The organism is Halomonas sp. SpR8 (assembly GCF_031010195.1).
GTDB lineage: Bacteria > Pseudomonadota > Gammaproteobacteria > Pseudomonadales > Halomonadaceae > Vreelandella.
Genome location: NZ_JAUAMC010000009.1, coordinates 115344 through 167987, shown reverse-complemented (window position 1 = coordinate 167987; position 52644 = coordinate 115344). Strand labels below are relative to the sequence as shown.

49 protein-coding genes (1 of these 49 cut by a window edge) are annotated in these 52644 nt (G+C 53.7%); 22 read left to right on the top strand and 27 right to left on the bottom strand.

From position 1 onward, the window contains the following. A partial coding sequence (locus tag QT230_RS17540; protein WP_308323452.1) for an IS3 family transposase occupies positions 1-101 on the top strand: 101 nt, incomplete at its 5' end. Positions 102-172: 71 nt separating this feature from the next. Here QT230_RS17540 and QT230_RS17535 read toward each other — a convergent pair. The 14 genes from QT230_RS17535 to doeA form a co-directional block, all read right to left on the bottom strand. Next, on the bottom strand, positions 173-823 hold the full coding sequence (locus QT230_RS17535; protein WP_064234298.1) for a peroxiredoxin: 651 nt from the start codon (positions 821-823) through the stop codon (positions 173-175). A gap of 165 nt (positions 824-988) precedes the next feature. Further along, on the bottom strand, positions 989-1669 hold the full coding sequence (locus QT230_RS17530) for a Fe2+-dependent dioxygenase (RefSeq protein ID WP_308323447.1): 681 nt from the start codon (positions 1667-1669) through the stop codon (positions 989-991). 26 nt (positions 1670-1695) lie between these two features. Then, positions 1696-4032 carry a TonB-dependent siderophore receptor gene (locus tag QT230_RS17525; protein WP_215092041.1) on the bottom strand — a complete coding sequence of 779 codons (2337 nt, stop codon included), beginning with the start codon at positions 4030-4032 and terminating at the stop codon, positions 1696-1698. Positions 4033-4395: 363 nt separating this feature from the next. After that, positions 4396-5007: a LysE family transporter gene (locus tag QT230_RS17520; RefSeq protein WP_308323446.1), complete on the bottom strand. Its 612-nt coding sequence runs from the start codon at positions 5005-5007 to the stop codon at positions 4396-4398. Positions 5008-5167: 160 nt separating this feature from the next. Next, positions 5168-5635 carry an S-ribosylhomocysteine lyase gene (locus QT230_RS17515; RefSeq protein WP_308323445.1) on the bottom strand — a complete coding sequence of 156 codons (468 nt, stop codon included), beginning with the start codon at positions 5633-5635 and terminating at the stop codon, positions 5168-5170. Positions 5636-5652: 17 nt separating this feature from the next. Further along, positions 5653-6000, bottom strand: coding sequence for an antibiotic biosynthesis monooxygenase (locus tag QT230_RS17510; protein WP_308323444.1), 348 nt, complete (start codon positions 5998-6000; stop codon positions 5653-5655). Positions 6001-6061: 61 nt separating this feature from the next. Then, positions 6062-6739: a haloacid dehalogenase type II gene (locus QT230_RS17505; RefSeq protein WP_308323443.1), complete on the bottom strand. Its 678-nt coding sequence runs from the start codon at positions 6737-6739 to the stop codon at positions 6062-6064. A gap of 155 nt (positions 6740-6894) precedes the next feature. Next, positions 6895-8328, bottom strand: a complete 1434-nt coding sequence (locus tag QT230_RS17500; RefSeq protein ID WP_308323442.1) for an aspartate aminotransferase family protein — start codon at positions 8326-8328, stop codon at positions 6895-6897. 83 nt (positions 8329-8411) lie between these two features. Further along, positions 8412-9908 (bottom strand): NAD-dependent succinate-semialdehyde dehydrogenase, encoded by a 1497-nt coding sequence (locus QT230_RS17495; RefSeq protein ID WP_308323441.1) that lies wholly within the window; start codon positions 9906-9908, stop codon positions 8412-8414. 197 nt (positions 9909-10105) lie between these two features. Next, positions 10106-10936, bottom strand: a complete 831-nt coding sequence (locus QT230_RS17490; protein WP_308323440.1) for a universal stress protein — start codon at positions 10934-10936, stop codon at positions 10106-10108. Between the two features lie 22 nt (positions 10937-10958). Then, positions 10959-12320 (bottom strand): MFS transporter, encoded by a 1362-nt coding sequence (locus tag QT230_RS17485; protein ID WP_308323439.1) that lies wholly within the window; start codon positions 12318-12320, stop codon positions 10959-10961. Between the two features lie 279 nt (positions 12321-12599). Further along, a complete protein-coding gene (locus QT230_RS17480) occupies positions 12600-13082 on the bottom strand; it encodes an Lrp/AsnC family transcriptional regulator (protein WP_308323438.1) in 483 nt (160 codons plus the stop codon). A gap of 8 nt (positions 13083-13090) precedes the next feature. After that, on the bottom strand, positions 13091-14107 hold the full coding sequence (gene doeB / locus QT230_RS17475; RefSeq protein ID WP_308323437.1) for a N(2)-acetyl-L-2,4-diaminobutanoate deacetylase DoeB: 1017 nt from the start codon (positions 14105-14107) through the stop codon (positions 13091-13093). A 56-nt stretch (positions 14108-14163) separates the two neighbouring features. Further along, on the bottom strand, positions 14164-15363 hold the full coding sequence (doeA, locus tag QT230_RS17470; protein ID WP_308323436.1) for an ectoine hydrolase DoeA: 1200 nt from the start codon (positions 15361-15363) through the stop codon (positions 14164-14166). Positions 15364-15671: 308 nt separating this feature from the next. Between doeA and QT230_RS17465 the strand changes: the two genes are divergently transcribed. The 3 genes from QT230_RS17465 to QT230_RS17455 all read left to right on the top strand — a co-directional run bounded on the left by QT230_RS17465 (position 15672) and on the right by QT230_RS17455 (position 18336). Next, positions 15672-16607 carry a glyoxylate/hydroxypyruvate reductase A gene (locus QT230_RS17465; protein ID WP_308323435.1) on the top strand — a complete coding sequence of 312 codons (936 nt, stop codon included), beginning with the start codon at positions 15672-15674 and terminating at the stop codon, positions 16605-16607. A gap of 76 nt (positions 16608-16683) precedes the next feature. Further along, positions 16684-17403, top strand: coding sequence for a hypothetical protein (locus QT230_RS17460; protein WP_308323434.1), 720 nt, complete (start codon positions 16684-16686; stop codon positions 17401-17403). After that, positions 17404-18336, top strand: coding sequence for a lysine exporter LysO family protein (locus tag QT230_RS17455; protein ID WP_308323433.1), 933 nt, complete (start codon positions 17404-17406; stop codon positions 18334-18336). Here QT230_RS17455 and nanR read toward each other — a convergent pair. Further along, the gene (nanR, locus tag QT230_RS17450; RefSeq protein WP_308323432.1) at positions 18333-19043 is read right to left on the bottom strand and encodes a transcriptional regulator NanR; all 711 of its coding nucleotides are present in this window, start codon (positions 19041-19043) and stop codon (positions 18333-18335) included. The two genes, QT230_RS17455 and nanR, sit on opposite strands and share 4 nt — an antisense overlap. Positions 19044-19275: 232 nt before the next feature. Here nanR and QT230_RS17445 point away from each other — a divergent pair, with 232 nt between their 5' ends. The 7 genes from QT230_RS17445 (at position 19276) to QT230_RS17415 (ending at position 26964) form a co-directional block, all read left to right on the top strand. Next, a complete protein-coding gene (locus tag QT230_RS17445; protein ID WP_308323431.1) occupies positions 19276-20103 on the top strand; it encodes a phosphogluconate dehydrogenase C-terminal domain-containing protein in 828 nt (275 codons plus the stop codon). Positions 20104-20171: 68 nt separating this feature from the next. Next, positions 20172-21158, top strand: a complete 987-nt coding sequence (locus QT230_RS17440) for a TRAP transporter substrate-binding protein (RefSeq protein WP_308323429.1) — start codon at positions 20172-20174, stop codon at positions 21156-21158. Between the two features lie 65 nt (positions 21159-21223). Then, the gene (locus tag QT230_RS17435; RefSeq protein ID WP_308323428.1) at positions 21224-21754 is read left to right on the top strand and encodes a TRAP transporter small permease; all 531 of its coding nucleotides are present in this window, start codon (positions 21224-21226) and stop codon (positions 21752-21754) included. Then, positions 21751-23025: a TRAP transporter large permease gene (locus QT230_RS17430; protein WP_308323427.1), complete on the top strand. Its 1275-nt coding sequence runs from the start codon at positions 21751-21753 to the stop codon at positions 23023-23025. The genes QT230_RS17435 and QT230_RS17430 overlap by 4 nt, the downstream gene beginning before the upstream one ends. Positions 23026-23043: 18 nt before the next feature. Further along, positions 23044-24312: a ribulose-bisphosphate carboxylase large subunit family protein gene (locus QT230_RS17425; protein WP_308323426.1), complete on the top strand. Its 1269-nt coding sequence runs from the start codon at positions 23044-23046 to the stop codon at positions 24310-24312. After that, the gene (locus QT230_RS17420) at positions 24309-25646 is read left to right on the top strand and encodes a four-carbon acid sugar kinase family protein (RefSeq protein WP_308323425.1); all 1338 of its coding nucleotides are present in this window, start codon (positions 24309-24311) and stop codon (positions 25644-25646) included. Before QT230_RS17425 ends, QT230_RS17420 begins: the two co-directional genes overlap by 4 nt. A gap of 88 nt (positions 25647-25734) precedes the next feature. Next, positions 25735-26964, top strand: coding sequence for a nucleoside recognition domain-containing protein (locus QT230_RS17415; RefSeq protein ID WP_308323424.1), 1230 nt, complete (start codon positions 25735-25737; stop codon positions 26962-26964). Between the two features lie 15 nt (positions 26965-26979). Here the strand turns inward: QT230_RS17415 and QT230_RS17410 are convergent, their stop codons facing one another. Beyond that, a complete protein-coding gene (locus tag QT230_RS17410) occupies positions 26980-27999 on the bottom strand; it encodes an asparaginase (RefSeq protein ID WP_308323423.1) in 1020 nt (339 codons plus the stop codon). A gap of 34 nt (positions 28000-28033) precedes the next feature. Then, positions 28034-29497, bottom strand: coding sequence for an alanine/glycine:cation symporter family protein (locus QT230_RS17405; RefSeq protein WP_308323422.1), 1464 nt, complete (start codon positions 29495-29497; stop codon positions 28034-28036). 343 nt (positions 29498-29840) lie between these two features. Between QT230_RS17405 and QT230_RS17400 the strand changes: the two genes are divergently transcribed. Both QT230_RS17400 and QT230_RS17395 read left to right on the top strand, forming a co-directional pair. Continuing rightward, complete coding sequence (locus QT230_RS17400) at positions 29841-30050, top strand: type II toxin-antitoxin system VapB family antitoxin (RefSeq protein ID WP_308323421.1); 210 nt, start codon at positions 29841-29843, stop codon at positions 30048-30050. Next, positions 30047-30427: a PIN domain-containing protein gene (locus QT230_RS17395; protein ID WP_308323420.1), complete on the top strand. Its 381-nt coding sequence runs from the start codon at positions 30047-30049 to the stop codon at positions 30425-30427. The genes QT230_RS17400 and QT230_RS17395 overlap by 4 nt, the downstream gene beginning before the upstream one ends. A gap of 129 nt (positions 30428-30556) precedes the next feature. Here the strand turns inward: QT230_RS17395 and QT230_RS17390 are convergent, their stop codons facing one another. The 4 genes from QT230_RS17390 to QT230_RS17375 form a co-directional block, all read right to left on the bottom strand. Beyond that, entirely contained in the window at positions 30557-30937 is a 381-nt protein-coding gene (locus tag QT230_RS17390) for a carboxymuconolactone decarboxylase family protein (RefSeq protein ID WP_308323419.1), read from the bottom strand. 28 nt (positions 30938-30965) lie between these two features. Beyond that, positions 30966-32159 (bottom strand): MFS transporter, encoded by a 1194-nt coding sequence (locus QT230_RS17385; RefSeq protein ID WP_308323418.1) that lies wholly within the window; start codon positions 32157-32159, stop codon positions 30966-30968. A 220-nt stretch (positions 32160-32379) separates the two neighbouring features. Then, positions 32380-33303, bottom strand: a complete 924-nt coding sequence (locus tag QT230_RS17380; protein WP_308323417.1) for a DMT family transporter — start codon at positions 33301-33303, stop codon at positions 32380-32382. A 401-nt stretch (positions 33304-33704) separates the two neighbouring features. After that, positions 33705-33920, bottom strand: coding sequence for a DUF2798 domain-containing protein (locus QT230_RS17375; protein ID WP_064234278.1), 216 nt, complete (start codon positions 33918-33920; stop codon positions 33705-33707). Between the two features lie 101 nt (positions 33921-34021). Between QT230_RS17375 and QT230_RS17370 the strand changes: the two genes are divergently transcribed. Further along, positions 34022-34924, top strand: a complete 903-nt coding sequence (locus QT230_RS17370) for a LysR family transcriptional regulator (protein ID WP_308323416.1) — start codon at positions 34022-34024, stop codon at positions 34922-34924. A gap of 83 nt (positions 34925-35007) precedes the next feature. Here the strand turns inward: QT230_RS17370 and QT230_RS17365 are convergent, their stop codons facing one another. Together QT230_RS17365 and QT230_RS17360 are read right to left on the bottom strand one after the other, a co-directional pair. Continuing rightward, the gene (locus QT230_RS17365; RefSeq protein ID WP_308323415.1) at positions 35008-37191 is read right to left on the bottom strand and encodes an OsmC domain/YcaO domain-containing protein; all 2184 of its coding nucleotides are present in this window, start codon (positions 37189-37191) and stop codon (positions 35008-35010) included. Between the two features lie 191 nt (positions 37192-37382). Continuing rightward, entirely contained in the window at positions 37383-38024 is a 642-nt protein-coding gene (locus tag QT230_RS17360) for a TetR/AcrR family transcriptional regulator (RefSeq protein WP_308323414.1), read from the bottom strand. Positions 38025-38112: 88 nt separating this feature from the next. Between QT230_RS17360 and fabF the strand changes: the two genes are divergently transcribed. Next, positions 38113-39384 (top strand): beta-ketoacyl-ACP synthase II, encoded by a 1272-nt coding sequence (gene fabF, locus QT230_RS17355; RefSeq protein ID WP_308323413.1) that lies wholly within the window; start codon positions 38113-38115, stop codon positions 39382-39384. Positions 39385-39412: 28 nt separating this feature from the next. Here fabF and QT230_RS17350 read toward each other — a convergent pair whose 3' ends face one another. Then, positions 39413-40297 (bottom strand): alpha/beta hydrolase, encoded by an 885-nt coding sequence (locus tag QT230_RS17350; protein WP_308323412.1) that lies wholly within the window; start codon positions 40295-40297, stop codon positions 39413-39415. A gap of 190 nt (positions 40298-40487) precedes the next feature. On the opposite strand from QT230_RS17350, the gene QT230_RS17345 reads away from it, so the two are divergent. Next, on the top strand, positions 40488-41291 hold the full coding sequence (locus QT230_RS17345; RefSeq protein WP_308323411.1) for a helix-turn-helix transcriptional regulator: 804 nt from the start codon (positions 40488-40490) through the stop codon (positions 41289-41291). Positions 41292-41309: 18 nt separating this feature from the next. On the opposite strand, the gene QT230_RS17340 is transcribed toward QT230_RS17345, so the two are convergent. Further along, positions 41310-41900, bottom strand: coding sequence for a TetR family transcriptional regulator C-terminal domain-containing protein (locus QT230_RS17340; RefSeq protein ID WP_308323410.1), 591 nt, complete (start codon positions 41898-41900; stop codon positions 41310-41312). Between the two features lie 230 nt (positions 41901-42130). Here QT230_RS17340 and QT230_RS17335 point away from each other — a divergent pair, with 230 nt between their 5' ends. From QT230_RS17335 to QT230_RS17310, 6 genes are all read left to right on the top strand, one after another. Beyond that, positions 42131-43345, top strand: coding sequence for an efflux RND transporter periplasmic adaptor subunit (locus QT230_RS17335; protein WP_308323408.1), 1215 nt, complete (start codon positions 42131-42133; stop codon positions 43343-43345). Further along, positions 43342-46467: an efflux RND transporter permease subunit gene (locus QT230_RS17330; protein ID WP_308323407.1), complete on the top strand. Its 3126-nt coding sequence runs from the start codon at positions 43342-43344 to the stop codon at positions 46465-46467. The genes QT230_RS17335 and QT230_RS17330 overlap by 4 nt, the downstream gene beginning before the upstream one ends. Beyond that, the gene (locus QT230_RS17325) at positions 46467-47873 is read left to right on the top strand and encodes an ATP-binding protein (protein WP_308323405.1); all 1407 of its coding nucleotides are present in this window, start codon (positions 46467-46469) and stop codon (positions 47871-47873) included. The genes QT230_RS17330 and QT230_RS17325 overlap by 1 nt, the downstream gene beginning before the upstream one ends. A gap of 71 nt (positions 47874-47944) precedes the next feature. Continuing rightward, complete coding sequence (locus tag QT230_RS17320; protein ID WP_308323403.1) at positions 47945-48640, top strand: response regulator; 696 nt, start codon at positions 47945-47947, stop codon at positions 48638-48640. A 14-nt stretch (positions 48641-48654) separates the two neighbouring features. After that, on the top strand, positions 48655-49356 hold the full coding sequence (locus QT230_RS17315) for a response regulator transcription factor (RefSeq protein WP_308323401.1): 702 nt from the start codon (positions 48655-48657) through the stop codon (positions 49354-49356). Then, positions 49349-50728, top strand: coding sequence for a sensor histidine kinase N-terminal domain-containing protein (locus tag QT230_RS17310; RefSeq protein WP_308323398.1), 1380 nt, complete (start codon positions 49349-49351; stop codon positions 50726-50728). The genes QT230_RS17315 and QT230_RS17310 overlap by 8 nt, the downstream gene beginning before the upstream one ends. Before the next feature lie 229 nt (positions 50729-50957). On the opposite strand, the gene QT230_RS17305 is transcribed toward QT230_RS17310, so the two are convergent. Continuing rightward, positions 50958-52466, bottom strand: a complete 1509-nt coding sequence (locus tag QT230_RS17305) for a tripartite tricarboxylate transporter permease (RefSeq protein WP_308323396.1) — start codon at positions 52464-52466, stop codon at positions 50958-50960. A gap of 9 nt (positions 52467-52475) precedes the next feature. After that, positions 52476-52644, bottom strand: the 3' end of a protein-coding gene (locus QT230_RS17300) for a tripartite tricarboxylate transporter TctB family protein (RefSeq protein WP_308323395.1). Its footprint extends 281 nt past the window's final position; the window shows 169 of its 450 coding nt (coding positions 282-450); its start codon lies off the right edge, out of view; its stop codon occupies positions 52476-52478.

Genomic DNA, 52644 nt, shown 5'->3' with positions numbered 1-52644 from the left:
TCGTCGACTACATCCATTACTATAATCATCAGAGGATCAAGCAGAAACTAAAAGGCCTGAGTCCCGTGCAATACAGGACTCAGGCCATGTCAGCTAGTTGAGAGAACCAACCGTCCAACTATTGGGGTCAGTTCAATCGGCGCTGGCTTTTCGCTTTTCATACCACTCTTGATTAACGCAGCGGCGTCTTACGCAGGTAGGGCAAAACTGTTTCGTAATCGCCATACTTTTGCTTGGCATCCGCGTCAGAGACGCTAGGCGGAATAATCACGTCCTGACCTATTGTCCAATCAGCCGGGGTAGCAACGCCGTGTTTCGACGTGGTTTGCAGCGCATCCAGAGCACGTAGGATTTCCGCAAAGTTGCGCCCTACGGTCATTGGGTAGGTCATGGAAAGCTTCAACTGCTTATCGGGCCCGATAATAAATACCGAGCGCACCGTAGCGCTGTCTGCCGGTGTACGCCCATCAGGCAGGTAGGCATCTTCCGGCAGCATGTCATAAAGCTTTGACACCGTTAGGCCGTCGTCAGCGATGATCGGAAAATCGACCTCGCTGCCGCTGACGGTTTGGATATCATTGCCCCAGCGTTTGTGGTCTTCAACGCCATCCACGGAAACACCGATTACTTTGGTACCGCGTTTCTTCCACTCGGCACTCAGCTGCGCAACGGCACCGAATTCCGTCGTGCAAACCGGGGTGAAGTCTTTAGGATGTGAAAACAGGATCGCCCAGCTATCACCAATCCAGTCGTGAAAACGAATCGGCCCCTGGCTCGTTTCCGCTTCGAAATCGGGCACGACTGCATTAATACGTAATGACATGCTTTCCTCCTTAATGGGCATTGGGTGCCCTAATAGCTTATTTGACTTACAGCACCTTCACTATAGATCATTTAGCGCTAAGACAGCGAGAGTTGAAGCACAATCCCCCCAAAGCCAGCATGTCTATGTAATGGCCACATGGTCAAAATAGGAAACACCTTTACATCAGCACTCAGACCACATTCTAACCAAGTTATTATAAGTACCTGTTAGTTGCACAAGCTCGGTGCTCTGCTCGCCATATTGAGCACGCAGCTTACGCAGCGATGTATCCATCTCATAAAGTAGTCGGCGCTGTTCCGTGTCGCGGATGAGACTCTGCATAAACATGTAGCAGCCCAAGCGCTCCCCTTTGGTCACCGGGGTGACTTCATGCAGCGAGCCTGATGGATATGCCACCAGGCTGCCTGCGGGTAATTTCACCGTTTGTTCACCAAAGGTGTCGATGATTTTTAACTCACCGCCTTCGTATTCATCCGGTTCTGACAAAAACAGCGTGGCCGACACATCGGTACGTAGGTAGCTGCCATCAGGCAGCGAGCGCAGCGTACTGTCGATATGTTTGCCGTAGTGGCTATCTTCAACGGTGTAACGGTTAAAGTTGGGCGGGATGATCTTAAGCGGCATCACCGCGCTCATCAGCTCAGGAGTACGGTTAAGCGCTCGCATCACAAGTACGCGTAGCTCTCTAAGCACCTCAGAGCCTTCAGGCATTTGCAAATTCTTTTTCACCTGTTTGGCCTGCGGGCCGGCACTGATTCCACGCGCCCACTCGGCACTGTGCAACTGGCGGCGCACCGCCGCCAGTTCTTCAGGTGTCAGAATATTTTCAAAACTGACAATCATAATGTCACCTGATTAAACGCTAATGCTTAAAAGTCGTAGCGTAGCGTGGCAATAACGTGACGGCCCGGCCCGGGGATGCCTTGAGCACCGCCTTCCGCCAACTGGGAGATATACTCTTTATCCGCTAGGTTAAAGCCATTAATACGCAGCTGTAGCTCCTCATTAAAGCGGTATGCGGTCGACGCATGGAGCAACGTGTAGCTATCAATTTCCACCTGACGACGGCGTGCTCCCGGCTCAGACGCGACGTTATTGACCTGATCAGCGACGTACTCCATGCCCCCACCGATGCTCCACTGAGAGGTAACGGCGTAATCGCTCCACAGGTTAAACGTATGCTCAGGCGTACCGCCTAGGCGTGAGCCTACTTCCCATGGGTTATTAGAGCTAAGCACCTCGGAGTCCATAAAGGTATAGCTAGTATATAGTTTCCATTCGGGCGTCAGGCTACCCATGGCACCAATTTCAAAGCCTTCTACACGCTGCTCGCCATCCAGTACGTTGAGCAGGTCACCGCCACCCACAGCGGGGGTGCGCGCATTGGTTTTATCGGTGCGAAACAGTGCCGCGCTGACTAACAGGTTATCCGCAACGTTCCACTTGGTGCCCAACTCATAAGCCACCGTTTGCTCGGGGTCGGTATTGAAAGCATCGAGATCGACAATGTCTTCTCGGTTACCGGTTAAGGCGCTGCCACCCCCGGCAAGCTGGACAAGACCTCGGTCAAAAGTACCGGTGACATCAAACGACGTCCCTACCGAGGCATACAGCGTGCCGTTATCGGTGGGTTTGAACACCAGGCCAAGATTACCGCTCCATTCACTGTCGGTACGCGAAATTGGGCCTATTGGGTCTTCCCAGCCGTAATCCGTCGCGGTTGATTCAACGTGATCCCAGCGCACCCCGGCATGTAAATCCCACTGCGGCGAAAAGGCGATGGTATCTAATGCATAAAGGCCAAGCTGCTCAGACTCCAAGCGGTGACGGGTGCCATCATAGGGCACTTCCGGCCGGGTACGGCGTGTGGGGTTATAAAGATTAGTGGCTGGGCCTCTAACGTCGGGGCGGCGACGGTTTTCAATATCGACATAGCCAACTTCCGCACCCAGCACTAAATCATGCTTCAGCGAGCCTGTATCGAAGTTGACGATTAAGTCCGTTTGGTTGAAGAACGACGTATCCGTTTGGTCGCGTGGTTTTAAATCGCCGCGCACCTGAACCTGGGAAAAATCACCGCTGCCAAAGGCTGCTTCAGGAACAATTAAACGCGGCGACGAGGTTAATGAATCATTTTCGACCCGACTTACCCGCAGTTGGTTACGCAGACTCAGGCTATCGCTAAAGCGGTGTTCAACGGCAAGCCCTAGCTGGTTAACATCGATATCTTGGTAGTCATCGACATGGCCAAAATAGTCGCTGTAATCAATGCCTGGCGGCAATGCTCCCGTATAGTAGCCGTCGCTGGCACGCTGGCCGCCCGAGGTACGCCCATTGGAGCCCAACTGACTGGTGTCGCCACTAAACCCTTCCCGATCAATGGGGATACCTTGGTCGGGTGTATTGTTTTGCCGAGTATGTAAAAAGTCGACTTCAACCTGGGTATCGCTTTCAAGGCCCCAGACATAGGCGGCGTAAACACCCTGTCGCTCTTGATCCACCACGTCCCGGCCAGGATTGTCTTGCGTGTGGCTCATCACATTCAGACGCAGCGCGCTGTTATCGTCGATGCGCCGGTTGAAATCACCGGTGACGCGAAACAACTCATCAGACCCAACGGAGGTTTCCAAACGGTTGCGGTCTTCCATCAAAGGCTGTTTAGTAACGAAGTTAATCGTACCACCCGCAGAACCACGGCCAGAGAACGCAGAGTTAGGCCCTTTAATCACTTCGATTTGATCAACGTAGAACGGATCGCGGAAATAATTACCCAAATCCCGCGAGCCGTTCACATTGATATCGTCGCGGGCATTAAAGCCACGAATCTTCAGTTGGTCTCCACCGGGCGGATTGCCCTCCCCGGCCTGCAGGCTGATGCCCGACACGTTGCGTAACGCATCGCGTAACTCGGTAACGTTCTGGTCTTCGAGTAGATCGCTCGTCAGCACTGTAACGATACGGGGAGTTTCCAGCACATCCCGCTGATACTTCACACTATCCATAAAGGTTCCACGGTAGCCGGTTACCGTTACGGTATTCAGCTCCGCCGCTGGGGCATCGTCGGATTGCGCCTGTGCATTGACGCTCATCGCGGTCAGCATGCAGGCACTGGCGGCGAGCAGCTTACGATTAAACGAGAAATAGCGGGGCTTGGAAGCGAGCGTTTCAATCGCGCAGGGTAGCGCCTTTTTCTTAATAGTTAGCATGCTTTTTTATTCCCTTAGATGAATCTTATTAACGTCGATGAGCCAACCCAGACGTTTCCACCGCTGTTCCACTAAAGGGAATGCCGTGTTGTTTTATTTGCGGCAAAACTACCAAAAGGTAATCACTATGTAAATAAAAACAATTTATATTTACATAAGGGAATCGTAATTAATACTTTAGCTAAGTAGCTAATTAACAAGCTAATTAATTAAGTGTAGAAATAGCTGAAGGACATATATGCGTAAAAGCTTAGTTAACAACAATGCATATTAACGAGGCCAATCAGCAAGGGGAGATTGAAGCGTGAGCTTATTAGAAGAGCACTCTATATAGATGCTTTTACCGATTGCGTGTTCTCAACCTCAAGCCCTTAGCGGCAGCGCGGTGCCGATGGCGATAAAGATCCCGCCGCAGGTGCGGTTGAATCCGCGGCCCACGCGCTTTAACCAGTGACGAATACGGTTGGCCATATTGGCAAGCAAACCTTCTACAACGCACTCGATAACGACAAAGGTGCCAGCCAGCAGGAAAAATTGCAGCATCAAGCTGCGTTGCGGGTCGATAAACTGAGATAGAAAAGCGCTGAAAAACAGCAGTACTTTGGGGTTGGTAATCGATGCCAGTACGCCTTGGCGATAAAGCTGCCAGCCGCTTGCTTGGCCTGCCTTCATATCAAGCTCGCCAGTAATCGGCGGTGAGCGCCATACCTGAATCCCCAGCCAAATAAGATAGCCCCCGCCGACCCACTTCAGCACTGTCAGCCATACCACCGACGACTTAAGCAGCGCCCCAATCCCAAACATGCACAGGGCAATAATTAGCATAAACCCTGTCGCGCCGCCGATGATGGTAAACAAGGTTTTACGGCTGCCATGCATGGCGCCGTGGGTCAGCGCCAGCAGACCGTTAGGCCCGGGTGAAAGCGACAGGCCAATGCAGGCAATTAGGTATAAAAGCCAAGTGTCCAACAACATATTGGTGCCTCACCCTTGGAAAATGCGTGCCTTGTGTCAGCATGTCACCGTTGGTGGGCGTTATCCATTCGTAAATGCCCAGACAATAAAAACGCCTCCCCTGCTATATCTGACACAAGGAAGGCGTTTTGATGACTACGCTAGCAGTTTCACATAACGCTTAAGCAAATACTTCAGTCCACTCGCTGCGCTTGGCGAGCAGGTTACGGGCCAGTTCCTGGGCACCTTCCAAGCTGTGGCTGGCGGCCCAACCGCACTGCATTTCATTGCAGGCAGGTACTTCGGTGGCTTCTAGCACATCGTTCAGAGTTTGTTCGATGATGGTGATCACGCCGTCGTAGTCGTCGTGGTTGATCATCGCGATATAGAAGCCAGTTTGGCAGCCCATCGGACTGATATCGACCACTTTATCGGTGTGGTTACGGGAAAGCTCTGCCATCAAATGCTCAAGGGAGTGCAGCGCGGGCATATCCATATGAGCTTTGTTGGGCTGGCAGATGCGCAGATCATATTTATGAATACGGTCGCCGTTCTGGCCCTCTTTGATGTCGGCTAAGCGCACGTACGGGGCTTTGACCTTGGTGTGATCCAGGTTAAAGCTTTCGACGTTCATCTTTTTCTCGGTCATATTAGCTCCTTTTAAGCTTATACCTTGGGCGCGTCAAAATCCCATGGCTCATCGGTATAAACGCACACGTTGGCATCTTCAATGTCGCCATCCGGCGACTCAACGTGCTGGGCAAAAAAGTCTTGAATCTCTTTGCGCTGGCAGTGGGCTTCAAACTCTTCACGGCTGGCCCAAATTTCGTGAAAAACAATCGGGTAACTCGTGCCTTGAGCAAAAGGATTGTCGATCTGCCGGGTTACGGTGTAGTGAATACACGCGTCTTCACGGTGGGTATTTGGCTCGAGCGCTTGGAGGGCTTTGAACACTGCTTTTTCTTTGCCCGGCTTGGGTTTAAAACCAGCAACACAGTAAATCTTTTCTGACATGGTCATCTCCTAGGTCGTTAAGCGTGCGTCATTATGAGGCTTGTCGACGTAGGTTAACAACCTAGCGGATGATGCGCTCTGCCAATGCTTCTAGATCAGTGACCGTCATATCCGGCTCGACACCCCAGGGGTCGAAAGGCGCGTCAGGGCTACGCCGCACCCAGGCACTGCGTAGGCCTGCATGGGTAGCGCCAATCACATCAAAGGGATTGCTGGACACCAGCCATGTGTACTCGGGGCGTGTTTCTAAGCGGCTACGCAGATGAGCATACACCGCCGGGTCTGGCTTAAAGCGTTTTACCTCATCGGCGCTGACCACGTCGTCCATATGACTCTCAACGCCTGCGCGTGTCAGCAATTTGGACACGGCGTCGGCGGTGCCGTTCGAAAATGCCACGCAGCGTATACCCGCATCGCGAAGCTGATCAAGCGCAGGTACTACATCGTCAAAAGCAGGTAGCTCACCATAAACCGCCATCAGGTGGTCGTGGTCGTTATCTGAAAGACCGGCTTGCAGCGCGCGGTCAATAAACACCAGCGCTTCGCGGGTACACTCCGAAAACGGCACGTAAGCCCCCATCAAGCCACGACGAAAGCTGTATTCCAGCTGTTTATCGCGCCAGCGGCGGGCGAATTCACCTGCTTTGGACGCATCCGTTAGGCGTCGCTCCAGCTCCACGGTAACGCCTTGGGTATCAATCAGCGTACCGTATACATCGAAGGCTAAGACCGGTTGCATCGTTGGCTACTCCTTAACTTTCCATTGATTGTGGCCTGTATTCAGCCCAAGTAGTTAATCCCAGTACTTAATCCCAGTACTTAGCATAGACGACGCCTTCAATATCAAAAACGCCGCTGCATGGGCAGCGGCGCTTAAAAGGCTACGTCAAACGATCAAACCGTAAACGCGGCCTCTTTTTCACCGCTTTTCAGGTCACCAGAGCGCACTAGTTCGTCAGTCACCCGATCGATTGCCCGCTTGGCACGGCCAATCATCTCGTCCACTTCATCACGGTTGATGGTCAGCGGCGGTGCGAAACCAAGAATACCGCCCTGAGGCATGGCGCGGGCAATCAGGTTCTCTTCCATGGCGGCAGCGGCCACGCGGGGGCCCACTTTGAGCGCCGGATCGAAGTGCAGGCGCTGCTTGGCATCCGGCGAGAACTCCAGCGCTGCCATCAGGCCAACACCGCGCACGTCGCCTAGCAGCGGGTGACCTTCGAAGTTGGCCTTTAGCTGCTGCTGGAAGTAACTGCCGGTTTCGGCCGCGTTGCCCACCAGGTTTTCACGTTCAATGATATCCAGGTTGGCAAGGCCCGCCGCACAACCCAACGCGTGACCAGAGTAAGTCCAACCGTGGCCGATCGGGCCATACTCGCCGGTGCCCTGTTCAAGCACCTGCCAGACTTTCTCACCAACAATCACGCCGGAAAGCGGCTGATAGGCGCTGGTGAGACCTTTGGCGATAGTGACCAGGTCAGGCTTCATATTGTAGTGGTGGCTGCCGAAGTCAGAGCCGGTACGGCCAAAGCCACACACCACTTCATCGGCAATCAGCAGCACATCGTACTTGGCCAGCACGGCTTGGATCGCATCCCAGTAGCCTTCCGGCGGCGGTACGATACCGCCAGTACCCAATACCGGCTCGCCGATAAAGGCGGCCACGGTATCCGGGCCCTCTTCCAGAATCATGGCTTCCAGCTTCTCGGCGCAGTAAGCGGAGAATTCAAGTTCGGTCATACCGTGCTGCTCGGCGGCGCGCAGGTAGTAGTGTGGCGCTTCGGTATGGCGAATGGTGTCAATCGGCAGATCGAAATGGTCGTGAAACGCTTTCAGGCCGGTCAGCGAGCCCGAGGCGATGCCCGAGCCGTGGTAGCCGCGCATGCGCGAGATGACTTTTTTCTTCTGCGGGCGACCCAGCACGTTGTTGTAGTAGCGCACGATCTTGAGCTGGGTTTCGTTGGCATCCGAGCCAGACATACCGTAGTACACCTTGGACATGTTCATCCCGGCGATTTTTAGGATGCGCTCGGAAAGCTCGATCTGCGGCTCGTTAGAATGACCCACATAGGTGTGGTAGTAAGAGAGCTCTAACGCTTGCTTGTAGATCGCTTCAGCGACTTCGGTGCGACCGTAGCCAATGTTGACGCAGTAAAGTCCGGCAAAGCCGTCAATAAACTCACGGCCATCTTTATCGACGATATTGATGCCTTTACCGCCGGTAATCACGCGGCCCGGCGAATCGCCCTGGGCGAAATCGCGCAAGTGGGTAGAGGCGTGAAAAGTGACTTTACGGTCGCGTTCGATCAAATCCTGATGCAAGCTCATAGCGTTCTCTCTATATAGTAAACCTCCCCAGCCTTGGGGAGGGCATTTTAAATATTTGCTTACGGCTGGGTCGCAACGCGCCGCTAGCTGCCAGAGACGGAACCCAGCGCGCCGAGGCAGTAATACTTCGTTTCCAGGTATTCATCGATGCCCGTGGCGCCGCCCTCACGACCAAGGCCTGATTGCTTCACGCCACCAAACGGCACCGGCGGCCCGGTCATCTTCACTGAGTTAACGCTGACCATGCCGTACTCGAGTGCCCGCATTAGTTTCCAGATGCGGCGGATATCGTGGGTGTAGATATACGCGGCTAGGCCGTACTCGGTGTCATTGGCCATTTCAATCACTTCGTCATCGGTACTATAGGCAGTGATACCGGCCACCGGGGCGAAGTTCTCTTCCCGCCACACTTTCATTTGCGGTGTCACGCCGGTCAGCATCACCGGCATAAAGAAGTTTTCGCCCGGCGCTTGGCTCTGATCGCCACCGACCATGCTGGCGCCTTTAGAAATCGCGTCATCAACAATCGCAGCTGCTTTTTCCACCGCCTGGCGGTGAATCAGCGGGCCAAGATCAATCTCACTCTGCAACCCGTTGCCCAAGGTTAGCGCCAGCATACGCTCGCTGAAATGCTCGACGAATTCATCGTGGATAGATTCGTGCACCAGTATACGGTTAGCTGCTAGACAGTCCTGCCCCGCGGTTTGAAATTTGGCGTCGATTGCCGCAAAAGCCGCTTCTTTGGGATCCATATCCGGCCCGACTATAAATGGCGCGTTGCCACCTAATTCCAGGGAGAGCCGCTTGACGGTGTTAGCACTCTGCTCAATCAGAATACGGCCAACGCGGGTGGAGCCGGTGAATGACAGCGCCCGAATGCGCGACTCAGCGCAAAGAATTTTCGAGACTTCCGCCGGATCACCCAGCACTACGTTAAAAATACCCGCCGGAATTCCTGCACGCTCAGCCAGTTCCGCCAGCGCCAGCGCGGAGTAAGGCGTTTCATTGGCAGGTTTGACAATCACCGGGCAGCCCGCCGCCAACGCCGCCGCGGCTTTGCGAGTAATCATTGCCAAAGGGAAGTTCCAAGGCGTAATCATCGCGGCAATGCCGACCGGCTCTTTTATGGTACCCAGCGATGCATTGGGGATATGGCTGGGAATGGTTTCGCCATAGGTTCGCTTGCTCTCTTCGGCAAACCAACGCACGAAACTGGCGCCATACTCGACTTCACCACGGGCGTCGGGCAACGGCTTGCCCTGCTCCAGTGTCATAATGGTAGCCAGGTCTTCACGGTTGGCTTGAATCAGGTCGTACCACGCCAGCAAACGCTCGCAGCGCTCATCGACGCGCAGCGCCCGCCACTGAACAAAAGCGACTTCAGCCGCATCGACCGCAGCGGTAATCTGCTCGGCTTCCAATAGCGGGATATGGCCAATGGCTTCATTGGTGGCGGGATCATAAACCGCTTCTTCGCGACCGCCTTCCCCGTGGGTCCACTTGCCGTTCACGTAGGCGTACTGCCGGAACAGGCGCGGATCTTCCAAGCGCTTGGCGAGCGTGGTCGATAGTGTGGTCATGGGAACCTCTCCTAGCATGCAGTCACGCTGCAGAAACTGTGTGGCATAGTCAGCAAGCGCTCATTAGCCTTGCCATCGAATGCACTCAGGTTAACGGAGAAGAACCACGAAGTGTTTTTGAAAACCGAGACTTATCCCACGACTTTTTTTGTCAGCGGGCGTTTAGCAGTGGTTTTTTTTGGTGAAGCGTTAAATGCTTAGCGTAAAATCAACATGGCACACTGTGACTTGAGCATCACATTAGTCGTAGTACTGCCAACTAGCCACTGACGCAGCCGCGTATGGCCGTAAGCCCCCATTGCCAGCAGACCTATATCACGCGATTGAATATGGTCAATCAGTGCATCACTGATATGCGCATCATTCTTGAGCAAAAATGATTCAGCAGGAATATCATTTTCTTGTAGCAGATTAACGGCCCACTGCATCTGTTCTTTATGTTCATCAGTGTGCCCGCCCACCATTACAACATCACAGGGAATGCCAGAGAAGAGCGGGCTTTCAGCAATCAGCCTTACCCCTTTCACAGTACTCACCCTGCCATCAAATGCCAACATAACGCGCTTGGGTACTTCAAACGCTTCCTGGACAACCAAAAGAGGCCGATGCACCACTCGAATCGTTTTTTCCAGATGGCTACCCAAATGGCTTTTGAGCGAGCTATTACCATTTTTCCCCACAATGACCAATCGGATTTCATCATCAAGATCATCGAGCGCATCGACTAACCCCCTCTCCTCGATATACTGAGAAGCAGGCTCAACATCATGATTTTTAATCCTTTCTGTGGCTTTTTTCATTATTTCCTTTGCATGCTCAAGCTGTAATTCGGCACGTTGCAAATCAAGATTTTCCATTTTCTCCCTGAGTTCACTATTTTGCGATGCCTCCTGATTAGCTTCATTTCGCTCAAGAACATTTAATAAAGCCAACGGAGTTGCCAACCGCTTACTTGTCCAAGCTGCCATATCACACACAGCTGATGTCGTAGGTGAACCATCAACACAAGCTACAATATATTTTGTCATCACTTTCACCTCAAATATAAAATTAATTATTAGAATTAGAAGAGTAGTTGCCACCTGCATTATAACGATCTAATTTCTTTAAAATTTTAAGTTGTTCTCGGCTGTCTCGTACCTGTTGAGCTTGAACATCTTCGATCTGTTGAGACAGCATATCGACACGCTCCTGTAGCTCAACGTTTGTTTTCTTCACTTCAATCAATGCATGATTAGCACTGCTACGAGACAGCCATTTTTTAATACCTGTAAAGTGCAGCGCACGTTCTGCTATTAATAGGATCGCCACAAATACCAGCGCTAGTGCCATCACCACATAAGAGAAGTAAACGCTACCATCACCAAACCAATGGGAAATTTCACCTAAAGTAAGCGGCGAAATAAACTGACCAAGGTAAATACTACTAACCAACAATGCTGTTGCCATTGCACGACCAGTGCCAGAAGTGATCTTAGTAGCACTATCAAAAATAACAGGTACTGTACTGCCATACCCAAAACCAAGTATTAAAACCCCTAATCCTAAAAACGCAATATATTGGTTTAAGAAGGCGATCATTGAGAAGCCAATAGCCATATAAACCACTTGCAAGGGCACAAAAAATGATTTTAATAACCGACGAAAGAAGGCAACGGACATACCACCAAAGAAACCACCTACCGAACACACTGCAATAATGACTCCGTTGACGACAGTATTAGTGATGTCCAGCTCGCTTAGGAAAAGCGCCATATTCGAAGGAATACCGTAGAAAACCACGAAGGTCAGGATCATATAAATAGTCAGTAGGAAAACCCGGCCATCAAAACTACTTGCTTCTTCATTACCATTACCTTGCGCTTGTTGTGGTGTCTTTTTAGGTAGGAAGAAAATCACCATAAACAGTGCCAGAAACGCGATAGCATAGGCGAGGAAGGAGTAGCGCCAGCTTATCATTGCTAAAATGCCTGACACTACAATAGCAATAATACCACCCAGGTTAGTCGCAGCGCTCTGCAGACCTAACGTCTTAGTTCTTTCCTCTCCTTCATAGTAATCGGAAATCAGGGTAATCGACAAAGGAATCATTAAACCAATAGCAATCCCTAGTATTACGCGGGTCACCAGCATAAACTCCATGCTAGGCGATAAAAAACCGCCTATACCGCCGACAAGGTACATAATGAGAGACACAATAAGTATCGACTTTTTGGCAAACCGCTTTGTCAGATATCCCGATACGAATGAGAAAGGAACCACTAAACCGGCATGTAGCGAGGTGAGAAGATTAATCTCGAAGTTAGTAGCATCAGGAAAGGCGAGACCAATCTTTGCAACCGCGGGCGCAATCATCGCGCCTGCCATCACGGTTATCAAGGATATTGAAAGTATCGAAAGTTTTAATATCACGTAGGGCTTCTCCGTTTATCAGTCAATCAAATTGCTTGCTAGCAACTTAATAAATCAAGATAAGCAAAGATAAGACCCGGAAGATTTCAGGGGAGTATCTGTACCACACTAGTACATGACTGTTACAACTTAACCAGCGTTGCACTGGCTTTAAAAATCGCAACAGTTACAGATTCATTGTACTATTTCCAGTATAAGAGAGCAATCTCCCGGCGCTAAGTTTTATGTTGAACGAAGGCGCGGCTGGAGAAAGCACTATCATTTGGCGCTTAGCCCTGGCTAACCTAAATCAATATCATCCGTTGATAAGCCTAGCTCTGGAGATTTGACACTTTTAGTCACGATATAGGTGAAGTAACGCTCGATGCCCGCGTCAGACACCAGCCATTTATCTATCAACCGCTGGTAGCTATCAATGGTGCGAGCTTCAAACTTCACCAGGTAATCTACCCCGCCACCTACTGCAACGCACTCGGTAACTTCCGGGGTTTGCATCACCAGAGCTTCAAAGCGGGTGAAGCTTTCAGCGTTGTGCTGTTTAAGCTCGATCTGCACCCACACAGGGTTACGGGGCACCAGTACCTCCGTGTTGATGCGCGCGCTGTAGCCCTGGATAACACCGGCTTTTTCCAGTCGTTTTACCCGCTCCCAGCAGGGGCTGACCGAGAGGTTGATCGCCTCGGCCAGCTTCGACTTGGTGATCCGCCCATCGCGGGAGAGGATGTCGAGAATTTTTAGATCGTAACGGTCAAGTTTCATCATGCCGGACGTTACGCCTCCAGGCGTTCAACAACATCGGCTATCACCGCCAGGGTGTCCCCCATATTGATTAACGAAGGCGCGCGGCGGGCCATCAGGATGCCATCGCGCTCCGCTTTGTAAGCGACCGGTTCGGTGCCACTGCGGGTCATGTCGTACACGTAGGCGATGGTTTGGCCTTTTGCCACCTCATCACCTAACGCCACTAACAGCTCTAATACACCCGAGTGCTGGCTCTGCACGTAGCAGCTGGCGTCGGGCATATCGAGATACAGCTGCCCGCCTGCGGGCATTTCCACTTCGCCTTCTACCAGACCGTAGTGGATTAAGAAGTTACGCACGCCGCGTTCGGCAATGGCGATACTCTGGGGCGTCGAGGTGCCACCGCCGCCAAGCTCGGTAGCGACAAATACCTTGCCCTGGCGCTCGCAGGCGGTGTCGAAGAGTTTTTCCGCGTCCAGCTCGAACATCACCATGGCGTAGGGGGCACCAAAAGCTTTGGCGCCTTCCAGAGCTGCCTGCTGTTGCGCTTTGTTATCCAGTACGTGGGAGGCGCCGAAGGGCAGAATGTCCAGCGTGCGGCCACCGGAGTGTAGGTCGAGCACTACATCACTCATCGGCACCAGCACGCGGGTGAAGTAGTCGGCAATTTGCGGCGTGACGCTACCGTTGGGGTCACCGGGAAAGCTGCGATTTAGATTGCCCTTATCCATCGGCGAGGTGCGCTTGCCCGCCATCACCGCTGGGGTGTTCATGCATGGCACGATAATCACCCGGCCCGTCACATCTTCAGCCTTCAGCGTCGAGGAGAGCTTCAGCAATGAGGTAATGCCTTCGTACTCATCGCCGTGATTGCCGCCGGTCAAAAGCGCCGTGGGGCCTTCACCGTTTTTAACCACGGTCACGGGGATCATCACCGCCCCCCAGGCAGACTCGTCGGTGGAGATCGGCAGCTTAAAAAAACCGTGCTGTATACCATCGGCGTCAAAATCGACAGTGGCGGAAATCGGACTAGGTCGCATCGTCATGAAAAAATTCCTTTATTTAACCGCTACTATTTAGCCACTATTTCACACATTAGCCACTACTTCACAAACAGCTGGCGGGGAAAGTTGGCCAGGGTTTCGCAGCCATCATCGGTAATTAAAATACTCTCGGTAATTTCCAGGCCCCAATTCTCTTCCCATAGCCCCGGCATAAAGTGGAACGTCATGCCGGGCTGTAAAACAGTGTCATCCGAGGGACGCAGACTCATGGTGCGCTCACCCCAGTCGGGCGGGTACGAAATACCGATGGGGTAACCACAGCGGGCGCCGCCGCGGTCAAAGCCGTATTTATCCATGGCGGCACCCAGCGCCATAGCAATATCCGCCGTGCGATTCCCCGGCTTGGCCACCGCCAAGCCGCTTTCGATGCCTTCTAAAAGAGCAGATTCAGCGCGAATAAAATCCGTTGGCGGTGTGCCCAGAAATACGGTACGAGACATCGGCGCGTGGTAACGTTTAAACACCCCGGCAATCTCAAAGAAGGTGCCTTCGCCTTTGCGAAACGGCGTGTCGTCCCAGGTCAGATGCGGCGCCGCAGCGTCTTTGCCGGTGGGCAGCATGGGCACAATGGCGGGATAGTCACCACCAAAGACTTTGCCGTTCTCATCCACAAAGCCTTCGATACCCACGCGATAAATCTCCGACACCAGCTTACTCTTGGGCAAACCCGGCTCAATCACCTCCAGGATACGCGTGTGCATGCCTTCCACAATTTTGGCGGCAATGCGCATGTACTCGACTTCTTGGGGCGACTTTATCGCCCGACACCAGTTCACCAGTGAATTGGCATCCATAAAGCGCGCATGGGGCAGCTCACGCAGCAGGCTTAGATAGGCCTTGGCGGAGAAGTAGTAGTTATCCATCTCCATACCCACCACGCCCAGATGCCAGCCGCGATCAGGCATGATCGACTGAGCCAGATACTCCATCGGGTGCATATCCGGATTTTGCACGTAGTAATCCGGGTAGTAGGTAATATTGTCAGGATCGATCCAGCAGGTGCGCAGCGCACCGTTAGCATCCATGCGCCGCCCGAACCATACCGGCTCGCCTTCAAGGCCCACCAGCACACACTGATGCACATAAAACGACCAACCGTCGTAGCCGGTCAGCCAAGCCATATTGGAAGGGTCACTGACGATCAATACGTCAATGCCACGACTGGCCATTTCAGCACGCACTTTCCACAGGCGGGTAGCGTACTCTTCGCGCGTGAAAGGCAGGGAAACCTGAGTCATCGGGCAACTCGCCATTAAAGATCACCAAGAACCAGCGCACTGCCCACTATAGGCATGCAACGCTGGGCCACAGGATCGACCTGGCCACCACCGATCAGGCGTCGGGGTTGCATCTGCTGCTGCCGCTGCAGCAGGCCCGCCAATGTCGTCTTAAGCCGATACTAGCACCGACCCTTGGTCAGCGGTCAAAGGCTTTATGACAAAAAGTGCATACGGCATCGTTATTTGCACTAAGCAAGCTTACAACTGCCTTTAGCGCTCACCATGATAACCTGCAGTGATAACATTTTTAGCAAGAGGGGAACGGGATGAAAATTGTCGTGCATATTGATGAGGCTGCGCAGTGGCAAGCGGCGCTTGCGGAAGCCTTGCCCCACGCCACCGTGCTGACCAGCGAGGCGCCAGAGGATGAGCGTAAAGGTGCTGACTATCTCGCTATTTGGAAAGCTCCCGCGCATTTGCTGCAAGAGCAGACTCAGCTAAAAGGCATCATCAATTTGGGCGCTGGAGTGGATTACCTACTCAAAACCCCAGGGCTGCCCAGCGATGTGCCAATTGTGAAATTGCGCGACGCAGGCATGGGCGAATTGATGGCCGATTACGTCCTCTATGGCGTGCTGCACTTCTACCGCAGCATGGATCGTTACGCAGAACAGCAACAAAGCGCCACTTGGCAACCGCAAGAAGTGGTGGAAAAGTCCCAGTGGCCAGTGGGCGTGTTAGGCCTGGGCGCTATTGGCAGCTCTGTCGCCAGCGCCTTGCAGCAAGCGGGCTTCCCGGTGCTGGGCTGGAGCCGTTCACCCAAGCAGATCAGTGGGGTGCGCTGTTTTCACGGCGACGATGGGCTAACAGAGCTGCTCGGTCAGGTCCAGAGCCTTGTCACTATTCTCCCCGACACGGCCGCCACTCAACACATTCTTAACGCCGAGCGGCTGAACCAACTGCCCCCAGGGGCCAGCGTGATTAACCCAGGCCGGGGTAGCTTGATTGATGAGCAGGCGCTATTAGCAGCACTGGGCAGTAGTAACCAGCCGGGGCACTTACGCGGCGCGCTGCTGGATGTATTCCATGAAGAGCCGCTGCCCACTGACAATCCGCTATGGCAACACCCCAGGGTAATCGTCACACCGCATATGGCGGCGCCCACTCCGCTTAACGATGCCATCGACCAGGTCATCTCCTATTTGCATGCCTTTGAATCGGGCGACAAACTTGCCACCATCAACCCTGAGGCAGGTTACTGACGCCACTCCCCTCTGCGGCTATACTAGTGTGCTGGGAACCAAGCACTGGCTAAAGGCTCTTAGGAAGATACCGCTAATGGAGGAAGGGCCCTTGGTCAATATTTTCGCACGACTGTCTGGTCGCTTGCTGGCACGGGTGGGGTTAAGTCTCACCGTCTGCTGTTGGAGTGGCATGGCGTTAGCCGCAGAAACGTTCAAAGCCCCTCGGCCCTTTGAAGCACAGTACCGTCTTGAGGTTCGCGGTTGGCCGGGGGCTTCCATCACCCACCGCCTTGCAAAAGAGGGTAGCCACTGGCTAAGCGATATGCGCTTTTCCATTACCGTAGCGCGCGGCCAGGAGCTCAGCCGCTTTTCGCTCAATGGCGATGAGACTAATGCACTGCTGTTTAGCAGCAGCTATTCGGTGCTGGGCGTGGGTGATAGTTACCAGTTAAACGAAAGTGAGATTCCCACTTTAGATCGCCAATCGGCGCTATTTGACCTCTCCCGCAGGGCGGGACACGAAAATTGCACCGAGAGTGCCCCCTGCGCAATTGAATTTGTCGACCAAAAAGGCCGCGATGAGCACTTCCAATATTATGTTAATGCCCCAGGCAGCATTGAGGTTCCCGCTGGAGAGTTCGAAGCACTGAACGTGTCGCTCATTGATATCGAGAAGCCCGACCGCCTGCTAACCATTAGCTTTCACCCTGACTGGCCCGGCCTGATTCTCTCCGCGGTTTACCAAAAAGAGGGGCGCCGCGAAACGCAGTTGACCTTGACTCAATTCCAACCAGATGGGGGCGCGACGCCCTAAATGCTTTCGGGTCTATTAATTGTTCTACTACCGCTTTTACTCGGCTACTTGGTTCGCATCCGCGCCAAGGGTTTACAAAACCTGATCAACCATGCGGTTAATAGCTCGGTCTATTTGATCCTACTGTTTATGGGTATCAGCCTTGCCGGGCTTGAAAACCTGACTAGTCAGCTCTCCCGCTTGGGTGGCAATGCCTTGCTACTGTTTAGCATTACCACGCTGTTTAACTTAGCCGCGCTGTGGTGGCTTTCTCGGCAGGTGCGTTTAAGCGCGGGTGGCTCTCCGGTGGTTAAAGGTGCCCCTACTAGCAAGCTAGCCGCCATGCAGGGTTCGCTGCTGCTGGTGGGTGTGGTGGCAGCCGGCGTCATGCTCGGGCTACTGCTTGGCCCTATGGTTGGAGAAGCACTTTTCACCACGGCAGACTGGCTCGCCGAATGGGTGCTCTATCTTCTACTGGCACTGATTGGCTGCCAACTGCGCAACTCCGGCATGCCACTCAAGCAAATTTTGCTCAACCGTTTGGGGCTCGCCATTGCAGTGACGCTGGCAATCAGTTCTCTGTTGGCAGGCTTGGCCGCCGCCCCGCTGCTCTCGCTAAGCTGGAACGAAGGCCTAGCGATGGCATCTGGCTTTGGCTGGTACTCACTTTCCGCCATCTTGATCGGCGATCAGCTTGGTCCGCTAATGGGCGGTGTGGCGTTTTTTAACGACCTCACCCGTGAGTTGCTGGCGTTTATTCTAATCCCGCTAGTGATTCACCGCCACACCGCGCTGGCGATTGGCTACGGCGGCGCCACCTCCATGGACTTCACTCTTCCTGTCATTCAACAGCACGGCGGCGTGGCCTGTGTGCCTATCGCCGTGGTCAGTGGGTTTATTCTCTCGCTACTCTCCCCGCCACTAATTCTGTTTTTTCTTTCGCTGTCGGGTTAGCTATTCAAACTATAGAGCAGGCGTGCGCGCTCTAAGTGCTTGCGCATTTCCTCTACAGCAGCCTCCTTATCGCCCTGCTCAATACAGTCAATAATTTTGGCATGCTCCAGCAGAGTAATATCTTCATTTCCCTCCCAGTGCAGCAAACTCGCATGAAAACGTGCCAGCCAGCCCAGCATGGCTTGGCTGGTGGCCATAAAAATGGGATTGCGGGTAATCCCAGCGATGGCAGTATGAAAGGCCATATCAACCTCAATAAAGGCTTGAGCATCTTTATTTAAATGCCCGCGCTGTTGCTCTAACAACTCCCTCAAGTGAGCAATGTCTGTCACAGAAGCCTGACCTGTCGCCTTTTCCACCATCCCCAACTCAAAGAATGTGCGCGCCTCTTTGAGTTGCTCAAGCGACTGTGACGAGCTAGCCAGCATATGACGAGCAGTTAAATCGATCTGCGACATCAACCCCACCGCCGTCGGCTGCAGCACTTTAGGTCTCTGGCCATGATTTATTTCAACCAGCCCGATACGTTCGAGTGTTTGCATCGCCTCTCGAATGGCCGGCCTTCCCACACCATAGCTATCCATCAGCTCGCGCTCAGAGGGCAGTGTATCTCCAGGCTTGTACTGGCCCGCCTCAATCATTTTATACAAACGATCAAACACCTCATCTGACAGCTTGCGCCGAGTAATTTTAGGGGCTGGTTGCACGGCTATTTCTCCTCGCAAGCCAAATAGCGGCTTGGTTATCCATTAAGCATCAGCAGTCTAGCGCTGCAGTTCGATAAATTTAGCAAATTTTACTTAAATACGACCAAAGCAGCATTTGACATACTGATATAGATATTATGTCATCATACCAGTTGTCGAGCAATCATCTCACCCCTTTAGACCCTCGGCAACCCATGGCTAACGCCGTACAACATCTTCATGGGAGTCTGCTATGACCAACATTGCCCTTATCGGCGCTGGCGGAAAAATGGGTTACCGCCTGTCGAGCAACTTGAAACAGTCAGATTATACCGTCAGCCACGTTGAATTGAGTGACGCAGGCCGCCAGTGCCTCTCGGAAGGCCTGGGGATTAGCTGCGTAGATGCCAAGCAGGCGGTACCTGACGCTCAAGTGGTGATACTCGCGGTTCCCGATACCTTAGTGGGGCGGGTCGCTGAAGAGCTATCACCACTGATGGCCAGCGGTACCATGGTAATCACACTGGATGCCGCGGCTCCTTTTGCTGGCCACCTCCCCAGCCGGGACGATTTGGTCTACTTCGTGACGCATCCTTGCCACCCACCGATCTTCAATGATGAAACGGAACTAGATGCCAAACGCGACTACTTTGGCGGCGCCAAGGCTAAGCAGCACATCGTCAATGCCCTGATGCAGGGGACTGAAGAGTTTTATGCATTAGGCGAAGCAATCGCTAAAACCATTTATGCGCCGGTGGTTCGTTCTCATCGAGTATCGGTTGAGCAGATGGCGCTGCTGGAGCCCGGCCTTTCTGAAACCGTATGCGCCACGCTGCTGGTGGTAATGCGCGAAGCAATGGATGAAGTCGTCGCCCGCGGCGTTGACCAAGAGTGCGCACGCGACTTTTTGCTTGGCCATATGAATATTCTGGCAGCGGTCATTTTCGATGAGCAGCCCGGCGTTTTCTCCGATGCCTGCAATAAAGCCATTGAGAATGGCAAACCACAGCTGATGCGCGATGACTGGAAGCGCGTCTTCGAGCCTGAAGAAATTGCCGAAAGCATCCGACGTATTACCTGACCCTCGCTAGCTTCAACGCTGCGCTAGCAGAAAAAACCAACACTAATTACAACAATCTGGAGTAGAACATGACTACCTTTCGACTCATTAAAATCACCGCCATCATCACCGCTTCCCTTGCACTGGCCACCAGCACTTCGGCGTTTGCCGTTCAGGAGATGAACCTTGCATTCACACCGCCGCTCAATTCCCACTACGGTGAAGCTGGTCAGGCGTTTGCTGACGAGATCGACCGGCTCAGTGACGGTGAATTTAAAATCAATCTGCGCCCTGCCAGTGCATTAGGCGGCGAGCGAGATGTGCTTGAAGGCCTACAAATCGGCTCAGTGGAGCTGACACTAACCTCAACCGGTCCTATCGGTAATTTCGTCCCCTCGGTTTACGCCCTCGATTTCCCATTTTTGTTCCGCGACTACGATCACGCCCATAAAGTGCTGGATGGCGAGATTGGTCAATCGCTACTGGAGGAATTCGAAGACGAAGGCTTAATTGGTTTGGCCTGGGCGGAAAACGGTTTTCGACACTTAACCAATAGCGTGCGTCCTGTTGAAACGCCCGAAGACATGGAAGGCATGAAGATTCGCACCATGGAGAACCAGGTGCATCTGGAAACCTTCAAAGCCTTGGGCGCCGCGCCAACGCCCATTTCTTGGACAGAAGTCATTACGGCTCTACAGCAAGGCACAATCGACGGCCAAGAAAACCCGATACCGATTTTGACCGTTAACAATATGTGGGAGATCCAGGATTACCTGACACTGACCGGCCACGTTTACTCCCCCACTGCCCTGGTGATGTCCAAAATCTATTGGGATGACTTGAGTGAAGAGCAGCAGGGCTGGTTCCGAGAAGCCGCCCAGGTAGCCGCTCAGACCTCACGCGATGCCGTACAGCGTATAGAAGAGGAAGGCGTTGATCTGCTGCGCAGCAACGGCATGGAAGTCGTCACCGAGATTGATTACGAGCAGTTCCGTGAAGCTGTCGAGCCTGCCTACGAACGCTATGCCGAAGAGTATGGCAGTGAGCTACTGGAGCGTATCCGCGCGACCGAGTGAGCCACGCTTTGCTGCTTGCCTCCCTTATGGGAGGCACTTTCTCCCCGACGATGAGGTTTACGCTTATGTTGTCGCTACTCCCTACCTTGGCCCAGGGGCTCATCAAGCTCACTCATAATCTTGCTGCAATACTCCTCGCCATTGCGGTCGCCTTGGTCTCCTACCAAGTCTTTACCCGCTTTATCCTCGGCGACCCCGCTGCCTGGTCGGAAATCCTGGCGCGGGGATTAATCATTTGGAGCGTATTTTTGGTCAGCGCAGCAGCGTTTTGGTATGGCGCCATGATCTCCATTGACCTTTTCCTTGATCGCTTACCGCCGCGCTTACGCATTTATGGTCAGCGTTTGGTATGTACCGCCGTATTAACACTGCTCACTATTCTTGTCTGGCAGGGGTATCTGATATCACTGCGCGTCTCCGGCCAGCAAATCGCCATGCTCGAAATTCCTATGTCATGGTTTTACGCCTCTATACCCACCGGCTGTGCCGTCGCAATCGTCGCTGTGGTTGCACGTCAACTTTGTGCCGAATATCAGCATCATCACAACCAACAACGAACAAACCCTATCCGTTCTGATGCAGGAGAAACACCATGAACCTGGCGATCGGCTCAGCGTTGATCGCGCTGTTTGCCCTGTCGATACCCATTGCGGTTGCCATTGCCTTAACCGCGGTGATTGGTCTTTACTTCTTCAGCAGCGTTCCGCTTCTGGTCGTCCCACAGCGCATGTTCGTGGGGCTGGATAGTTTTCCGTTGATGGCGGTGCCATTCTTCATTTTAGCCGGCCATATCATGAGCAACGGCGGCATTGCTACTCGCATGGTTGAGTTTGCCCGCTCGCTGGTAGGTGGCATTCAGGGCGGCTTAGCCTGTACCTGCGTAGTGACGTGCATGATGTTTGCAGCCATTTCAGGCTCCAGTGTGGCCACGACCTTTGCCATCGGTGCCATCTTGATTCCGGCCATGGTAGCTCGCGGCTATCCGCCACCGATGGCTGCCTCTATCCAGGCCTCCTCAGCAGAACTGGGTATTATCATTCCCCCTTCTGTGCCATTGATTCTCTACGGTGTCAGCACAGAAACCTCCATTACCCAGCTGTTTCTCGCTGGCTTCGGCCCCGGCCTAATGATCGGGCTAGCCCTGATTGTGATGGTCATTATTTGGTGTCGCTTAAAAGGCTATGGCACACAGGATGGTGATTTACGCTCACCGATTTGGCCCGCCTTTCGCAGTGCCTTTCTCGCTCTGTTAATGCCAGTCATTATTATCGGTGGGATTTACGGCGGCATCTTTACCCCCACCGAAGCCTCCGCGGTGGCTGTGTTGTATGGGCTGTTTTTAGGCATGGTGGTTTACCGCACCATAAAACTGAGTGATCTGCCGCGTATTTTCCGTGAAAGCGCCCTGTCAGCAGGTTCGATCATGCTGATTATTGCTGCGGCCTCCATCCTCAGTTTTGTCATTGGACGTTCAGGCTTGGCCAGTGATATTGGCGCCTGGGCACAGAACACTTTTGATAACCGCTACACTTTCCTGCTGGCAATCAACATGCTGCTGTTAGTGGTCGGCATGTTCATCGAGACCTCTGCGGCCATTTTGATTCTCGCTCCCATCCTGGCACCGATCGCGATTGGATTCGGCATTGACCCCGTGCATTTCGGCATAGTGATCGTCGTCAATCTAGCGCTGGGGATGTTCACTCCACCGTTAGGCGTCAACCTATTTGCCGCCGCACAGGTAGCCAAGCTACCCGTCGAGCAGCTATTTCGATTTTTGCTCCCGCCGGTGCTCACCATCATCACCTGCCTGATGCTGATTACCTATGTGCCGATGATCTCGCTGTTTCTACGCGATCTTCTTTTTTGAACTGTCGGAGTCTAATTGATGAGCACACGAATTCACGCCCGCTACCTGATTGAGACGCCCTACTCGGTTGAACATGCGGCTCAAGTCATGGCTGGTGAGCAGTCGTCCGGCACCTTTACTCGCTTAGCCAATGAAACCGACGCCCTGAGGGAAGCCCATGGGGCCATCGTCGAAAGCATTGAGACACTGGACGCGGTTGATACTCCTTCGCTTCCCATGCGCGATGATCTGGCACCGCGAGGCCACACCCTGTTTCAGCGTGCACTAGTGGAACTCTCCTGGCCGCTGGAAAACATGGGCTCCTCTCTGCCGAATCTAGTTTCTACCGTTGCGGGCAACCTGTTTGAACTCAAAGAGTTTTCCGCACTTAAGCTACTGGATATCGACTTACCCGATGCCTTTGCGGACGCCTATCCTGGCCCCCAGTTTGGTGCCTCTGGTACACGTCAACTAACCGGTATTACCAGCGGTCCGCTAATTGGCACCATTATCAAGCCCAGCGTGGGCTTATCTCCGGCTGAAACCGCTGACATGGTGGCGCAACTCGTGGCAGGAGGTATTGATTTTATTAAAGACGACGAACTGCAGGCCAACGGCCCCCATAACCCACTACGGGCGCGCGTCGATGCCATCATGCCCATTATCAACGCCCATGCGGAGCGCAGCGGTAAAAAGGTAATGTACGCCTTTAATATCAGCGGTGATATCGACGAGATGCGTGCGCAGCATGACTATGTGGTGGCTGCTGGCGGCACCTGCGTGATGGTCGCCGTCAACAGTGTTGGCTTAGCCGGTGTCGCACACTTGCGCCGACACTGCCAGGTAGCGCTGCATGGCCACCGCGCAGGCTGGGGCATGTTGAGCCGTTCACCTCACCTGGGGATGGCGTTTGACGCTTACCATAAACTGTGGCGGCTAGCGGGTGTGGATCATATCCACGTCAATGGCCTGCGCAATAAATTTAGCGAAGAGGACGCTAGCGTGATTAACAGCGCACGCGCTTGCCAAACCCCCATGTTTAAGGCGCCTGCAGCAGGTTATCAGATAGTGCCGGTTTTCTCGTCGGGGCAGAGCGCCGTCCAGGTGGCTGACACCTATCAGGCATTGGGCAATAGTGACCTGATTTACTGCTGTGGCGGCGGCATTATGGCTCACCCCGGTGGTATTTCCGGTGGTGTAGCTAGCCTACGCCAAGCGTGGCAAGCCGCCATGAAGGGTATTCCGCTGGCAACTTATGCCCATGAGCACCAAGAACTTGCCCAGGCCATGGAGACCTTTAGCGTATGAGCACGCCTCTCCTTCTCTCTTATTACGGCGATGACCTCACTGGTTCAACCGATGTCATGGAAGCGTTAAGCCTGCATGGGATAAAAACAGTGCTTTTCCTGGCACCTCAAAGCGAAGAAAAATTAGCCCCGTTTGCCGATTACTCCGCGATTGGCTTAGCGGGCACCAGCCGCAGCGAATCCCCAGAGTGGATGGAAACACACCTCAACAACGCACTGGTATGGCTGAAATCCCTTAACGCTTCGCTATGTCACTACAAGGTGTGTTCAACCTTTGATAGCGCACCGAATATTGGCAATATCGGCAAGGCACTAGAAATAGGCAAAGCCCTGTTCGCGCAACGCTGCGTACCGCTGGTGGTCGGTGCCCCTCAGCTAAAGCGCTATACCGTGTTTGGCCAGCATTTTGCTGCCTTCGACGGAGAGGTACACCGTATAGACCGCCACCCGGTGATGAGTCGTCACCCAGTAACCCCGATGGCGGAGGCTGACCTAAGACGACACTTGGCGAAACAAACCCAGCTCGTCATTGGCTTAGCCGATTTGCTGTGTCTCGAAGCTGCCAATACCGACACTCAAGTCGACCAGCTTAGCCACGCCAACGACGTAATGCTGTACGACACGCTGAACCGTAACCATCAGGCAAGCGTAGGTGAACAGCTGTGGCGAACGCGCTTACCCGATGGCAGCTTCGTCGTGGGTTCATCCGCTGTCGAATATGCGCTAGTCGACACATGGCGAAAACAGGCACTAATCCCCAAAAGCGCGCCGCTGTTCTCCTCTCCTGGAGCGGTTGAACAAATTGCCGTGGTTTCAGGCAGTTGCTCTGAAGTAACTGCCCGGCAAATTCGTTTTGCTGAAGCCATTGGCTTTCGCGCCATTGCTATCGATGTCGTCAAACTTATCGACGAACGTACCCATGCCAATACGCTGCATCAGGTATTAAAAGAAGCCATTGAGGCACTCAATCAGGGCGAAAGCGTGATTGTGTACACTGCTATGGGGCCAAACAGCGATGCGGATGCTGTGCATCAGGGCGGGGAAAAGGCTCGCCACCTTATTGGTCGCTCGTTAGGTCAGTTATTACGTCAGATGGTAGAAGCCCATGGTCTTAAACGCATCGTGATTGCTGGCGGAGATACCTCCAGCCATGCGCTTAGCCAACTTGGCGTACACGCTCTAACCACGCGCCTACCGCTGCCGGAAACACCAGGCTCCCCGCTCTGCATCGCCCATAGTGACCAGCCTGCGCTCAATGGCTTGGAGGTAGCCTTAAAAGGTGGACAGATCGGTAGCGAAAGCTACTTTATCAGCATTCGTGACGGCGTAGCCTAAGCTTGTTAACCCCACTAGTGTTGTAGCGCCCTGAATTGGGTAGGATTGGCGTCATCGATCGTTTCGCTGCCCAGGATGCCTGCCCCTCATGCTCAACGGAATTTGGTTAAGTTTCTTTATCGCGGCCTTCGCGGCTTCGCTTTGGCAGTGGTTAGTGGGCGGCGACAGCGAGGTGTTTGCCCGTCTGGTGCAATCACTGTTCGATATGGCGGAAGTGAGCGTTGATATTATTCTGGTGCTGCTGGGCACCATGACGCTGTGGCTGGGGTTTCTTTCGATTGCCGAAAAGGCGGGCTTGATTCGCTTGCTGGGGCGGGTGCTTGACCCGTTGTTTTGCCGCTTAATGCCTGAGGTTCCCCGCGGTCACCCCGCCATGGGGCTGATCAGTATGAACTTCGCGGCCAATATCCTGGGCCTGGACAACGCCGCCACGCCGATCGGCATCAAGGCGATGCACTCGCTGCAGAACCTCAACCCTAGTAGCGAGACCGCCAGCAACGCGCAAATTCTGTTTCTGGTGCTCAATACCTCATCGCTTACGCTATTGCCGGTCACCATTTTTATGTACCGCGCCCAGCAAGGCGCTGCCGATCCCACGCTGGTGTTTTTACCTATTCTTTTAGCCACAACCGCCTCTAGTCTCGCAGGGCTGTTAGCTGTCTCCATAATGCAGCGCTTAAAGCTATGGCAGCCCATCGTGCTTGCCTATTTACTCGCCGCAGCACTTGCCTTGGGGCTTTTAATTACCACGCTAGCAGGAATGTCCGCTCAAGCGCTGGCCGCAGCCTCTACCCTGGTCGGCAACCTGACGCTATTTAGCATCGTGATGATGTTTCTGGTGGTCGGCGCGCTGCGTGGAGTAAGGGTGTATGACGCTTTTATCGAAGGCGCTAAAGAAGGGTTGAGCTTTACCATTACGCTGCTTCCCTACTTGATTGCCATGCTGGTGGCGGTCGGCGTGCTACGCGCCAGTGGCGTGCTAGATGCGGGCCTAAGCGGCATCCGCTGGCTGGTAGAGGGCTTTGGCTGGGATACCCGCTTTGTGGATGCGCTGCCCACCGCCTTTGTGAAGCCGCTTTCCGGCAGTGGAGCCCGCGCCATGATGATCGAAACCATGGACACCTTTGGCGTCGATAGCTTTCCAGGCCTACTCGCAGCCACCATGCAGGGCAGCACTGAAACTACTTTCTATGTGCTAGCTGTCTACTTTGGCGCGGTGGGCATCACGCGCATTCGCCACGGACTAGGTTGCGCGCTGGTGGCTGACTTCGCTGGCGTTACCACTGCTATTGCCGTGTGCTATTGGTTTTTTGGGTAAGCTGAGACTGAATACCTAATGCGCTGCGCTACACTCGCCCCGCATAGCACTCTTCAAGGCCTGCCGAAGAGTCCCACCAGCTAACCCACGACCTAGCAGCACAGTGAGCTTCGCGATGGCGGCTTCCAGGGTGATATCGCCTCCAGGAATAACGCCCACTTGATTAAGCTCGGCGCCGGTGGCGTAAGCCCCCTGTACCACTTCGCCTTGGGCACACTGAGTCACATTGAGCAGCGCTACGCCTCGCTCGTTAGCCGTCTTCAAGGCGTTAAGCAGCTCGCCTTCAAAGCTAGGCGGGTTGCCTACTCCGTAGCTATGCAGCACCAGGCCTTTTAGCGTTTCATCTTCCAGCAGCATTTTCGCGCGGCGCAGCGACATCCCTGGATGCAGCGGCAGTACCGCTACCGCCTCGTCGTCCACCTCGATAGGCGCAAAATTCGGTAAGCCGCTCAGCAGTGCCAAATGCTGGAGGAAACTTACGCCAATGCCCAGTTCGGCAAGCCAGGGGAAGTTGGGCGAGTCGAAGGCATCCAAGCCGTTAGTGCGCACCTTGCGCGCCCGGTTACCGCGCAGCAGGCGGTCGTGAAATGCCAGGCTGACTTCGCAAGGTGTCGTGGGGTGAGCCGCAATCTGCAGCGCGCTGACCACATTATTCAGCGCATCGCTTCTTGGCTCACCCAGTGGAATTTGGGAGCCGGTGAAGATCACCGGCTTGTTAAGCGCGCCGAGCATAAACGAAAGTGCAGCGGCGCTGTATGCCATGGTATCGGTGCCGTGCAGCACCACAAAGGCATCATAGTGCTGCCAATGGCTTTCCAGCACCGCTACCAGGCGATTCCAGGCCTCGGGCATTAACTCGGCGCTATCAATCAGCGGCTGCATTTCCAGCACATCAAACGCTGGCAGCCGATAAGGGTCACCCAGGGCCAAATGCGTTGATAGGCGTTCGGCCAACCCCGCGCAGGGCACGTAGCCTTGTGGCGATGGCTGCATACCAATCGTTCCACCGGTATAGAGCATCAGTACGCGGGGCATGGGCGCTCCTCTCCTTATCATTACAATTTAGTCTTTACTTCGCAGGCGCGCCTTCCAGGCGCTGCTTTAACGCTTCAGCCTCTTCAGGATCTAGCTCCCAGGCTTTAGGGTCCAGGTCTAGATCTGGATGCTGGTTTGCATCAAAAATCGGCTGTTTGATGCCCTGCCGACGCTGCACATCGAAGTCTTTCAAAATGCGCAGGCCACACTTGAACAGCAGAATCAGTGCAATCAAGTTGACGACCGCCAAGAGCCCCATGGTGACATCCGCAAAGCCAAATACGGTGCCCAAATCGGTAGTGGCTCCCCAGCAGACCAGCAGCACGATAGCGACACGGAAGGCGTTAAACAGGTTCTGGTTGTCGCGGCTGAAGAAGTTGAGGCTGTTCTCACCCAGGTAGTAGTTGTACAGAATGGTGCTGAAGGCAAACAGCAGCAGTGCCAAGCTGACAAAAGTGCGTCCCCACTCGCCCACGTGGTCGGCCAATGCGGCTTGAGTTAGCGCGATGCCCTCAACGCCAGCGCCCACAGTAGGGTCGTATGCACCACTGAGCAGAATCAAAAACGCCGTAGCGGAACAGATAATCACAGTATCGATAAATACCGAGAACGCCTGCACGATACCCTGGTTAGCCGGGTGCGCCACGTAGGCCACCGCCGCCACATTGGGCGCACTGCCCAGACCCGCTTCGTTTGAGAACAGGCCACGTTTCAGGCCCATCATGATCGCCGCGCCAATACCTCCACCAATCAGCGGTTCAAGGCCGAAGGCACTCTTTACAATCAGGGCAATCACGCCAGGGATTTCGGTAATATTCATGGCGATAACCAGCAGCGCAATGGCGATATAGCTCACTGCCATAAAGGGCACCAAAAACTCGGAAATACGTGCAATCCGCTTGATACCGCCGAAAATAATCAGCCCAACCAGCATGGCAAGACCAATGCCGCTATACAGTACCGGCACACCGAAAGCGTCACCGAAAGAGGTCGCTACCGAATATGACTGTAGTGCGGTAAACGCAAAGCCAAAGGTCAACAGCAGCAATACCGAGTAGAACGCTGCCAGCCAACGCCACTGCTTACCTAGCCCTTTAACGATATAGTACGCAGGGCCGCCGCGATAAGTGCCATCACCTTCGGCCTCTTTATAGGTCTGCGCCAGGGTACACTCCAAAAAGCTGGTGGCCATGCCCATCAAGCCAACCAGCCACATCCAGAAAATCGCCCCTGGGCCACCCAGGGTAATCGCGACCGCCACACCGGCGATGTTGCCGCCACCGACGCGCCCAGCCACCGACAGCACCAGTGCCTGAAACGAGCTTAAATGGCCGTGCTGGTTACGCTTAAACGCCTGGCCGGAACCCAGGATACGAAACATCTCACCGAAATAGCGAAACTGCACAAAGCGGGAGGCAACGGTAAAACCGATGCCAACGCCCACCAGCAGCACTAGTAGAACCTTCCCCCACAGGAGGTCATTGAGCATATCGAGCATGTGATTCTCTCCGCGTTTTTGTATTAGCGTTATGTTGGAATTCGCGTCGTTTGCTATCGCGCTTTTGGAATTCGCGCCGCGGAGAACGTTTTACCAAGCGTGGGGCAGAATTAAATTTGGCGCAGCGGTGCAGTTGTGTGCACTCACTGCATCAGCGAGTGCACCATAGTGCATCAGGCGTATGAATTCGGTACAGCTGGGCGAGGTGATGACCGCTGGTGAGAATGGTCAGAGCAGTCATCCGATGATGTTATTGCTATGCGCGCTTGAAACGATGCATAAATTGACGTTAAATCACATCAATATTGATGCAAGCTAGTGAACGACTAGGCAGGAGTGAACAATGCGAACCACTGTTACCATCGACGATGCGCTGTACGAGCAAGCATTGGCGCTGGCCGAACCGGGAATGGACAAACCATCAGACCTCTTTCGGGAAGCCATGAAGACCTATGTCCGCGTGCAAGCCGGTCGGCGTCTAGCTGCCTTGGGCGGCACTGCGCCAGAGATGCCCGACATACCCCGGCGTCGCGAGGAACCCTCAGCGCAATGAGCGTGCTAGTCGACACATCGGTCTGGGTCGATCATTTCAGAAAACGAAACGACGCCCTGGTCGAATTGATCGAACAAGATCTTGTACTCAACCACCCAATGGTTTTGGTTGAACTCGCCTGCGGTACTCCCCCTTCCCCACGCACTCAAACGCTAGAGAGTGTTGCCCTCTTGCGACCATGTCAGCAAGCTAGCTTGTCGGAAGTGATGGATTTCATCGAACGCGAAAAGCTCTATGGCCTGGGGTGCGGTTTAGTCGATATGTGCCTGCTTGCCTCCACACTCATCACGCCCGATACGCAGCTTTGGACGCTAGACAAGCGTCTTGCGGAGTTGGCGAAAAAGTTCGGTGCGTCCTACCACGCGGCGGTGCATTGAGAGCTGAGCCGCAATGCAGTTGATGCACTCACTGCATCAGCGAGTGCATCAAGCTAGTTGTTAGATCTTCTCAGCAATGCGATAGGCTAATTTGTGAATAAAATATCCGATGATAAAAGCCAACACCTCTTAGCAAGAACTAGACTGGCTATTTAAAGCACTTCGGTAAGCAGTAATCCCATTCATGCAGGCTGGCACACCAGCATACACGGCCATCTGAATAACGATTTCAAGCAACTCCTCCTTGCTAACGCCTACATTTAACGCAGCACGCATATGAAACTCTAACTGCCCTTGCGCTGTTCCCATCGCAGTAAGAGCAGCTACTGTAAGCATTTCACGTGTTTTCAGATCCAGCCCTGGCCTACCCACCACATCGGCGAAAGCATAATCTGTAACCAGTCTCGAGAGCCCCGCATCAAGCTCGGCAAGCCTTGCCGTGACTCGGTCTCCAGCGCCTGCTTCAAGCTGATTCATAATGTCTTTGCCTCTTGCCGTCTTGTCATCCATATTCCACCCCACTTTATCGTTAAAAACATTATCCGCTCACAGGCGATCGGCACACTGCAATAAGAACAATACTTATCGCCACTGCTCCACCTGCAAATCCGATAACCCCAGTCAGCCCGGCCCAGCCTAATACCCAGGCACCCACCATTGCGCCGGTGCCGATTGCTGCATTGAAGATTGAGACATAGATGGCAGAAGCAGGAAGGGCAGCATCACCTGCTACACGAAGTATCCAAGCTTGGAATCCCACGAAAATAATAGCTATCGCGCCCCCCCAAACAACAATCAGCCCTAACAGCAATAGAATACTTATGTCATTACCAAATATCGCTAAAATGATCAAAGCGACACTCATGGAGATCAAAGACAACACAATTAAAGGTTTGAGATATTTATCAATCAAAATACCGGCCAATACATTGCCAACAAGCCCCGCCGCCCCAAAGCTGAAAAGCATCACGACAATCAACGGCCCCGAAATAGCTGACTTACTAGATAAGAATGGTTCAATAAAGGTAAAAGCCGCAAAGTGCGCTGTAACGGCAAATACCGTTGCAAGGTATATTCCTCTTAGGTCTTTCCGCTGGAATACTTCAATGAGAGCTCTTCGCCCGACGGGTGCCTCAGCTTTAGTAGTCGGTATCAGGATAACCATCGCAAGCGCAGCGCAAAAGCAAAGTGCGGCAATTGCTCCGAAGGCAACCCTCCATCCCTCAGCATGTCCAACTAAAGACGATAATGGTACCCCCATGACGCTTGCAGCCGACACGCCACCAAACACTATCGATGTGGCTAAGCCAACATGACGGGCTGGCGCTATCTGTGCTGCTAAAGCCCCAATCATAGCCCAGAAAAGCCCATGGAAGACTGCACCAATAACACGGGCTCCCAGTAGTGCCGAAAAATTAAAAGAGGCCATAGCTACTCCATTTGAGACGGCCAGTCCCAGCATGAGAGCAATCAACAGTGGCTTACGAGGAATATTACCCAGCCATAGGGTAGATAAGAGCGCGCTTAATGCGCCAATCCATGCATAAACTGTTACAGTAATGCCAATGGCGGCTTCTGACTTTTCTAAATCTCCAGAGATAGAAGACAATAGCCCAATGGGGGCTAGCTCTGTTGTAACGATGGAGAAAGCCCCTATGCCTAAAACAACGATAGCAAGCCACATGCGAACCAAGCCCCTCTCAGGACTTTCCAAGATATAAGATTTAGTCATATTTTTACCTATCTAATATTTTTAAAAAAAGCTAAACGAGTCCAGCCAGCGCTTTATGCTTCAGCAGTGACTTGAAAAGGCAGACAAATAAACATTAAAAATACTTTGTGATGACATCACCTAGTCTTTTAATGTAAAACGAGCAGGAAACACTCGTATCACAACGTTTATAATACCAATGATTATAAAGGCTTTCCGCGAGGTATTGGTTAGCTAAACATCAGATTTTTACTTTAGCAGTACACTTAGTTTTAAGGTCTATTAAACGACCTTGGCCGACCAGGATCCCCAGAATCGTTATCGCAACTCCAATTAGTTGTACTCCATGCGGAAAGATGCCCATAGCCATCTGAATCAATAACGCAAAGATGGGCACAAAGTTGAAAAAGATCGAGGTCTTTCCAGGGCCACCAACCGCTATACCAATATTCCAGAACAAATAGGCCAGTACAGACCCGGCGATACCCATCCATACTGTCGCTAATAAACTGATACCCGATCCTGCAGGAATAGATGCAATCGGATTCTCAACCGTGAAAGCGACGGCAGCGAGAGCCAACGTACCGAAAAGCATTGTCCAACTAGTGGTTTCCAGAGGCGTCGCATCCGAGACAAACTTACGCGTGCCTACAGTATAAGCAGCCCAGCCAATCGACCCGGCTAGAATAATGATATCGCCTGACGCGAAGTCGAGGTGGCCCACTAGTATCTGACCGTTGGTGATCACTAGGCATACCCCGACTAGACTGATAATCATGCCGAGAATTCTTTCCTTATCGGGTGCTTGTCGATTTATGAAGGCCTCAATGATGTTGGCGGAAATGGGTGTGGTTGCCATGATCAGTGACGCCGTGATCGGGCTTGATGTCTGTAGACCCACAAAAAGCGATCCATTGAAGCCCGCCACGCCAATAATGCCTAAAACAACATAGGCGACGACGTTTTTTGAGAGGATATCCCAACGGATGCCTTCCTTTATCAAAAGGATCGCATAGATACACACGACAGCAATGATGAAACGCTCCACCGAAGCCGTCCATGGTGGAAGGCTGCCGATGGCAATTTTAGTCGCTTGGAAGTTTGACCCCCAGAAAAAAGTGGCAAGCAAGGTCATAACGACAGCGGAAGTGGGTGATGTATTCACACTGGGTGTCTCCGGTTAGCTCTGATAGGTAGCAGCATATTTCCCGGCAGTGTTTACGTCTTTAGCTAATAGAGATAACCCGTTTTCTGTTTTTGAAAAACCTGATGATAAATAATCCAGCGCACCACACATGATGGAGGAAGCGATAAACTAGGTATCCCTTTTTATTCGTGGGTGTTGAGCGACGAACAGATTGCCGCAGTGACCGGTCTGGCGTTAGATGAAGTGGTCAAGCTGCGCATCGAAGATAAGCACTGACGCCGCTTTCACGCCCGAGCACTCCTGCCTCAATCAACTACAAAAGCGGCCTATCAGGTGGCGGTGTATTGAGAGCGGATACACTGTGTAGCTGTATCCACTCACTGCATCAGCCGATGCACCATAGTGTCTCAGTCGAGCTATCAGATCTTCTCGGCAATGCGGTGGGCTAACTTATGGATAAAGGGGCCGCTGATAAAGGCGATGATCCCAGCGGCAGGCCAAGCAAGGAGCCATGCATGCATCCAAATAGCCACAAAATCGGAATGAGCACCGATATTCACGTAAGTCACCCACGCCGACATAATCAGTGAGAGGGTAAAAGACATCAGTAGCGCGAAAATAATTCTGTGTTTCATGGGGCATCCTTAAGAGCATTATTTACCTGTGCCAAGGCTAGCAAATACCCATTACGGTAAACTATGCCAATATATAAGAAACCATTTTACAGAATTGCAAAATGCGCAAACCGTCTTTGGATGATCTAAACATCTTTATCGTGGCTGCCAATCAACGCAGCTTTACCGCAGCGGCGGCAACGCTGAAGATGACTATTGCTACCGTGTCGCGGCGCATAAGTGCACTGGAGGCCACGCTAGGCGTAGAGCTACTCTATCGCTCAACCAAAGGATTAACGTTAACGCCCCACGGTGAGTCGTATTACCGTGAGTGCGAGGAACTGGTGCTCGCCCTTGATCAGCGTATTTTGGATCTGGATCAGGCACTGCATAGCCTAAGCGGGCCGTTGAAGATTATGGCGCCAGTCAATTTGGGCAGCGGGCCGCTAGACGCATTTTGGCGTCACTTTATACACCACTACCCTGACATTGCGTTGACGATCGAACTCGATAACAACGTGGTCGATATTCGCGACCATCAGGCTGATATTGCGCTTCGCTCGGGGCCTCAAAAAGATTCGACGCTGATCCAAAAACACCTCGGCTATATAGAGCCGATTTTGGTGGCTTCACCGACGATGAAGCACTCTCTTCCCCATACGGTTGAAGAATTGCAGGCGTGCCCCAGCGTGGCAGCAAAAATGTTTAGCGATTGGCAATTGTTCCACCAAGCGGGTAGCCAGCACGCTTGTCATAAGGGCCATTTTCACATCAGTAACGATATGAATATTGTGCTGAATCTCGCTAAATCGGGCGCAGGCGTCGCCTTAATGCCCGCCAGCATGGTGGCGAATAGCTTACAAACGGGGAAGTTAATACGGGTGCTCCCTGAGTGGCGGGGGCGCCACCGAGAGATCTTCTTGGTATGGCCCTACCGGCGTAGCCTTTCAGCGCGGGCAAAGCTATTTCGCAGCGAGTTAATCGAATTCCTTAGCCAGCAAACTTGGTTCCACTCTGCTGGTTAGAGCGCCTGCTCAAAGCAAACTGGCTGCGGAGAACTAGCTTGGCTGGCACCGTAACGCCAGCCAAAGGCTTACCATCATTGCGTTTAGATGCCCGCCTTCGCCGCCCGTGCCGCGTGGAGCTTTTTATAGCTTTCAATCAAGCGCTGGTGGCGCTCCAGGCCTTCGAGCTGCATGTTGGTCGGCGTTAGACCATGGAAGCGCACGGAGCCGTCCACCGAGCCAACAACAGTCGCCATCGTCGCTTCACCGAACATGCGCTGGAAGTTGTGCAGGTAGTCTTCAAGCTCCAGCTCATCATCCAGCACTATTTCCAGTACCGCGTTCACCGCTTGATAGAACAGGCCGCGCTCGACGGTGTTGTCGTTGTACTGAAGGAACATCTGCACACAGTCCAGCGCCTCTTCATGGCGCTGCAGCGCTAGGTAGATCAGCAGCTTCAGTTCCAGAATGGTGAGCTGGCCCCACTCGGTGTTCTCGTCGAACTCGATACCGATCAGCGTGATGATATCGGCGTGGTCATCCATCTGGCTCTCTTCCAGCCGCTCGACCAAGTCGGTTAGCTGGTCGTCATCCAGGCGGTGCAGATTGAGAATATCTTCGCGGTAATCCAACGCCTTGTTGGTGTTGTCCCAAATCAGGTCTTCAATCGGATACACCTCGGAGTAGCCCGGTACCAGAATGCGGCACACCGGCGCGCCCAGATCTTCATGCACGGCCATGTATACTTCGGCGCCCAGTTCTTCAAAAATGCCGAACAGCGTCTCGGCTTCTTCCTCGTTGCTGCCGGAGAAGTCCCACTCGCTGAACTCAAAGTCGGGCTTGGCGCTAAAGAAACGCCAGGAGACCACGCCTACCGAGTCGATAAAGTGCTCAACGAAGTTGTTCGGCTCGGCCACGGTTTGCGAGTTGAAGGTCGGTAACGGCAAGTCGTTCAGGCCTTCAAAGCTGCGACCCTGGAGCAATTCGGTCAGGCTGCGCTCCAGCGCCACTTCAAAGCTTGGGTGGGCACCAAAGGAGGCAAACACGCCACCGGTACGCGGGTTCATCAAGGTGACGCACATCACCGGGAACTGCCCGCCCATGGAGGCATCCTTAACTAGCACCGGGAACCCCTGGGCTTCCAAAGCGTTGATGCCTTCGGCAATGCTGGGGTATTTCGCCAGCACCTCCTGCGGCACATCCGGCAGGGTCAACTCCTGCTCCAAGATTTCACGCTTTACCGCCCGCTCGAAGATTTCCGACAGGCACTGCACCTGGGCTTCCACCAGGGTATTGCCCGCGCTCATGCCGTTACTGAGGAATAGGTTTTCGATCAGGTTGGAGGGGAAATAGACCGTCTCGCCATCGGATTGACGCACATAAGGCAGCGAGACGATGCCCCGATCCTCTCGGCCGGAGTTGGTATCAATCAGGTTGGAACCGCAAAGCTCGCCTTCCGGGTTATAGATCGCCAAGCAGTGCTCGTCGAGAATCTCATCGGGCAGTTCATCGTTTGGGCCCGGCTGGAACCACTTCTCATTGGGGTAGTGAACGAATTCGCTATTGGCAATCTCTTCGCCAAAGAACTGATCGTTGTAGAAGAAATTGCAGCTCAAGCGCTCGATAAACTCGCCCAATGCCGAACACAGCGCGCTCTCTTTGGTCGCGCCTTTGCCGTTGGTAAAACACATTGGCGAGGCCGCATCGCGGATATGCAGCGACCAAACGTGGGGCACGATATTGCGCCAGGAGGCGATCTCGATCTTCATGCCAAGGTTAGCAAGTATCGCGCTCATATTGGCAATGGTCTGCTCCAGCGGCAGGTCTTTGCCCTCAATATAGGTGCTGCTACCTTCTGGCGCGCCCATCAGCAGCGCCTGGGCGTCTTCGTCGATGTTCTCTACCGTCTCGATCTGGAAGTCAGGGCCAGTTTGCACCACTTTCTTAACCGTGCAGCGATCGATGGAGCGCAGAATGCCCTGGCGATCCTTCTCGGAAATATCTTCTGGCAGCTCGACCTGGATTTTAAAAATCTGCTTATAGCGATCTTCCGGGTCGACGATATTGTTCTGGGAAAGGCGGATATTTTCGGTAGGGATATCCCGCGCGTTGCAGTACACCTTTACAAAGTAGGCCGCACACATGGCCGAAGACGCCAGGAAGTAGTCGAAAGGCCCAGGCGCCGAGCCATCGCCCTTGTAGCGAATCGGCTGGTCGGAGATAACCGTAAAATCGTCGAACTTGGCCTCCAGGCGGAGGTTGTCGAGATAGTTAACTTTGATTTCCATGGGCGGGCGTCCGGAGTAATGAGTGTGCCTGGGCTGTTAAATACATAAGCCGGTAGGCGAATGGCAGCCATTATCCAGTTTTTCACCCGCTTCGTCTTGGGCCATCGCCCAAATCATCTATCGCTCGCCGTGTAAAAACGGCAGTGCTTGCTACAGCAGCATCTTGGCTAACTCTTCAGTAGAGGAAGAAGCTATTGCGCTTGCATCATACGCTCTGCTTCGGTTTCGCTAACCCCGAGCATCAGTAAAATCTGGCGTTGCGTGGCTATCAACACCTGCTTTCGCTCCGCCTCTCCCGGCAAACTTTTGGCAATGGCGACAGCGCCTACCAAGGAGGCCAATATGACCCGGGATTTATCAGCAATCGCTTTACGGTCAGTGGCAAAGGGGAGTTGCTTCAGCTTACTCAGCGCTATCAACCGGGTTTCAAGCATCTTTTTCATACTCATATATGACGCTTCAAACAGGGTGCGGATTTCTGCTTTTTCACTGCCTATTTCGTTGAACAGTACCGCTTCAGGCCCTGGCCTATGCTTAGCTTCCAACTCTTGAAGATTACAATAGTTGGCGACTAATTCGGTCAGGTGTTGTAACGAAAGCGGGCCTTTTACCAGTCTAGCCGCCCGGCTGTTATCAATGGTCAGGCGAACAGACTCATGGTAAAGGGCCTCTTTTGAAGCGAAATGGGCATAAAAGGCACCGTGGGTCATCTTCGCTAGCTTCATGATCTGGCCAATCGATACCTTTTGAAACCCATTGCGACTGAATAGCTCCGTCGCCGAAGCCAAAATGCGCTCTTTGGTTTTCGATTTATGGCTCTTGGGATAAGGCATATCTACCTCGTCGTAGGTCAGCTAAATATTATCTTGATCATATACTGCCCATTGCTAGGGTGACCCTATCACTAATTCAGGAGTCACTATGCAATCACCTATCGTGATTACCGGCATGGGTATGGTCAGCCCGCTAGGGAGCAGCGTCAATATCAGTTGGCAGCGATTGGCTAACAGCCTGTCAGGCATCAGCACCATTGACCGCTTTGACACCAGCAATATCCCGATCAAAATTGCCGGGGTGGTGCCGAGCATTAACCATGACCCCACCGGCGGTATTGACCTGGATGCGATAGCCGACCCCAAAGAGCAGCGCAAAATGGATCTGTTCAGCCTTTATGCGTTAGCGGCAGCCCAAGAGGCACTGGCACAAGCCAATTGGTTCCCCGTTGAGCAAGCGCAAAAACGTCGAACGGCGACCATTATTGGCTCTGGCATTGGCGGTTTCCCTACCATTACTCAAGCGCAAAAAACCCTTGCCGAGCGCGGCCATCGCAAACTTTCCCCCTTCACGGTACCCGCCTTTCTGGCCAATTTGGCTGCTGGCAATCTGTCGATTCGTTATGGCTTTCAAGGCCCACTGGGGTGTCCAGTAACGGCTTGCGCAGCGGGGCTACAGGCGATTGGCGACGGTATGCGCATCATCCGCAATGGAGAAGCCGATGTTGCCCTGGTAGGCGGTGCCGAGGCGTGCATTGATCCTCTTTCGCTCGCCAGCTTTAACGCCTTAAAGGCCGTTTCCACAGAAGCGGACGCCCCTGAACGCGCGTCCAGCCCCTTTGATAAAGCCCGTAACGGTTTTGTAATGGGAGAAGGCGCTGGCGTTATGGTGATCGAAACCCTTGACCATGCCCTCGCGCGGGGTGCCACGCCGTTAGCGGTGATTAGTGGTTACGGTACCAGCGCGGATGCCTACCACCTGACGGCAGGCCCAAAAGATGGGGCTGGCGCAGCCGCAGCGATTCAAGCAGCGCTAGGGATGGCGAACCTATCTACTGATGCTATTGATCACATCAATGCCCACGCCACCTCGACCCCCGTTGGCGATCGGGCTGAAATTGCGTCATTGCGTAATGTATTCGGTGAGCGCTTGCCCGCCATACCGATTTCGGCAACCAAAGCCGCCACAGGCCATCTATTAGGTGCAGCGGGAGGCATCGAGAGTATTTTTTCTGTCTTGGCCATCAATACGCAGCAACTACCCCCCACCATCAATCTTGAGCGCTGCGATGAGGATATGCAGGATTTAACCTTCGTCACGACGACTCATCAAAAGCATATTACCCAGCATGTCTTGTGTAACGGGTTCGGTTTTGGTGGCGTCAATGCAGCGCTTATCGTTAGCAGTATGGAACGTTAATGGCGAAAGTATATAAACCGATCTGCCATCAGCCTGATTTACGTAAAAACGGCAGCGCTTCCTCAAGCAATATTTCAGGGATTTCCTCGGCGATATAGTGACCGCAAGGGAGCGCTTTGCCTTCAACATCGGTGGCCACTTTTTGCCACTCGCTGAGTGCATTAAAACAAGCTTCAATGGCACCTTCGGCGCCCCACATCACTTTTAACGGGCAGGTGAGTTTAACGCCTGTGTCGATATCTGACTGATCATGCTCTAAGTCAATCGTGGCGCTAGAGCGGTAGTCGCCGCAAATACCGGTGGCGGTGCCAGGGAGAGACAAGCAGCGCTCGTATTCCGCTAGCGCTTCCGGAGAGAAAGGCGCCATACCGGCACTGCGAGCGCCCATTACGCTTTTGAGGTATTGAGCAGGGTCGCTCTGAATCAGTCTTTCCGGCAGCGGCTGGGGGCGAATCAGGAAGAACCAGTGCCAATAGCTGCGCGCAAAAGCTTCCGTGGTACCGCGATACATGGCCAGTGTGGGGGCTATATCAAGCAGCACCATGCGCTCAACCCGCGCCGCGTGGTCAACCCCTAAACGATGGGCAACTCGCGCCCCACGATCATGGGCCAGCACCTTAAAACGCTCAAAACCCAGTGCGCTCATTAGCTCCGCCATATCGTTGGCCATAGCGCGTTTGGAAAAATTGATGTGCTCAGGGTCATCGTCGGGTTTACTGCTGTCGCCGTAGCCGCGCAGATCCGCCGCTATCACCGTGAAGTGCTGGGCCAGCTCTTCCGCGACTTTGTGCCAAATTACATGGGTCTGGGGGTGGCCGTGAAGCAATAGTAACGCAGGCCCACTGCCGCCCTTGCGAAACGCGATCTCGACGCCGTTAATCTGGCGCTGCAATTTTTCAAACCCATGAAACATGGCGTACTCCTGGTTTGCTGTAGAAGCTTTTGCTGTGCCTATTAGTAATGTAGCTACCTATTATATAGCATAGCTTTTTACGCCAGGGAGCCGCGACGGCAAGGGTGGTCCGGCAAGTGGGAAAGCATTGCACTCTTTAGCACAAGGCATCACATTAGGCAGCCACGACACCAAGAGAACCGAGTCACCCATGCATGACGATTTCGTGGCCAACCTGCGACTGCTCTGCAGCTACTACCCGTCCATTGCCGAGGTCTGTCGGCGTTTAACGATTAACCGTGCTCAGTTTAACCGCTACCTGAGTGGGCGCTATCGCCCCAGCCACGCGGCGCTTCAGCGCATTTGCCACTTTTTTGGCGTTAGCGCGGAGGATATCGCGCTCCCCCATCACGATTTTCGTGCTCTGGTACAAACCGGCCAGCTCAATAGAGAAGCAACCCCAGCAACGCTGCCTTGGCCTAACGCGCTGGTTCAGCGCGGCAGCGAAGGCATGGAGCGCTATCTAGGTCGCTACTTTGAGCTTTATCACTCCATGTCCCGCCCAGGGAAGTTGATGCGTACCTTGGTTTGCCTGGAACAGCGTGAAGGCGGCGTGGTTTATCAGCGTACCGAGCGGATGCAAACCACGTCCGGTGCCCGCTCATGTCACAACCGCTATGTGGGCACCGCGGTGAAACTTGCAGATCGGCTCTTTTTAATCGATCACGAAACCCTTAACGGTCATGAGATCACGCAGACGATTCTATTTCCGAGCTTTCAGAGTCAGGTAACGCGTTTAACCGGTCTCAAAATGGGCGTGGCAGATAATAGCGAGCGCATGCCCTGCTGTGTGCGGGTAGTGTATCAGCGCCTGGATGAACAGGTCAGCCTACGCGAAGCGCTAGCCCAGTGCGGTTTAATCGCACTGGATGACCCTTCACTCGATGACGCCCTTAGGGCCGCAACCCGAAACGATGTGGCCACTGAAGAGCATCACTTCCGTGCTCGCCACTAGTGCGTAGCGAGAAAAGCGTTAAGGCGATGGCACCAACACCTGCTGAAACAAGATCGTTTCAAAGTGCACCATGGGTTCGACGGACTTCAACGTCTTGGCACGAAGAATAGCGCCCTCCCAACCGGTAAGGATAAAGCTGGCAAGCGCTTCTGGCGTGGTGCGGATGGCAATATCCCCTTGCGCCTGGGCATCGTTCAAGCAGTGCACGAAGCGCTGCTCCCAGCGCTGAAAGACGAGATTTAGTGCATCACGGAAGGTATCACTCTGGCCCGATAGCTCTTGGCCCAGGTTACCAATCAAACAGCCTGTGGCGTGATCGCACTCGTGCATATACTCGCGCCCTGCCGCGAAGTAACGCCTTAGGCGTTCGAGTGGCGGCGTGTCACTATCTTCCAGCAGCGCTATCAGCGTTTCATCATAGCGGATGGCAAAGCGTTCGATCACCGCTAGCCCGAAATCTTCTTTGCTGGAGAAATAGTGATAAAAGGAGCCTTTAGGCACACCGCAGGTTTTTAATACAGCATTAATGCCCGTAGCATTGTAGCCTTGCTGACTAATCAACTGAGCGCCACTATCGATAAGTTTGTCACGGGTTGCATTGTTTTTCATAATCTTAAAGTAGACCAGTCAGTCTATTGTTTTCAAGTGAGAGAACCATGAGAGAGAACCAAGTGAATAAAAGCCAAGTTAAGCTAAAACCAAACCAGCGGATACCAAGCTAAGTGGCAGTTGCATGTTATTTGCACATTGTTTGACTAATGGCTGCTTAACGATGCGCGATGCTAGCATCATACGCTTATTTTTCTGGAATTTTCGCTCCCAATGGATGACGCGCGGTAATGATTCTTTCTCGCTATGACGTTACGCATCAATATGGCCGCATTCGTTTAGGTGCCGTGGTCGCATTATTGATTTTTGTTGCCACATTGGCGCTGGCCTGGTGGATTATTACCCAACCGCCGCGCATAGAGCGTACCCCACCGCCGGAGCCTCTGCCTAGTGTGGTCGATGTTGTCACAGTGAGCGCTAGTGCTCAGGCGCCGAACCTATACGGTTTTGGCCGCGTTGAGGCAGAGCAGGAAACGATGCTGGCCAGCCGCGTAGCGGGACAATTGGAGCGTTTTGCCGACGGCGTTGTGCCCGGCCAGGTAGTCGAGCAGCAAGCCCCTGTGGCCTATATTGACCAAGCCGATTTACAGCTAGCCCTGGAAGATGCCGAGGCGCAGCTAGCCAATGCCCAGGCCCAGCTAGCACTAGAGCAGGCAGAGCAGCAGCGGGCGCGCAGCGAGTACGAATCCTTTGGTCGCCAGCTCTCGGCAGAGCGGCGGGCGCTGGTACTGCGCGAACCGCAGTTGCGCCAAGCTCAGTCTCAGGTCACCCAAGCGCGAGTGGCACGCGACCAGGCTGCGCTCAATGTGCAGCGCGCCACTCTCACCGCGCCCTGGCGAGCCATGGTGCAAGAACGCTTGATAGGCGCCGGCAGCCTGCTCAGCCAAGGGACAGAGGTACTGCACCTGGTGGGCGTGGAGCAATTTTGGGTGCGCGCTTCGCTGCCTGCAGAGTGGACTGAGTGGCTGGAACCGGGCAGTCGCGTGACGTTAACCAGCCGCGGTTGGCCCGAAGACGCCACGCGCCAAGGTACGTTGGTATCGATGCTACCCAGTCTGGAAGAGAATGGCCTACAGGCGCAACTGTTGATCGCCGTTAACGACCCGCTCGCTCTGGAGACCGACGGCCCAGCCTTGCGATTGGGCGATGTTCTGCGCGCCTCGTTTCAACCGGCTGTTCAGGAGCAGCTTATTTCACTGCCGTCTGCGGCTCTGCGCCCAGGCGACGTGGCGTGGCGAGTAGATGAGGAAAATCGCCTGCGCCGAACACCGGTCACCCTGGCTTTCCGCGGTGAAGATGATGCTTTGATTCGTAGCGGTTTGGAAGACGGCCAGCAGGTCGTCACCGCAGGTTTGGCCCAGCCCAGAGAAGGCCAGCTAGTGCGCATCCGCCGCCCCAACGACACCCCGGCTCAAGCGGGAGATGGACCGGGAGACGAATCATGAAGGTGCCACGCGGCCCATTAGCTTGGATGGTGGATCACGGGGTAGCCCCCAACTTACTGATGGTGTTGTTTATCGTCGGCGGTCTAATGGCCTCGCTGGCGATTAAAAAAGAGGTGTTCCCCGAATTCGACATCGAAATCGTTCAAGTCACTATCAGCTACCCCGGTGCCACACCGGAAGATGTGGAGCAGAGCCTGCTGCTACCGATGGAAGCCGCGATTGCCGATGTAGAAGGCATTGACGAGCTGACCGCTATAGCCAGCGAAGGCAGTGCCAGCGTCAACGCCACGCTGATTGACGGCGTGGATGTGATGCGCGCCTATCAGGATATCCAACAGGCGGTTAACGCCATCACCACTCTGCCCAGCGCTGCCGACCCGCCGCGCTTTACCCTTGCTGGGCGCTCCCGCAGCGTGTTGAGCCTGCAGGTCTACGGCCCAGTCGGCCTGGAAGCACTCCACGACGCGGCCGAAAATGTGCGCGGCGAACTCCAAGCCACCTCCGGCATATCCCGTGCGGAGCTATCCGGCAACCGCGAGCGGGAGATACAAGTCCACCTGGACGAAGAGGCCATTGAGCGCTATGGCCTCGACCACCAGGAACTGGCCAGTCGCATTGCCGAAGAGGCATTAGATCTTGCCAGCGGCCAGCTCACGACGGCCGAAGGGGAATGGCTAATTCGCTACCAAGGGCGCCGCAACAGTGCCGAAGCTTTTGCTGAACTGCCGATTCTGACCAGCACTCAAGGAACGCCCATCAGGCTTGGGGATATCGCCGCGGTCAGCGATGGCTTTGCCGAAACCGACCGCGAGGAGTTTTATAACGGCCAGCCCGGCCTCTCTGTGGATGTTTACCAGATTGGCGACCAAACCCCGACCAGTATCTCGGAAGCGGTCAACGGTGAGCTTGAGCGCCTGCGCGCGAACCTGCCCGAAGGCGTCAGTCTGGATATTTCCCGCGATAGCTCAGAAGTTTACGAAGATCGCCTCAGTCTACTGCTAAAAAATGCCTGGATGGGGCTAGCGCTGGTATTGGTACTGATGGCGCTATTTTTGGAAGCGCGGCTGGCATTCTGGGTCACCCTGGGCATTCCAACGGCGTTTCTCGGCGCCATGCTGTTTCTGCCCTGGATTGGCGTCTCGCTCAATATGATGTCGATGTTCGCGTTTATTATCGCCCTGGGGATCGTCGTCGATGACGCCATTATCGTTGGCGAGAATATCTACAGCTACCGTGAAGAGGGCTATTCGCTGCGCGATGCGGCGGTCAAAGGTGCCAGCGAAATCGCCACCCCGCTCACCTTTGCGATTCTCTCCAATATCGTCGCCTTCCTGCCGCTACTGTTTTTACCCGGCTTCTTAGGGCTCATTTTTGCCACCGTGCCGGTGGTCGTTGTCACCGTCTTTTTAATCTCCTGGCTGGAAGCCCTGGTCATTCTGCCCGCTCACCTAGCACATAGCCGTAAACCCCGCCAAACACCGGCGTGGCAGCGCCCCCTTGAAGCGCTGCGTCAGCGGCTTCAGAGCGGCTTGCACCACTTCACCTACCGCCAGTTCGAGCCGTTTCTGCAGCGCGCCCTTAACCAACGCCTGCTGAGTATTTCACTGGGCATCGCCATTCTGCTCATCGCGCTCTCCTGGGCGATGAGCGGGCGGCTGGGCTTTTCTCTGATGCCACGGGTTGAATCGGATCAGGTACAGGCCACGGTCACCCTACCCATTGGCAGCAATATCAGCGTTAGCCGCGAGCTAAGCCAACAGCTGCTCGACGCCGCCGAGGCCCTTAGCGAGCGCGAAGAGACCCTCAACTTCAGCAGTTCACGCAGCCGCCTGGACGGCGAAAGCCTGGAAGTACGGTTGGATATTGCCAGCGAGAGCCTGGAAGCTTGGCCACCCTCGCGGATTGCCCGCGAGTGGCGCGACCTCACTGGCGATCTGCTTGGTGCTCAGTCGGTACGTTTTGAAGCCGACGTCGGCGGCCCTGGTAGTGGCGCGGCGCTCAGCCTCAGACTCTCCCACCCGGACACCCAGGTACTTGAAGCCGCCGCCGAACGGTTAGCGGAAACGCTGGGCGGCTATGGACTCACGGATATCGACAGCGGCCTTGGGGACGGCAAACCGCAGTTAGAGATGCGACTTTCTGCCGAAGGCCGCGCCTTGGGGCTCACGGGTAATAACTTAGCCCAAGCCCTGCGTGGCCCTCTCCAGGGCGCCACCGCGCTTGAACAGTACGTAGGGCGCAGCGAAATCAGCGTTGAGGTGCGTTTGCCCAACGATAACCGCGATAGCTTGAACGAGCTTTACCGCATGCCGGTGCGCACCCCCGATGGGCTAAGCGTGCCGCTATCGCGGGTCGCTGACATTACCATCAGCCAAGCCTCCAGCAGCCTTGAACGCATTAACGGGCGGCGGATTATTACTGTCACCGCCGACTCGGAAAGTGATCTGGCCATCAATCAAGTCCTTGCCACGCTACAGGAAGAGGAGTTCCCCAATCTGGAAGCCACTTGGCCAGGGCTGGAAGTCAGCATGGGCGGTCGTCAGCAGGACACCGCCGACAACCTGGCCACGCTAAAAACCTCAATGTGGTTAATGATTGCCGCACTCTATGCCCTGCTCGCTATTCCCTTCAGAAGCTATCTACAGCCGCTGTTGGTGCTGGCTGCCATCCCCTTTGGCATTGTCGGCGCCGTCGCTGGGCATATGATCATGGGCTTCGGGCTTTCAATTATCAGCCTGCTGGGGATGCTCGCGCTCTCCGGCGTGGTGATTAACGATGCACTAGTGCTGATCGACTACGCCAACCGAAAACGCAGCGAAGGCATGGCCCCCCGGGAAGCCATTGTGGCGGCGGCCACTCGCCGGTTACGGCCAATTATGATGACCACGCTGACGACCTTTCTCGGCTTGGCACCGATGATCTTGGAAACCTCGCGGCAGGCGCGCTTTATGATCCCCATGGCAATTTCGCTAGGTTTTGGCATGCTGTTCGCCACGGTTATCCTGCTGATCCTGGTGCCCTGCCTATATCTGGGTATGGAGAATGTTCGCGAACGGCTCAGCGCGCCGCGCCAGCCCGATCCAACTAAAAAAGAGCCTAGCCAAACAGAGGGAGTACGCTGATGGCCTTGCTAAACGCCATACGTCAATGGCGCCCCTCTCGGCTGGGACTCAAGCTGTTTGTGATTATTCTCAGCGTGAACGTAGCGATTTCAGCCAGCATGTTTCTGGCCGTCTCTTACAGTATTGACCGCGGCTTTCTTGACTATCTCAACCAGGCCCAGGAGCGCCGTGCTACCCTGCTGGCCGATGGTCTTGTTACTCGCTGGGAAACTCAGCAGAGCTGGGAGTGGCTGGAGCAGTCGCCGGAACGCTGGCCGTTTATTGTCCGTTTTGAACTAGGCCAAGAACATCGCGACCGGCCTTCCCCGCTAGGCGAAGCACGGGACTTCACCCTACGCGATACAGAGGGCCAGTTTGTGGTGCCGCCCCACAGCGGGCGTGAAAGCTCAGGCAGCTGGCACTGGCTTACGCTGCAAAGTGATGGTGTTGATATCGGCTCGCTCGGTTTCAGGCCACCACGGGAAATGATGGAGCGCATGGAGAGCCGTTTTCTTGAGCGCCAGCAGCGCAATTTGGTGCTCATCGTCATATCACTCTGCGTGACCTCGCTGCTGCTGGCGGGAGGCCTCTCCTGGTGGCTGGGGCGGCGTACCCGAGCATTGGCAGGCGCTACGCTGCGCCTTACCGAGGGCGACTATCGCACTCGACTGCCGGAACGTGGCCGCGATGAGCTGTCGCGCTTGGCGCGGGATTTTAATGTGCTTGCCGCCACCCTGGAAGCCAGCCGCGATGCCCGCGCCCGCTGGGTATCTGACACCGCTCACGAGCTGCGCACGCCCCTGGCAGTGCTGCGCGGCGAGATCGAAGCCATGCAGGATGGCATTCGCCCGCTGAACCAGGAGAACCTAAGCTCCCTCGCCCAAGAGGTGGGACAGCTAGAGCGCTTAGTGGCGGATTTGCGTCTATTATCGCAAAGCGACGCAGGCGCGCTAGATATTCAATTGGCGCCGATGGATCTTAGCGACTGCCTGGCTAACCGCCTGGCCGACGCTGACCGCTGGTTGGTCGAAAGCGGGTTAACGCTGACCGAACAGATCGAACCTGGCATGATGATTCGTGGCGATGCCCAGCGCCTCCGCCAACTCTGGAACAACCTGTTGGATAACAGCTGCGCCTATACCCAGCCGCCGGGGGAGCTGCGTGTCACGCTTACCGCGCAGCAGGGAATGGCCGTCGTCATCTGGGAAGACAGCACCCCGGGCGTGCCGGAGGGTGAATTAGCCCGCTTGACCGAGCGGCTCTATCGCGTCGAAGGCTCCCGCAGCCGTGCCAGTGGCGGCAGCGGTTTGGGGCTCTCCATCGCCAGCGCCCTGGTCAATGCACACGGTGCAACGCTGACGCCCTCTAGCTCAACGCTAGGTGGGCTACGTTGGACGCTGCGTTTTCCGCTATTAAAAACAGATTAATGTTCCAAGAGTGCATATTAAAGAGCCGTTAAACCCTGCTTTTACGTTCACTGTTAAGCGAGTCTACCGTTATGTCCCATGCTGCCTCTTTACTGATTGTTGAGGATGAACCGAAGATTGCCCGCCTGATGGCGGACTACTTAACCACCCACGGTTTTGAGGTAATGACCCTGGGCCACGGCGACGAGGTAATGCCCTGGCTGGCGCAGCACTCCCCGGCGTTGGTGCTACTCGATATCATGCTACCGGGTAAAGATGGCCTCACCCTAAGCCGGGAAATACGCCAGCAGTGGCCAACCATTGCGATCATTATGGTCACCGCCAAAGTAGAAGAGGTTGACCGCTTGCTGGGGCTGGAACTGGGTGCAGATGACTATATCTGCAAACCGTTTAGCCCCCGGGAAGTGGTGGCCAGAGTTAAGGCGGTACTTCGCCGCAGCCAAGCAGCGGCCGACGCCCCAGCCGAGGTGCAAAACGCACCGGTGGTACTAAACGAAGATGGCTGGCAGGCGCTCGCCCACGGGCAAGATTTAGGCCTGACGGCGGTTGAGTTCCAACTGCTACGGGTGATGATGCAGGCACCGGGCCGCATCTTTAGCCGTGAACAACTGATGGATCACATGTACCGCGACAACCGTATCGTCTCGGAGCGCACCGTGGACAGCCACATTAAAAAGCTGCGCAAGAAAATCCACGAAGCGCTCCCTGAACTGGAAATTATCCGCTCGGTATACGGTGTAGGCTATAAGTACCAGCCGGAGGGGTAGCAACGGGATCACTTATGAAGGCGCTAGTGGTAGAAGACAACGTTAATTTAGCCAATTCTATTGCAGCAACACTTATTGAGGCTGCTTTTAGCATTAATGTCGCCGACGATGGCGAAAAGGCTCTTCATATGCTTGAACAAGGCGGCTATGACTTAGTGGTATTGGATCTTGGCTTGCCCAAGCTGGATGGCATATCGCTTCTACGCAAGTTGCGCCATGCTCAGAATAATATTCCCGTTTTAATCATCTCAGCGAGAGACAGCCTAGATCAACGTATACTCGGTCTTGAGGTAGGTGCAGACGATTATTTATGTAAGCCTTTTTCACTCGAGGAGGTAGTGGCCCGAGCACGTGCTTTGGTGCGTCGTGCCAAGCATTTTGGTGGTGAAACGCTGCAATGTGGGCGCTTGGAGTTTTTACCCGATGCGATGGAACTGCGCCTTGACGGTAAACCTTTGTTGCTACACCGCAGAGAGTTAGAAGTCATGGAGTATCTATTGATCAACCAAAACCGTCTCGTCAATAAGGACCAAATCATTGACCGACTATCCTCATCTGATGAGCCAGTCAGTTATGCTGCCGTGGAAACCTATATATCCCGGATTCGTAAAAAAATTGGCTACGATTTTGGTTTAAAGACAGTTCGCGGGCTGGGCTATTATCTGGCGCCTCAAGATATAGAATCTAATAACGTTAAAGATTCAGCCCATGAGTAAAAGCCAATCGATCCGCAGTCGGCTACTGCTCTGGATTGGCCTACCCTTCACTATGTTGGCGATTTTGGCGCTAATCTCTAGTCATCTGCTGTTATCACGACAAATTAACACTACCTTCGATGATCTACTTCTCAATGCCGCGCAACGTTTGGAACGTCGCATTTATACAGCGGATGGCGAACTGCACATCAATATGCATTACTTCAGTGTTAGCACATTAGGCAGCCGAGGCGAAGGCAAAATTTTCTATCGTATTAAAGAGAGAGATGGCGGCATGATCGCCGGTTTTAGCGGTTTGGCAGATCCTCCCGAAGCATCACAAGATCCAACCTTTTATGATGTGGACTATGCTGGTAATGCATTACGCGCCGTGGCGCTTACCCTACCCTATAGTCGTGGTAACCAACCGATAGATATAGAAGTCGTCGTGGCCGAATCGAAGGAGGCACGTCACACGTTAACCAATGACTTTATGGTCACTTTGACAGGGCTCATGGTAGTGACAGGCTTGCTAGCCATTTCCATTGCATTACTGGCGATCCATTGGGGGCTCGCGCCTCTCAATGCGATTAGCCAAGCATTACGGCAGCGTTCGCCCAATGACCTGCACGCGTTGAACGATGACGCGCCCAAAGAGATACTGCCGCTCATCCAAAGCATTAATCACTTGATGCAACGTATGCGTCGCAGTATTGAAAGCACCCAACAGCTCAATGCCGATGTCTCCCATCAACTAAGAACCCCTATTTCAGAGATTCGTGCGTTAACTGAAGTATCACTCAAAACCAATCCTCACTCATCGGCGCACGCTAGCTTACGAGAAATTCAACGCATCGCCGAACACGCCAGCCATACCGTAAAGCAGCTGCTTAAATACGCTAAAACACGCAGCGAATTAGTCGATACGTCTCATCTAGAAAAAGTCGATTTAGTGGCAATTTGCCAGGACGCCTGTGCTCAAACGGCTCCTAATATCTATCAACACAGCCAAGAGCTAGCGTTTGAAAAGCATAAAGAAATGCCCAATGTACTTGGCGATCCCATTATGCTGCGCTGGTTGGTTACCAATCTGATCGAAAATGCCAGCTTGCATGCAGGTGGTAGTAGTGTTTATTCAGGTGTCATCACTGTTGCATTAACAACTAACGAGCACCAAGTGACACTTAAGGTTAGCGATGAAGGCACTGGGGTGGATGAAGCGCAAATTAGCAAGTTAACGGAACGCTTTTTTCGCCATAACAAGCACGCCTCCGGTAGCGGTTTAGGCTTGGCGATCGTAGAGCAAATCGCCGCCGCACACTCAGCACAACTCTGTCTAGCAAATCGACCTCAGGGCGGCTTTGAAGTCACCGTGATCTTCCCGGTCACTTAGCCGGTGTATTGGCGATGCGCATCATTAGCGGCGTCATAAAGATCAGTAACAGTAGACGCAATATATGATGCGAAACAACATAAAACAGAGCCCCCAGCATCCATATCAGGGGCAATGAAAAAAGGATGGCAACCCAGCCCCCCCCCCCACAAAACCCAAACCAACGGTAGTGGCGGTTCTTTTCAACATTTCACATTATGAATTCAGAAATCATAATTTAATTTTGACATCATGGCTGAGTAGCCTCTTGGCGGGCTTTCAGCTTTTTCATCAATGGCTGACTAAATAACGAGATCAGCAGTAGTGCAAAAATAGCCAGCGTCACTGGGCGCTCAAACACATAGGTAATGTCACCACCGCTGATTTGATAGGAGTGCAGCAGAGACTTTTCAGCCAGCGAGCCCAATAACATGCCGATCACCGCTGCAGGTACTGAGTAGCCATAGTGACGGAAAATCCAACCGATCACAGCGAACACCAACACCGTAGCAGGCCCTGTCATATTGCCTGTTAGCCCGAACGACCCCATCACCGCAAGAACTAATACCGACGGAATCAGGTAACGCATCGGCACTTTAACGATATTGGCCAGTAATGGAATAAACAGTAAGCCGATGACCACCAGTAGAAACACCTGGGCAAAGTTAGCGAAAATAATCGCGTAAACAACATCGGTCTGTTGACGAATAAACTGCGGCCCACCCGTAATGTTGTGCATGGCAAACGCCGCCAGCATAACCGCTGTCGCGCCACCCCCAGGAATCCCCAGCGCCAGCAAGGTTGCCATTGAGCCACCTTCGGAGCTGCTATTAGCGGCTTCTGATGCCACCACTCCCTTTGGATTGCCCTTACCAAATGAATCAGGGTCGCGATCGCGACGCTTAGTTTCAATATAAGAAAGCAGGTTAGAAACCGAAGAGCCTACACCGGGCACGGCACCGACCAATACACCGATTAAGCCACCGCGAATCATTACCACGGGGTAGCGCATCGCCATTTTGCAGCCATCGAATATCTCGCTAACTTTTACTTTACGGTGATCGGCGGATTCAACAATGAAACCTTTATTGGCGAGTTTGAACAGTTCAGAGGCTGCAAACATGCCCATCATGGCAGGGATAACGGGAATACCATCAAGCAGATAGGTTTGCCCCATCGTGCCGCGTGCCAACCCAACTTCACTAAATCCAATCGTACCGACTAACAAACCTACGAAACCTGCCATTAACCCTTTAAGTACCTGCTCACCTTTTAAACTAGCAATCAGCGTCATCCCCCAGAGAATGACGACAAACATCTCGGCTGGCCCCAGTCGCAACACCATGTAAGACAGCGGTTGAATCATAAAGAACAGCACTACATAGCCCATAAGAGCGCCGATCACTGATGATGCCAATGCAACGCCTAGCGCCTGGTTATGCTGCCCTTTACGAGCCATTGGATAACCATCAAAAGCCGTGGCGATCGCCGAAGAAGTACCAGGAATATTCATTAAAATGGCCGGAATACCCGCACCAAATGAGCCGCCGGTAAAAATAGCCGTCAAAAAGAGCATGGCTTGGATAAAATCCATGTACATGGTCATGGGCAGGAAAATCGCCATGGCCATGGAGATTTGTAGGCCTGGAGTAGCACCAAAGATCAACCCTAATATGATCCCAGGCACTACCACTAGCCAAGGACCAAAACTGGAAAACAGCAGATCAAAACTCTGCCCTACCGCGCCAAAATCAATCATGTTGTCTCCTTAGCTGGGTAGCAGCAGCAATGTCATGGGATACGGCAACATCTGTGAGAAAAAGAACGCAACGCCCAGTCCAAAAGCGACACTAAAACCGCCTAGTAGTAGCCAATTGCGCTCACCTTTCAGAATCAAAAACAGCGCTAAAAAAACGACGGTGGCAATATCGAACCCT

What these genes read in the sequence shown, in the direction of transcription:
- QT230_RS17535 (WP_064234298.1), bottom strand. Translation starts at nt 823, where the DNA reads ATGTCATTACGTATTAATGCAGTCGTGCCCGATTTCGAAGCGGAAACG.
- QT230_RS17530 (WP_308323447.1), bottom strand. Translation starts at nt 1,669, where the DNA reads ATGATTGTCAGTTTTGAAAATATTCTGACACCTGAAGAACTGGCGGCG.
- QT230_RS17525 (WP_215092041.1), bottom strand. Translation starts at nt 4,032, where the DNA reads ATGCTAACTATTAAGAAAAAGGCGCTACCCTGCGCGATTGAAACGCTC.
- QT230_RS17520 (WP_308323446.1), bottom strand. Translation starts at nt 5,007, where the DNA reads ATGTTGTTGGACACTTGGCTTTTATACCTAATTGCCTGCATTGGCCTG.
- QT230_RS17515 (WP_308323445.1), bottom strand. Translation starts at nt 5,635, where the DNA reads ATGACCGAGAAAAAGATGAACGTCGAAAGCTTTAACCTGGATCACACC.
- QT230_RS17510 (WP_308323444.1), bottom strand. Translation starts at nt 6,000, where the DNA reads ATGTCAGAAAAGATTTACTGTGTTGCTGGTTTTAAACCCAAGCCGGGC.
- QT230_RS17505 (WP_308323443.1), bottom strand. Translation starts at nt 6,739, where the DNA reads ATGCAACCGGTCTTAGCCTTCGATGTATACGGTACGCTGATTGATACC.
- QT230_RS17500 (WP_308323442.1), bottom strand. Translation starts at nt 8,328, where the DNA reads ATGAGCTTGCATCAGGATTTGATCGAACGCGACCGTAAAGTCACTTTT.
- QT230_RS17495 (WP_308323441.1), bottom strand. Translation starts at nt 9,908, where the DNA reads ATGACCACACTATCGACCACGCTCGCCAAGCGCTTGGAAGATCCGCGC.
- QT230_RS17490 (WP_308323440.1), bottom strand. Translation starts at nt 10,936, where the DNA reads ATGACAAAATATATTGTAGCTTGTGTTGATGGTTCACCTACGACATCA.
- QT230_RS17480 (WP_308323438.1), bottom strand. Translation starts at nt 13,082, where the DNA reads ATGATGAAACTTGACCGTTACGATCTAAAAATTCTCGACATCCTCTCC.
- doeB (WP_308323437.1), bottom strand. Translation starts at nt 14,107, where the DNA reads ATGACGATGCGACCTAGTCCGATTTCCGCCACTGTCGATTTTGACGCC.
- doeA (WP_308323436.1), bottom strand. Translation starts at nt 15,363, where the DNA reads ATGACTCAGGTTTCCCTGCCTTTCACGCGCGAAGAGTACGCTACCCGC.
- QT230_RS17465 (WP_308323435.1), top strand. Translation starts at nt 15,672, where the DNA reads ATGAAAATTGTCGTGCATATTGATGAGGCTGCGCAGTGGCAAGCGGCG.
- QT230_RS17460 (WP_308323434.1), top strand. Translation starts at nt 16,684, where the DNA reads ATGGAGGAAGGGCCCTTGGTCAATATTTTCGCACGACTGTCTGGTCGC.
- QT230_RS17455 (WP_308323433.1), top strand. Translation starts at nt 17,404, where the DNA reads ATGCTTTCGGGTCTATTAATTGTTCTACTACCGCTTTTACTCGGCTAC.
- QT230_RS17445 (WP_308323431.1), top strand. Translation starts at nt 19,276, where the DNA reads ATGACCAACATTGCCCTTATCGGCGCTGGCGGAAAAATGGGTTACCGC.
- QT230_RS17440 (WP_308323429.1), top strand. Translation starts at nt 20,172, where the DNA reads ATGACTACCTTTCGACTCATTAAAATCACCGCCATCATCACCGCTTCC.
- QT230_RS17435 (WP_308323428.1), top strand. Translation starts at nt 21,224, where the DNA reads ATGTTGTCGCTACTCCCTACCTTGGCCCAGGGGCTCATCAAGCTCACT.
- QT230_RS17430 (WP_308323427.1), top strand. Translation starts at nt 21,751, where the DNA reads ATGAACCTGGCGATCGGCTCAGCGTTGATCGCGCTGTTTGCCCTGTCG.
- QT230_RS17425 (WP_308323426.1), top strand. Translation starts at nt 23,044, where the DNA reads ATGAGCACACGAATTCACGCCCGCTACCTGATTGAGACGCCCTACTCG.
- QT230_RS17420 (WP_308323425.1), top strand. Translation starts at nt 24,309, where the DNA reads ATGAGCACGCCTCTCCTTCTCTCTTATTACGGCGATGACCTCACTGGT.
- QT230_RS17415 (WP_308323424.1), top strand. Translation starts at nt 25,735, where the DNA reads ATGCTCAACGGAATTTGGTTAAGTTTCTTTATCGCGGCCTTCGCGGCT.
- QT230_RS17410 (WP_308323423.1), bottom strand. Translation starts at nt 27,999, where the DNA reads ATGCCCCGCGTACTGATGCTCTATACCGGTGGAACGATTGGTATGCAG.
- QT230_RS17405 (WP_308323422.1), bottom strand. Translation starts at nt 29,497, where the DNA reads ATGCTCGATATGCTCAATGACCTCCTGTGGGGGAAGGTTCTACTAGTG.
- QT230_RS17400 (WP_308323421.1), top strand. Translation starts at nt 29,841, where the DNA reads ATGCGAACCACTGTTACCATCGACGATGCGCTGTACGAGCAAGCATTG.
- QT230_RS17395 (WP_308323420.1), top strand. Translation starts at nt 30,047, where the DNA reads ATGAGCGTGCTAGTCGACACATCGGTCTGGGTCGATCATTTCAGAAAA.
- QT230_RS17390 (WP_308323419.1), bottom strand. Translation starts at nt 30,937, where the DNA reads ATGGATGACAAGACGGCAAGAGGCAAAGACATTATGAATCAGCTTGAA.
- QT230_RS17385 (WP_308323418.1), bottom strand. Translation starts at nt 32,159, where the DNA reads ATGACTAAATCTTATATCTTGGAAAGTCCTGAGAGGGGCTTGGTTCGC.
- QT230_RS17375 (WP_064234278.1), bottom strand. Translation starts at nt 33,920, where the DNA reads ATGAAACACAGAATTATTTTCGCGCTACTGATGTCTTTTACCCTCTCA.
- QT230_RS17370 (WP_308323416.1), top strand. Translation starts at nt 34,022, where the DNA reads ATGCGCAAACCGTCTTTGGATGATCTAAACATCTTTATCGTGGCTGCC.
- QT230_RS17365 (WP_308323415.1), bottom strand. Translation starts at nt 37,191, where the DNA reads ATGGAAATCAAAGTTAACTATCTCGACAACCTCCGCCTGGAGGCCAAG.
- QT230_RS17360 (WP_308323414.1), bottom strand. Translation starts at nt 38,024, where the DNA reads ATGCCTTATCCCAAGAGCCATAAATCGAAAACCAAAGAGCGCATTTTG.
- fabF (WP_308323413.1), top strand. Translation starts at nt 38,113, where the DNA reads ATGCAATCACCTATCGTGATTACCGGCATGGGTATGGTCAGCCCGCTA.
- QT230_RS17350 (WP_308323412.1), bottom strand. Translation starts at nt 40,297, where the DNA reads ATGTTTCATGGGTTTGAAAAATTGCAGCGCCAGATTAACGGCGTCGAG.
- QT230_RS17345 (WP_308323411.1), top strand. Translation starts at nt 40,488, where the DNA reads ATGCATGACGATTTCGTGGCCAACCTGCGACTGCTCTGCAGCTACTAC.
- QT230_RS17340 (WP_308323410.1), bottom strand. Translation starts at nt 41,900, where the DNA reads ATGAAAAACAATGCAACCCGTGACAAACTTATCGATAGTGGCGCTCAG.
- QT230_RS17335 (WP_308323408.1), top strand. Translation starts at nt 42,131, where the DNA reads ATGATTCTTTCTCGCTATGACGTTACGCATCAATATGGCCGCATTCGT.
- QT230_RS17330 (WP_308323407.1), top strand. Translation starts at nt 43,342, where the DNA reads ATGAAGGTGCCACGCGGCCCATTAGCTTGGATGGTGGATCACGGGGTA.
- QT230_RS17325 (WP_308323405.1), top strand. Translation starts at nt 46,467, where the DNA reads ATGGCCTTGCTAAACGCCATACGTCAATGGCGCCCCTCTCGGCTGGGA.
- QT230_RS17320 (WP_308323403.1), top strand. Translation starts at nt 47,945, where the DNA reads ATGTCCCATGCTGCCTCTTTACTGATTGTTGAGGATGAACCGAAGATT.
- QT230_RS17315 (WP_308323401.1), top strand. Translation starts at nt 48,655, where the DNA reads ATGAAGGCGCTAGTGGTAGAAGACAACGTTAATTTAGCCAATTCTATT.
- QT230_RS17310 (WP_308323398.1), top strand. Translation starts at nt 49,349, where the DNA reads ATGAGTAAAAGCCAATCGATCCGCAGTCGGCTACTGCTCTGGATTGGC.
- QT230_RS17305 (WP_308323396.1), bottom strand. Translation starts at nt 52,466, where the DNA reads ATGATTGATTTTGGCGCGGTAGGGCAGAGTTTTGATCTGCTGTTTTCC.